The following is a 57,671-nucleotide window of genomic DNA, read 5'->3' on the forward strand; positions in this document are numbered from 1 at the left end:
CACTAGAAGCTTTTCTTGGCAGTGTGACATCAGGAACTTCGGTACTATTATTTCCCTCCCCATCACAACTTGTCCTTGAAAGTGAAAGCATTTGACTCTCACTAAGACTTGTTGCTTGGACAGACATTTCCGATCGTCTGCATTCCTTAGCCTCCTGCGTCCCTCCATTGCTCAAACAAAAACAACGAGTACAGGAATATCAACCTGTTGTCCATCGCCTACGCCTGTCGGCCTCGGCTTAGGTCCCGACTAACCCTGGGCGGACGAGCCTTCCCCAGGAAACCTTAGTCATTCGGTGGACAGGATTCTCACCTGTCTTTCGCTACTCATACCGGCATTCTCACTTCTAAGCGCTCCAGCAGTCCTCACGGTCTACCTTCAACGCCCTTAGAACGCTCTCCTACCAGTGTACCAAAGGTACACTCCACAGCTTCGGTAATATGTTTAGCCCCGGTACATTTTCGGCGCAGGGTCACTCGACTAGTGAGCTATTACGCACTCTTTAAATGGTGGCTGCTTCTGAGCCAACATCCTAGTTGTCTGTGCAACCCCACATCCTTTTCCACTTAACATATATTTTGGGACCTTAGCTGGTGGTCTGGGCTGTTTCCCTTTCGACTATGGATCTTATCACTCACAGTCTGACTCCCGGATATAAATGAATGGCATTCGGAGTTTATCTGAATTCGGTAACCCGAGATGGGCCCCTAGTCCAAACAGTGCTCTACCTCCATCATTCTTAAATCCGAGGCTAGCCCTAAAGCTATTTCGGAGAGAACCAGCTATCTCCAAGTTCGATTGGAATTTCTCCGCTACCCACACCTCATCCCCGCACTTTTCAACGTACGTGGGTTCGGTCCTCCAGTGCGTTTTACCGCACCTTCAACCTGGACATGGGTAGATCACATGGTTTCGGGTCTACGACTACATACTAAAACGCCCTATTCAGACTCGCTTTCGCTACGGCTCCGCCTCTTCAGCTTAACCTCGCATGCAATCGTAACTCGCCGGTTCATTCTACAAAAGGCACGCCATCACCCATTAACGGGCTTTGACTTGTTGTAGGCACACGGTTTCAGGATCTATTTCACTCCCCTTCCGGGGTGCTTTTCACCTTTCCCTCACGGTACTGGTTCACTATCGGTCACTAGGGAGTATTTAGCCTTGGGAGATGGTCCTCCCGGATTCCGACGGAATTTCTCGTGTTCCGCCGTACTCAGGATCCTCCTAGGTGCATACCAAATTTCGTCTACGGGGTTTTTACCCTCTTTGACTGACTTTTCCAAGTCATTCGACTATCTGATCGTACTACCATATTGGAGTCCTACAACCCCAAGATGCAAGCATCTTGGTTTGGGCTTTTCCCGTTTCGCTCGCCGCTACTCAGGGAATCGAATTTTCTTTCTCTTCCTGCAGGTACTTAGATGTTTCAGTTCTCTGCGTCTACCTCTAATCAGCTATGTATTCACTGAAAAGTAACATCCTATAAAAGATGCTGGGTTCCCCCATTCGGAAATCTCTGGATCATAGCTTACTTACAGCTCCCCAAAGCATATCGGTGTTAGTCCCGTCCTTCATCGGCTCCTAGTGCCAAGGCATCCACCGTGCGCCCTTATTCACTTAACCTTATCAACCTTACGGTTGGGTTTTAATCATTGTCTTCTAGCGATAGAAGATGATTAAGAAAAATAAGCAATTGAACGTATTAAAAAACTCATTCAACGCGGTGTTCTCGGTTTGTTTTGATTTCTTTACTTCAATATCCAGTTTTCAATGAACAAATTATTTGAGAGTAAACCTCTCAAAACTGAACAAAGTGGAAACGACCTGTGTATTCCGTAATATTCCTTAGAAAGGAGGTGATCCAGCCGCACCTTCCGATACGGCTACCTTGTTACGACTTCACCCCAATCATCTATCCCACCTTAGGCGGCTGGCTCCAAAAGGTTACCTCACCGACTTCGGGTGTTACAAACTCTCGTGGTGTGACGGGCGGTGTGTACAAGGCCCGGGAACGTATTCACCGCGGCGTGCTGATCCGCGATTACTAGCGATTCCGGCTTCATGTAGGCGAGTTGCAGCCTACAATCCGAACTGAGAGAAACTTTAAGAGATTAGCTTAGCCTCGCGACTTCGCAACTCGTTGTATTTCCCATTGTAGCACGTGTGTAGCCCAGGTCATAAGGGGCATGATGATTTGACGTCATCCCCACCTTCCTCCGGTTTGTCACCGGCAGTCTCGCTAGAGTGCCCAACTAAATGATGGCAACTAACAATAAGGGTTGCGCTCGTTGCGGGACTTAACCCAACATCTCACGACACGAGCTGACGACAACCATGCACCACCTGTCACTTTGTCCCCGAAGGGAAAGCTCTATCTCTAGAGTGGTCAAAGGATGTCAAGACCTGGTAAGGTTCTTCGCGTTGCTTCGAATTAAACCACATGCTCCACCGCTTGTGCGGGCCCCCGTCAATTCCTTTGAGTTTCAACCTTGCGGTCGTACTCCCCAGGCGGAGTGCTTAATGCGTTAGCTGCAGCACTGAAGGGCGGAAACCCTCCAACACTTAGCACTCATCGTTTACGGCGTGGACTACCAGGGTATCTAATCCTGTTTGCTCCCCACGCTTTCGAGCCTCAGCGTCAGTTACAGACCAGAGAGTCGCCTTCGCCACTGGTGTTCCTCCATATATCTACGCATTTCACCGCTACACATGGAATTCCACTCTCCTCTTCTGCACTCAAGTTCTCCAGTTTCCAATGACCCTCCCCGGTTGAGCCGGGGGCTTTCACATCAGACTTAAAGAACCGCCTGCGCTCGCTTTACGCCCAATAAATCCGGACAACGCTTGCCACCTACGTATTACCGCGGCTGCTGGCACGTAGTTAGCCGTGGCTTTCTGGTTAGATACCGTCAAGGGATGAACATTTTACTCTCATCCTTGTTCTTCTCTAACAACAGAGTTTTACGATCCGAAAACCTTCTTCACTCACGCGGCGTTGCTCGGTCAGACTTTCGTCCATTGCCGAAGATTCCCTACTGCTGCCTCCCGTAGGAGTCTGGGCCGTGTCTCAGTCCCAGTGTGGCCGATCACCCTCTCAGGTCGGCTATGCATCGTTGCCTTGGTAGGCCATTACCCTACCAACTAGCTAATGCACCGCGGGTCCATCCATCAGTGACGCAAAAGCGCCTTTCATCACTCTACCATGCGGTAAACTGAATTATGCGGTATTAGCACCTGTTTCCAAGTGTTATCCCCCTCTGATGGGCAGGTTACCCACGTGTTACTCACCCGTTCGCCACTCCTCTTACTTGGTGAACCGAAGTTCGATAAGTAAGAAGCGTTCGACTTGCATGTATTAGGCACGCCGCCAGCGTTCGTCCTGAGCCAGGATCAAACTCTCATAAAAAAATTTGAAACGATCTACGATCGTTAAGCTCTAAATTGACTTTGCTAGCAATAATTGCTTGCTGTTTTGTTTTGCTTCTATTAAATAGAAACACCTTACACTATTGGTTCGTTTGCTTGCTTTGTTCAGTTTTCAAAGGTCTACATCGTCGCTTCAGCAACTTCTTTATTATAACTCATCCGAAATTCAAAGTCAACTCTTTTTTAAAAGTTTTTTTCATTCGATTGATTTGAAATTGCTTCAACAACTTCTTTATCATACTACATCGTTTGTTATTTGTCAAACGTTTTTTTATTTTAAAATCAACGTTTGAGACACAAATATCTTTTCGACTTTGTTATAATATCATGTTGTTTTTTTAAAGTCAACTCTTTTTATCTAAAAGTTTTATGTTGATCACTTTCGTAAAAAATGTTTTAACGACAAAAAATAATATAACAAGTAATCTGATAAAATGCAAGTATATTTATTGCTTTTGTTAAAAAAAAGCAATAAAGAAGAAATTTCTTCTTTATCGCTTGGTTTCATGAGTATCGATAGGCAATCCAATTCTAAAAATTGTACCTTGATGTAAAATACTTTCTACACGAATCGTCCCTTTATAATTCTCAATTAGTTTTTGAGAGATTGCTAAACCTAATCCATTTCCACCTTTAGTTCGGGCGCGTGCTTTATCCACACGATAAAACCGATTAAAAATTTTGGCTTTGTCCTCTTCTGAAATTCCTTCACCAAAATCTTGAATCGCAATTTCCAACATTTTTTGACTAGACGATACCGTTACATGAACCTCTTTACGATCTGTAGAATATTTTACAGCATTATCCATAATAATCACTAAAATCTGTTCAAAATGATTTCGATAAATTCGAACTGTTTTTTCTTGCGCTAGATCATCATCTAATGTAAATAAAAAATCGGGATACAACATTTTAAAATTATTAAACACTTGGTGAACTACTTCTTTAGCTTTTGAAGACTCATTTGCATAATGCACATCTACTTGCTCTGCACGAGATAAATCTAACATTTCTTGAACCAATACTTTCATACGACTGATTTCTTGCATACTTGCAGACAATGATTCTTCTAAAATCTCAGGATCATTTTTCCCCCAACGATCAAGCAAGCGTAAATGACCTTCGATAACCGCAACTGGAGTGCGCAGTTCATGGGAGACATCTTCCACAAATTGCTCTTGTTGTTCAATATACGAACGCATCCGATCCAACATTTCATTAAAAATTTCTGCTACATCGGCTAATTCATCACTAGTATGAAGTTCTGGCATATGAATATTTGATTGTGGATCTTTACGAATTTCTTCCATCGTATCTCGCAATACTTTTAATGGTTTTAAAAAATAGGCTGAAAGCAAGTACCCTAAAAAGCTACTTAACACAAACGAGATAATTTCGAGGATGAATAATGTGATCAACAGTCGCTGCTTGATTTCATCTAATGAAGTTAATTCATAGAACGTTTGAACATACCCAATGATTTCACGTGTATCTTTCGATTGAATTGGTTTTACTGTAATAAAACCAGTTTCCCCTTTAACATTCATAATCGTTGGTTTTTTTAACGTTGTTTGTTCAAGCGGTAAATCGTCTTTTTGTGTTTTAAATACCAATTCTTCATCCAAATTGTAAACATATAAACTTACCGCAGGCTGTCCTAAATCCGAAATAAATGGATCGATATCCATCAAAATGCCTTCTATAGTAGACGTTCGGTCATAAATACTATTTTCTCCATTGTTACTATTGGTTAAATTACGATAGGTTTCTACCAAATTTAGCGTCCGATTTGCATTAGCCAAACGAGATACAGCTTCGTTCGTTGTTTGCTCGGCATTTTTACGTTCTTTATCTACAAATAAATTAATCGATGATTTATACGTAATAATAGCGAAGACTGTAAAGACGACAAATATAAATAAAGAACTAGCCAGAGCCCACTTTATCGTCAAAGAGAGCCCTTTTAGTCCTTTAGTCTGTTTAGATTTTTTCATCAAGAACGCATCACATATCCTGTACCACGAACAGTTTGGATATAGCTTTCCTCACCTGGTACATCGATTTTATTGCGCAAATAACGGATATAGACATCTACAACATTTGTTTCTACTTCTGTTTCGTAGCCCCATACCTTATTTAATAATACATCACGCGCTAACACTACGTTTACACTTTCCATTAATGTAAGCAACAATTCGTATTCACGTTTTGTTAATTCGATTACTTCAGCACCACGGCGAACCACGCGATTTTCTTTTTCAATAACTAAGTCGCGGTACGTGATGGTTGTTTGTTTTGAGATATTTTTGTCACTTTCAATATCGATTCGGCGCAATAACGCGCGAAGGCGAGCCAATAATTCTTCAATTGCAAATGGTTTTACAATATAATCATCTGCTCCATGATCCAGTCCAGAAACACGATCAATCACGGAATCACGTGCTGTCATCATAATAATAGGTGTATTTTTCACTTGGCGAATACGACGGCATACTTCTAAACCGTTTAATTCAGGCAGCATCAAATCTAATAAGATCGCATCCCATTCATTATTTAACGCAGCATCTAATCCTGTACGTCCATTATAGTGGACATCTGTTGTATAACCTTCGTGTTTTAATTCTAACTCAACAAAACGAGCTAGGTTCTTTTCATCTTCTATAATTAAAATATTGCTCATCTATTCAATTTTTCCCTTCTATTCAAATGCATTGGCGTTTAAGGTAACAGTTCGATTTTAACATGAACTAGGCAATAAAAAAAGAGATTGACCCCAAACATTTTGTTTAGGGCCAACTCTGAGCAATATTTATTCTTCTGTATACCAAGAATAATGGAAGATTCCTTCACGATCTGTACGTTCGTAAGTATGTGCTCCAAAGTAATCTCTTTGTGCTTGAATCAAGTTTGCAGGTAAACGTTCTGAGCGATAAGAATCAAAGTACGCAATCGCAGATGAGAATGTTGGAACTGGTACACCAGCTTGAACAGCTAGAGCTACCACTTCACGTACTGCTTGATGATATTTCGTTGTAATATCTTTAAAATAATCATCTAATAATAGGTTTTCGATATCTGGATTTGTTTCATAAGCATCCGTGATCTTTTGTAGAAATTGAGCGCGGATGATACATCCTGCACGCCAAATTTTCGCGATTTCACCAAATGGTAAATCCCACTCATATTCTTTTGATGCTTTACGTAATTGTGCAAATCCTTGAGCATAACTCATGATTTTACTGAAGTATAACGCTTCACGAATTTTTTCGATCAATTCTTTTTTATCACCATCAAAAGTCATTTCAGGTTTTGCCAATACTTTGCTTGCTTGTACTCGTTCTTCTTTATATGCAGAGATATAACGCGCGAATACAGATTCTGTAATCAATGGTAATGGTACACCTAAGTCTAGTGCACTTTGGCTTGTCCATTTCCCAGTACCTTTATTTCCTGCAGCATCTAAGATTACATCTACGATTGGTTGACCAGTTCCTAGATCATCTTTACGTGTTAGAATATCTGCTGTAATTTCGATTAAGAAGCTATCTAATTCGCCCGTGTTCCACTCTTTAAAGATATCTGCCATTTCATCAACAGAAAGACCTAGCAAGTTTTTCATCAAATCATATGATTCTGCAATCAATTGCATATCACCATATTCGATTCCATTGTGTACCATTTTAACGTAATGTCCTGCACCATTTGGTCCGATATAAGTTACACAAGATTCTCCATCTTCTGCTTTTGCAGCAATTTCTTCTAAAATAGGCGCAACTAAGTCATACGCTTCTTTTTGTCCACCAGGCATGATTGATGGTCCTTTTAACGCACCTTCTTCTCCACCTGATACTCCAGCACCAATAAAATTGATACCTGAATCCGCTAATGCTTCACTACGGCGAATTGTATCTTGGAAGAATGTATTCCCACCATCGATCAAGATGTCCCCTTTATCTAAATGAGGGAGTAAAGATTGAATTGTTGCATCTGTTCCTTTACCCGCTTGAACCATCATTACGATACGACGTGGTTTTTCAATTGATTGTACAAATTCCTCAACAGTATACGTTCCTTTTAACTGTTTGTCTGGATGTTCTGCAACAACCTCTTCTGTTTTTGAACCTGTACGGTTGTATAACGCTACAGAATAGCCGCGGCTTTCAATATTCAAAGCTAGGTTTTTACCCATTACCGCCATTCCGACAACGCCGATTTGTTGTTTCGTCATGTACATTCCTCCTAATTGCGATCAATACAAATTTCTCTTTTATTATAACGTAAAATCTTTATTAAATAAACTATCGTATCCGGAATCTTCTGAAAACAAAAAAATAAACCCAAGGCTCCATGGTTAGCCTTGGGTTTGAACGTCATTTTCTCTTAAAAAAGGACTTATGCTTCTTTTGAAGCTACATCTTTACCATCGTAATGTCCACAATTTGAACATACGTGATGGCTTTTTTTCATTTCACCACAGTTTGCACATTCGTTTAAACCGTTAATTGTTAATTTGTAATGTGTACGGCGTTTTGCCTTTTTCGCTTTTGAAGTTCTTCTAGCTGGTACTGCCATGTCTTACACCTCCTTGTAATGAGAAGCAATAATAAATTATTGCGATTTATTCCAATCTTACTCGTTATCTTCTTTAAACAAATCCGATAATTTCGCAAGACGAGGATCTACTTTTGTTTCTTGCTCTTGTTCCATTTCCTCTTGATATTGCTCTTGCGATAACACTGTCCATCCTTGTCCAGATGGGAGTTCTTTCCCTTCTTGTTCTTCCTCTGTTAAGATTTGTAACGGAATCGAAAGTACAATGTTGTCAGCTACAGATTCATCCAGATCGATCGTTTGCGTTTCGATGAGTAAAACATCGTGCGCTTCAACTTCATCCGATCGTTTCTGAAACTGCTCCGGTGTCATAAACAGTTCATCAACTGAAAATGACAGTGGGTAGCGAACAAGTTCAAGTGAGCGGGTCGATGGAATGTCCAAAACAGTCTCCAATTTGTAATGTAAAATATAGGAATCTTCACTAGGTGCGATAAATCCTACTACACGAACTGGATCAGCATTTTGAATCATCGAATCTTTTTGTCGCAATAATTCCGCTACGTCTAATGTTTCATCAAACTCTAGTGGTGTACCACGATATTTAGATAATTCTTGTAATGACCATTTCATTTTTTCCACCTCTTAAGCAACAAAGGTTATTATACAGGGCTTAAATTGGTTTGTCAATGTATTTTTCTTGACACCTTTTCATCTTCTTTGTCACTGTATTTTTTACCAAAGAAAAAGATTGCATACGATTAAACGTAAGCAATCTCTTGTCCTTAGCGATTAGATAGCAGTTGTTTCTCCACGGTAAACAATTCCACGACGAGAATCTACAGTTACTAATTCTCCATCTACGATTGTTGTAGTTGCATCTTTAGCCCCTACGATTACAGGAAGATCTTTTGCGATCCCTACAACAGCTGCGTGAGAAGTTAAACCACCATCTTCTACAACTAATGCAGCAGCTTTTTCGATTGCTGGCATGTATTCTTTATCTGTAGTTGGTACTACTAATACCATACCATCTTGTGCTTTTGCAATTGCTTCAGCAGCAGTTGAAGCTACAACAGCATTTGCGATTACTGAACGTTCGCCAACACCTTGCGCTTCGATCAATTTAGAACCGATCATTTGAATTTTCATTACGTTTGTTGTTCCACGTTCACCAACTGGTACACCAGCAGTGATCAAGATTAAATCGCCTTCTTTAGCAAACCCTAATTCAACGGCTTTTTTCGTAGCTAATTCAAACATTTCATCTGTTGTACTTGGTTTTTCAGTTACAGTTGGGAATACACCCCAGTTTAACATCAATCCGCGTTTTGTACGTTCATCAAATGTTACAGCTAAGATATCTGCATCTGGACGGTATTTAGAAATCATTTTTGCAGTATGACCAGATTCAGTCGCTGCTACGATACATTTAACATTTAAGTTTTTCGCTGCACGGGCAACAGATAAACCAATTGTTTCTGTAACGTCTGTTTTATCGAATTGGTTGATTTGGAATGAACCTAAACGATTTAAGGCTTTTTCTGCTTCACGGTCAATACGAGCCATAGTTTCAACAGCTTCGATTGGGTATTCACCATTTGCTGATTCACCAGATAACATTGTCGCATCTGTTCCATCAAATACAGCATTGGCAACGTCTGATGCTTCCGCACGTGTTGGACGTGGGTTGTGTTGCATAGACTCTAACATTTGAGTCGCTGTAATAACAGATTTACCAGCAGCGTTACATTTTTTGATGATATCTTTTTGAACCATTGGTACTAATTCAGCTGGGATCTCAACACCCATATCTCCACGGGCAACCATGATACCATCAGAAACTTTTAAAATTTCGTCGATATTGTCGATACCTTCTTGAGATTCAATTTTAGAAAAGATTTGAACATGTGTCATGTCTTTTTCTTCTAAGATTTCACGGATTTCTAATACGTCTTGTGCTTTACGAACAAAACTTGCTGCGATAAAGTCGATATCGTTGTCACAACCAAAACGAATATCTTCTGCATCTTTTTCAGTGATCCCTGGTAAGCTGATGGATACGCCTGGCGCATTAACCCCTTTACGAGAACCTAAAAGACCAGCATTTTTAACAACCGTTACTAATTCACGGTTTGCTTCATCTTTTTCAGTAATTTCCATATCGATTAAACCATCATCGAATAATACGTGTCCACCAACATGAACATCGTCAAATAGTCCTGGATAAGTGACTGCGATTTTTTCTTTGTTTCCTTCTAAAGAAGCATCCATTGAAATGCGTACAACATCGCCAATTGCAAATGCAATTTTGCCGTTTTCTGTTCCTTGAACTGTTGTTCTGATTTCTGCACCTTTTGTATCTAATAAGATGGCAACATCTTTACCAGTTGCTTTCACAGCGTCACGAACTAAAGTCATACGATCTAGTTGTTCTTGATGATCTCCATGAGAGAAATTGAAACGGAATACGTTCGCACCTGATTCAATTAATTGAGAGATGATCTCTAGTGTATTACTTGCTGGTCCTAATGTACTAACAATTTTCGTTTTTTTCATTGCAAGATTTGCTCCTCTTCATTGTTTATTAAAATTGGCGATTATGCCAGTTTTAGCTAAGTTAATGTTACACAGATAATTCACGGTTCAATTGGTATAAAGATAGATCTGGTTTGTGTTTATTGTTTTCTAATGTATCGATAATATCAGCTGCGACAACTTTATTATCTAACATCCCAACACATAACCCACCTTTTCCTTCTTTTAACAAGTCTACAGCGTATCCACCGAATTTACTTGCTAACACACGGTCACGTGCACTTGGTGAACCCCCACGTACGATATGTCCTAAAATAGAAACACGCGTATGGAAATCACCATATTTTGACAATTCTTCAGCGAATTCATTTCCGCCCATCACACCTTCAGCCAAGACGATCAGACAGTGTTTTTTCCCACGATCGCGGCCTTCTTGAATGCGTTGTGCGACTTCTTTCATATCGAATTCATGCTCTGGAATGATGATTTCGTCTGCTCCGCCGGCAACACCTGCCCAAAGTGCAATATCACCTGCACCGCGTCCCATTACTTCGATCACAAAGGTACGAACATGGGAAGTTGCTGTATCGCGAATGCGGTCTAACGCATCTAATACAGTATTGATCGCTGTATCAAATCCAATGGTAAAATCTGTTCCAGGAATATCATTGTCGATTGTACCTGGAATACCCACTGCTGGAAATCCACGTTTTGTCAATGCCATTGCGCCATGGTATGATCCATCGCCACCGATAACAACTAATCCTTCAATACCGAATTTTTTTAATTGCTCGATTCCTTTTAATTGTCCTTCTTCTGTAGCAAACTCTGGATAACGTGCAGAGTATAAGAATGTTCCACCACGTTGGATTTTATCTCCTACGTCTGGAATATCTAAACGACGAATATCTCCAGCTACTAGCCCTGCATATCCGTAATTGATTCCATAAACTTCAATTCCTTCGTAAATTGCTTTACGAGTCACTGCGCGAATTGCCGCATTCATCCCTGGTGCATCCCCACCACTGGTTAAGATTCCGATGCGTTTCATCTACGTATTCACCTCATTAGTTTATTTGGTTAGATTTTCAATTCTTTTTGCTTTAACCACAAACAGTATTCTACCATTTTTCTGATTGAATGTCTTGAAATAACATGAAAAAAGTCAAATAATGCGCTTTAATTGAAAAAATCAATTGAAAACTACATTTTCATTTCCTAACAATTCTTTGATTTTAGTTAACGCTTCTGTGGATGGATTGATCCAAAAGCGTTCTTCTAATATTTTTTGCTGTTTTTGTACTTCGTAATACATTATGACAGGTGTTTTGCCATGAAATTGTTCAAGTACTTCCGCAAGGTGTTGCAATAGTTCTGGATCATTTGTCGCATGAGTGATTCTTAAAAAGCAACTTTCTTTGGTAAATGTCGCAAGCAGATCCTCCGCACGCTCGATTTTTCGAGCAATTAATTGTAATTGTTGGTTGAACGTACTGCGTTCCACTTTCCCTTCGATTAAATAAATGCCATCTTGTTCAAGAATTGTGCGCTTTGTTCGGTATAATTCCGGAAATACCGTGACCGAAAGTTCAGCCGTCTGATCGACCATATCTAAAAAAGCCATTTTTTCGCCTTTTTTTGTTCGAATTTCTCGACTAGTTTTGATCGCACCCAATATTTTTACGTAGTTTCCTTCTATAAGATCCACCATCGACTCTACATGAAAAGGTTTACGTAGCTTATCGAACCGATCTAGAGGGTGTCCTGATAGATACAGGCCAAGATACTCTTCTTCAAATGCCAAACATTCTTCTGGCGTGTACTCTTCTACTTGCGTTACTTTTAATGGCATCATCTGCAACAGTTCTAAACTACCCGCACTAAATTCTAGATTTTGCAAGCGCCCTGGTAATTCTTCGACTGCTTGATGTCGATTTTGAACCACTTCATCAAAGACGCCGATCTGAATCATCGGACGTAGTAACTCTTCTTTTAAAAAACGTGCATGGGTCGATTGCATTCGTAATAAAAATTCGTCAAAAGACGTAAACTTCCCTCTCGCTTTTCGTTCATCCAAGACCGCCTGAACAAAATCACGACGAATCCCTTTGATTCCACCTAATCCAAAGCGAATACTCGCAGGGTTTACTAAACTAAATGTTGTATAGCTGGAATTAATTGCCGGACTAAGCAAGTGAATATGATATCGTTTTGCTTCATTCGCGTATTCTCTAACTTTTTTTGGTTGATGCTGAACGGATTGCATCAACGCTTTAAAAAAAGCTAGTGGATAATGCACTTTTAAAAAAGCCATTTGGTAGCCAATGATTGAATATGCAAATGCATGTGATCGGTTGAATCCATAATCTGCAAAGCGTTCGATATATTCATAAACTACTTTAGCTGTATGGGCTGAAATCCCATTTTTATTCGCGCCTTGATAAAAATGCTCTCGTTCTGTTTCTAAAATCGCACGGTTTTTCTTTCCAATCGCTCTACGCAATAGATCCGCTTGACCTAATGTGTATCCAGCTAGAGTCGAGGCTACTTGCATGATTTGTTCTTGATACACCATCACACCGTACGTCGGTTGCAAAATAGGTTGTAATGCAGGATCTGGATAGACGATTTCTTCTTTTCCTTTTTTACGTGCAATAAACGTATCGATCATCTGCATAGGTCCTGGACGATACAGTGCATTGACAGCAGCAAGATCTTCTAGTGTTTCTGGCCCCAATTTTTGTAGCACTTGACGAATTCCACTTGACTCAAATTGAAAAATCCCTGCCGTATCTCCTTTTTGAAACAACGAATAGGTCGCTTCATCTTGTAAAGGAATCATTTCTTGCGTAAACGGTTTTCCAGTTAGATATTCCACACCACGCAAAGTATCATCAATGATCGATAAATTCCGCAATCCTAAAAAATCCATTTTCAATAATCCAATTGCTTCGACTGCATACATGGTCCATTGCGTTAAATAGATGCTATTGTTTCCCATTTGTAAGGGAACGATTTCCCATAGACGACGATCGCTGATCAAGACTCCAGCAGCATGCGTGGAAACGTGCCGGGGCAACCCTTCTACTGCACATGCTACTTGATAAAGCAGTTGATTCCGCTCGCTCATATCCACTAAATCACGAAATGCTTTTGATTCCTGATAGCCTTGGGTCAAGGTGATCTTCAAACGATTCGGTAATGCATTGGACCAACGATTGGCTTCACTTTGCGACAATCCAAATACCCGACCCACATCTCTTAGCGCCATTTTCGCCGCCATCGTCCCAAATGTTGCGATCTGGGCTACATAATCTGCACCATATTTTTCTTTTACATACAGCAGAATCTCTTCGCGATGATTGTCTGGAATATCTAGGTCAATATCTGGCATTGAATACCGTTCAGGATTTAAAAAGCGTTCAAATAACAATCTATATTCGATTGGGTCTACTTCTGTGATACGTAACAAGTATGATACTAAAGATCCTGCAGCTGAACCTCGCCCTGCTCCAGTAACGATATTCTTACGATGCGCAAAATCCATAACATCCCAAACGATCAAGAAATAATCGTCAAATCCCATTTTATGAATGACGTCAAGTTCATAAGCTAAACGCTCCTCATACTGCTTTTGATTGTGGACCTTACGAAACTGCATTCCCTGATCGCATAATTCCTTTAATTTTTGAGCAGCCGTTTGCTTCTCAAGTGGATACTTTGGTAAATAGGCTTGTTCCATTGGAATTATGTAGTGTTCTTTTGTAAAATAGTGGCTATTTTCTAATGCTTCAGGATAGAAATTAAATAGTTGCTCCATCTCACTTGGCGAACGCAAACTCGCACTTAGTTCGGCTTGCTTTTCAATAATCGTTGTGCTCGCTAATTTTTCACCGGTCGCAATCGCTTCTAAGACTCGAAGTGTCAAGGCTTCTTGAGACGACAAACTCGTCAACGGTTCAACCGCTATCGGACGAATCGTTGTTTTTTGTATCATGGAATAAAAAACGTCATCTTTTGATGAGTTGTGTTTTGGCATAATCCCAATAAATAAACGACTTGAATCAAACGCTGGCCCAATTAAGGCTTGATTTGGATCTTGACCTTGTGCGATACAATCGAACCATTCATTTTTCTCTTCTATTATGAGTGTAAGGTGATCGAGATCAAGCTGTGCATCCCACGTCTCATTTGTCATCTTATAACTGGAGAGCATGAGCAATTCACGATAACTTTTTTCATTTGTTGCAAATGCATGAATTTGATACTCCTCTTTAGTCACTTGAGAAGTATACTGTAAACTGACACCAAAAATCGGTGTGATGTTTACTTTCTGACAAGCTTGTTGAAACTCTATTAAGCCATGAACAGTGTCTACATCACAAATCCCTAAATGTGTATAACCTAGTTCATGTGCGTTTTGGACATAGTCATGGATCCGAATCGTACTTTTTAAAAGGGAATACGCCGAACGGGTGACAAGCGGAATATACAATGAAATCTCTCCTTTAGATTTAATTACAGAGTTCTTTACAACCATTTATTTTGTGGTACACTTAAGGCGAAAACCGTTCAAGAAAGAAGGAATCACGATGCGCTATATTGTTACGCTATTTTGGACTTTAATCTTAGGTCAAGTCGTGGGCTATCTAGGTAGTTCTCTTATGACTCAGCCCTACGATTTCAAAAGTTCGTTGTTCGTCTCTTTATTTGTTGCAGTAGTTATTATCTTGTTTGGTACATTAGGTACAGATAAAAAAGCCACATCTTAAGTATAAGAAAAAACCAGTTACTTTATTGTAACTGGTTTTTCTTATTTTTCAATCGTTAACGATAATGAACCCCTTTTCGGAAATTGAAAAATGACATGATGATATTGAGTACTACAAATGCACTAGTTGCCCAAAATACAGCAGCGTAGCCAAAACTATACGCTACGGTCGAACCAACCATTGGACCTAAGACTTGACCAAAGTTACTAAACATTTGATTGTAACTATAGATTCGACTTACTCCTTCTGTAGGTGTAATTTTACTAATCAGCGTATTCACTGATGGCATTAATGCGCCAGTTGAAAATCCAAGTAAAAAGCGTAACACGCCTAACTGGAAAGGATTTTGGACAAATCCCATTGGAATGAAACAAATCAATGAAAACAGTAATCCACCCATTAACACTTTATGATTTCCGATTCGATCGCCTAAACGGCCTAAAATTGGAGAAGAGATCATAGCAGATACACCTGCAATCGAGACGATCACACCACTTGTAAATAAGACATTTTGCGGATCTTTACTTAATGAACGAATATATAACGTTAAAATAGGACTGATACTTGTAATCCCTAATTGGATGATCAATGAGGTCAAAAATAAACCAAACAGTAAGCGGACGTTTTTCATTTGTCCAAGAATGTCACGCATCGAAAGCATATCCGTTTTTTCTACAGGTTCAAAATCTTCTTTAACAGCAAAAATCGTCAATAATAGCGTGATCAATAGTACAGTTCCTGTAATTAAAAAAACATTTCGAATACCAAACACTTCAGCTAATACTCCACCCATTAATGGTCCAATCAAACTACCTGCAATCGCTCCAGTAGCCAATGTCCCTAATGCCCATCCACTTTTTTCCTTTGGTGCTTGTGAAGCGATCAAAGCCGTTGCATTTGGGATATATCCTGATAATACACCCGTTAGAAAACGCATGATCAATAACCAATACACATTAGGAACAAATGCTAATGATCCCATCGTTAGCGTCATCCCAGCAGCTGCACGGATCATCATCAATCTACGCCCCTTGCGATCAGCTAAAGTTCCCCAGATCGGTGCCACGATCGCAGCAGCAAAAGCCGTTACCGAAATCGCTAGACCTGCAAACAATTCTACCTGACTTTTTTGCGCACCTAATTGTTCTACATATAATGGAATAAAAGGCATCACCAAACTAAAACTTGCACCAGTAAAAAAACAACCAATCCATGAAATATACAAATTTCGTTTCCAGTCTACTTTCATACACAAACCTTCTTTCTTTATCACTATAGCGTATTTTCACTGGTAAAAACAACTACAAGAAACTAGAAAAAGGTAATTCTAATTACTTCTTATCATTCCTATCCTTTTATGCAAAAAATAAAAAAAGTGAACGCAGATCTGCGTTCACTTGTAGATTTAGGTTAAACTTATAAAATCGCTAGAATGATAAAATTTAAAATAAATAAAGCATCGATTACCCAAATAACTGGAGACACTTCTTTTATTTTCCCTTTTATTAATTTTACAACTAAAAAGACAATAAAACCAGCAGCGATTCCATATGAAATACTATAGCATAGTCCCATAAATATTGCGGCAAAAAAGGCAGGTAATGCTTCTTCCAAATCAGACCAATCGATATCCTTAAATGAAGCAAGCATCATCACACCTACTAAAATCAATGCTGGCGCAGTTGCTTGATTTGGGACGATTGAAATCAATGGAGAGAAGAAACTACTGATCCCAAATAAAATAGCGACTACAACTGAGGTTAACCCTGTACGACCACCTGCTCCAATCCCAGCAGCAGATTCTACATACGTCGTTGTATTTGACGTTCCTACTACTGCCCCTATCGAAGTAGCAATCGCATCAGCAAATAATGCACGGTCCATTTTCGTATGCAAGCCATTGCCATCTTCTAGAGCTGTTTCGTCTTGTTTTGAAAAAATCCCTGTTCGGCGTCCTGTTCCAATAAACGTGCCAATCGTATCAAACGTATCAGACAAACTAAAGGCAATAATCGTCAAAATCACTTGTGGAATACGTGCAGAATCATGAAACAATGACCGCATCCCTTGTTCTCCAAAAGCTGCACCAAACGTTGTACCTAACTCTTTAAAGGAATTCCCTAAAGAGTCTGCTTTCCAATTCACTGCACTTAAATCGACTACTCCCATCACAATTCCAATAATCGTGGTGAGCACGATCCCAATAATTACTGCCCCTCGAACATTTGCCACGACTAATGCGAGCATTACAAATAATCCAATCAATGATAGTAAGATTTCTGGAGTATTGAAGTTGGCTAAAGCCGGTACGATTCCTCCATTCATCGAAACGGCTGCAGCCTTTCCATCAACTATTGTTGCGTCTGTAATCGTTGTGCCACTTGCTGAAAAATGAATTAAATTCGCATTTTTCAAACCAACATACGCTACAAAAATCCCAATTCCACCACCAATAGCGTGTTGTAGACTTTCAGGGATGGAGTGAATGATCAATTTACGAATTTTCGTAACTGTTATAAAAATATTGATCAACCCACAAATAAAGACCATCGCAAGCGCTTCTTGCCATGTATACCCTAACCCAATAACTACGGTAAACGTAAAGAAGGCATTTAATCCCATACCCGGAGCTTGTGCATAAGGGACATTAGCGAACAATCCCATAATCAACGTGCCGATCATCGACGCAATCACAGTTGCTAAAAAGACAGCTTGAAAAGGCATGCCCGTTTGCGATAATAATGACGGATTGACAAATAATATATAACTCATTGCAAAGAACGTCGTAACTCCTGCCATAATCTCAGTTGAGACATTGGTGTTGTTTTCCTTTAATTTAAACAATTTTTCCATACGTACACTCCCATATTTAATTTCAAATCCAAACAAAAAATCTTTAATTACCACTTTTCGTTCGCTTATTAAACCTAACGAAGTTGATTATAATCATTCTCCACTTGTAAAACAACAAAATATTTATATTAAATTATATTTTATTTAAAAATGTTCGTGTTTAATTAAAAAGAAAATTATTATAGTTTGTTATTTCTAAAGATTATGGTAAACTAAGTAAATATTTGGATAGGAAAGAAAGGACACAGTGTATACATGACAAAAAAATTAATCGCAATTGATTTAGATGGTACAACATTAAACGCGCAATCTTTGATTACTGCACGTACACAAGAGATACTAACGAAAGCACGTCAAGCAGGGCATATTGTAAGCATCGCAACTGGACGACCTTATCGCATGAGCGAACAATTCTATCGTCAGTTGAATCTCGATTCACCAATGGTCAATTTTAACGGTGCTTTAGTTCATTTACCTGAACAAAAATGGCCTTATGAATCCGAACACTCGATCGATCGTGAAATTGCTTTTTCCATTTTAGAGCAAAAAGCAACATTTAATTTAGACTTTGTGGCAGCCGAAAATCGAGAGTCTTTTTACGTCGATCAAATCGAAGGTGTCGAACCACACTTTTTTGCGACACAACAAATCACTGAACAAAATTTGATGAAACATTTAAAAACAAATCCCACTTCATTACTACTAAAAACACAGCATGAATTTGCAGCGGACGTATCTAGCCGATTGATGGAACAATTCAATAAAGAAATCGACGTACGTACTTGGGGTGGCCCAAATGCAATCTTGGAAGTCGTGCCAAAAGGAGTTCAAAAAGCGATGGGCGTCGATATCATTGCAAATTCTTTAGGTATCAAGCAACAAGATGTCATTGCCTTTGGGGATGAACATAATGATTTAGAATTACTCGACTATGCTGGTTGGGGCGTAGCTATGAAAAACGGCACCGATCAACTAAAACAAGTGGCAAACGATCAAACAATCAAAACCAATGATGAAGATGGTCTAGCCGACTACTTAGAACGCTATTTATCTCTATAAAAAAAGCTGATCCTAATGTGGATCAGCTTTTTTTAACGTTTGGTATACGTGATCAAGTTGCTTTTGATTGTAAATGACTGTCACTTTATTTGGATACATCCTTGCAATCTGTTGAAATGCTTGCCTTCTAGAGCGAGTCCTTCCCTCATACAAAATCCACCAGATAAAAGCTAAATCAAATTTTTCTGGGCAGTCTTCGGCCATATCCGGTCGAACTTTCCCATAATAGCGTAACGTTCGCTTGAGGACACGTGCCAAACAACGCCAACGTGAAAAGAGCAATACATAAATACGATCAGCTTGTTCTAAACGTTCTTCGTAAAAAAACTCACGATAATTCCCATCGATGATCCATTCCTTTTCTAACGTCTTCTCAACTATAGCTAAAGAATCTTGCGGATTTCGTTCTTTCCAACCTGCATCAAAGTGGACTTGGTCTAAATACAGTGCTGGAGTTTGATAGATTTTAGCTAACGTGTTGGTCAAAGTCGATTTTCCACTTCCACTATAGCCCATAACTGCTATTTTCATTCGTCTCCTCCTTAATGACTAGATCCGAAATAATTCACCAAAAGCGTTCCTACAATAATCAATCCGATACCTAATGCAGTCGGTAGATTAATGCTCTCTTTCCAATACACAATCGAAAACAACGTAATCAATAAAATCCCAACCGCTCCCCATAATGCATACGCAATATTCAATGGTAGGTACGCTAGACTTTTAGATAAAAAATAAAAACAAACTCCATAGACGAGCAAACTCATCGCGCTCATGGATAATTTCGTAAAGCCAAGAGATGCTTTAAGTAAGTTCGTGGCAATCACTTCACTAATAATAGCTAGTGTTAAATACAGATATCCCATCTACTCTTCCTTTCTATCTTGCTAGTTTTATATAAACTCGAAAAAAAAGCACGCTACTCATAAAAGTAACGTGTAATCTTTCTTGACTTGTTAAGGAGAGTACGGGATTTGAACCCGTGCACCGGTTATCCCGGCTCGCTGGATTTCGAGTCCAGTGCATTACCACTCTGCCAACTCTCCATTGTTCCTACAAGTTCATTTTTCTACTTTTTGATAGGTTTGTCAAGTCAAAAACAGAAGGTAGCTTCAACTCAAACCACCTTCTTGATCTTACTTATTTTTTTCATCTTTCAATACACCTTCGATTACTTCATCAATAATCACGGCTTGTTGATCACGCGTAGGTTCAATAATGCCTGCTTTACGCAACTGAGCGATGCCTGTGACCGCCATCCAAATCCCATCGTGCATTCGACTGATCTGGCGTTCGGTTAGATTTTGCAATTTCTTGTGTGAAGTGATAACGAGCTTGAATTCTTCTAGTGACCGTCTATACAACATTTTTCCTGATCCAGAGTTATCGAAATACAACGCATTAAATACTTTTGGGTATAAACGTGCAAAATCGATATACGTCGTGCATACATCTAACAACAAGTCTTCAGATTCTGGGATCTCGTTCATTTTTTTGATCATATCTTCTTGGATCCACTTGATCAAAGCAACTTTCAAATCTTTCATACTTTCAAAATGAAAATAAATCGGTTGAGTCGACCCTCCCATTTTCTTTGCGATATTTCGCGCAGTAAAATGGTCAAACCCACTATCAGCCGCAAGATCAAAAGCTGCACGCAGAATCTGTTCTCTTGTATAAACCTTATGGCGCATAAACTCCCTCCTAGCGTGAAAAAGAATATAAAAAAACTCTTCCTACTCTTATTCTAAAAGATAACGCGAAAAAAGCAAATATAAATTGTTATTTTTCTAATTTTTTTAACAACAAAAAAGCTTGTGCCTTTTTTTAATACACTGTACACTACAACTAAATCGTTATTCAAGGAGTGTATTATGTCGAATCCAAAAGACCTTTTGATTGAGACTTGCTTACTTGCAGGTCGTATTATGATGGAAAATGGTTCCGAAGTCTATCGAGTAGAAGATACGATGGAACGCATCGCAAAAAATGCTGGAGAGGTCAATAGCGTAAGTTATGTTACAGCTACAGGAATTTTTATGAGTTTGCGCAAGGACCACTTTACTCAAGTCGAAAATGTGGGGGACCGCATTATTAATTTAGAAAAAGTCGTGGCTGTAAATCGTCTCTCACGAGAATTTGCCGAAAAAAAAATCGACTTAGCAACACTTAATGCTCAGTTAAAACGAGTTAATCCAGATACCCCTACTTTTCCATTTTGGTTACAAGTATTAGGAGCAGGAATTGTTAGTAGTACACTAATGTATGTATTTGGCGGTACTTGGGCAGAATTTATTCCGACCTTTTTTGTCGGGGCGATCGGCTTTTATAGTGGGACGTGGATCAAAAAACATGTCACGATGCGCTTTTTCGATATGTTTTTTGCAGCCTTTGTAATTGGTGTGCTCGCCATTGTATTTGCCCATTTCTTTGCAAATATGAATCCAGATCATATCATCATCGGTGCAGTCATGCCACTTGTCCCAGGTGTCGCGATCACCAATTCATTTCGTGATATCTTTGCCGGACATATGATCAGTGGTCAAGCGCGTGGAGTTGAAGCCGTTATCGTTGCCTCGGCTATTGCAATCGGAATCGCCACAGTTTTGACGCTTTTAGGAGGTTTATTATGATCGATTGGTTGATCCAATTAGGATTTAGTTATAGTTGTACCGTAGCGTTTGGAATTTTGACAAATGTTCCTAGACGAGCGTTAAACGGTTGTGGAATTACTGGTATGATTGGCTGGTGTGTCTTTTTATTGATGCGACAACATCAATTTGGGATCGGTTCCTCGAATTTCTTTGCAGCGTTTTTGATCGGTGTGATCAGCATTTATTTTTCGCGCTATAAAAAAATGCCTGTCATTATCTTTTCTATCCCTAGTCTTGTTCCTTTAGTTCCCGGTGGTCCTGCTTATCAAGCTGTTCGTGAATTTGTACTAGGAAATTCAGCTTCTGGTTTCCAATATGTCGTCATCGTTATTTTAACTTCTGGTGCGATTGCTTCAGCATTTATGCTAACTAGCCTGGTAGAAAATATCGTCTTACAATGGCAACAACGGTACAAGAATCCGTCTAAAGGATGAGGAATTAACTAGTACTGATTTAGTATACTAATATATGTAAAATTCAGTAAAAATGAATGGATTTTGATAGTATTTTTTCTTGATTGTCGTTATGATAGAAAAAAGGACCATAAAAGGGGAGTGACTTATGAACGTTGCAGTATCTAGAAAAATCATGAATAGTTTGTCCATTGCTGGAATTGGAATTTCGGTGATATTTGCCATTTATCTCTATCGGCTAGGCGTCTTTCAGGATATGGATTCGATGCGCGGATTGGTCGGAGACTCCGTCATTTTAGGGCCAATCGTATTTATCTTTATCCAAATCATTCAAGTGGTCGTCCCCATCATTCCTGGTGGAATCTCAACTGCAGCAGGTGTCTTGATCTTTGGACCTTATGCAGGGTTTATCTACAACTATGTCGGGATTTGTTTAGGTTCGATCATTATCTTCTTGTTGGCTCGAAAATATGGGAAATCTTTTATCTTAAGCTTTGTTAGCGATGCAACGTTTGAGAAGTATTCCCGTTGGCTTGAAAATGACAATCGATTTGCTAAATTATTCGCCATTGCGATATTCTTACCTGTAGCACCAGACGACGTTTTATGTTTAATGGCGGGTTTAACAAAAATGAGTACGAAGCAATATACATTGATCATTTTACTCGCAAAACCTTTTTCAATCTATCTATATAGTTTAGCTTTAATTTATGGCGGACAATTTTTATCCGGATTATTAGCGACATAACACAAAAAGACGTCACGAATATGTGGCGTCTTTTACTCTCATGTAAAGTAGGGATTTAGTATGAAAATTTTACGCAGACAACTTCAATTAACCTATCATTTTTTAAAACAAAGCCATCATTCTTTTCGCGATGTCTTGGTAGTCCATGGATTGATGTTGTTTATTGTCATTCCTGGGTTAACGGCGACGGTCAAATTTTTACTGGCATCTGGAGATATTACGTATTTAGCACTCGACCAATTTTTTTGGTTACTCACACACCATCCTTTTGTTGTAGCAAGTTTGATCGGTGTTGGCATTTTGATCTTACTCGCCGTCTTTTTTGAGTTTACTTTTTTACTGTTTAGTATGTATTTTATTCAAAAAAAACAACGCATTCGTCTCACGCAACTGTTACGTTTAAGTATCCAACAAATGAAAAAAATACGTGTCAGTGTGCTGGTTTTCTTTCTTCTTTACTTTGTTTTACTTTTGCCGATTGGAACTTTTAATTTCCGTTCTGATCTGCTCGCTAAGATTCAGATCCCAGCCTTTATCATGGATTACATTTTTGCCAATCGCGTAAGTGTTATCGCAAGCTTTGTTGTTGGTTACCTTGTTCTCCTCTATTTAGGTATTCGTTTTTTATTCGTATTACCCGAATTGATTTTCAACAATAAGAAAGTCGGTGAAGCCATTGAAATTAGTTGGACACTGACGAAAAAACGCCTTTTCTTTATTTTTTTCACCTTTCTAGGCATTACTTTAAGTATTTTAGCCATTAATGCACTAGCCTTTATTCTATTGATTTTTATCCAAAATCTATTTGATAGCTATTTACCAAAATATGCGCTAATTGCTGCGGTGTTTATCATGTTTTTTATGCAAGCTGCACTACTGCTCAATGTCGTATTAACTACAATCAGCAGTTTTTACTTTATCATCTTCATCCTTGACCAAGAACAGCGACTACCCGAGCAATTGATCCCACTACCGTCTCATATTGCGGCAACGTTTTCTACTTGGCAAATGATTGGACTAGCGTTAGTCGGAAGTTTATTTGGAGTATCCGTTGGTCTTTACAACTACGACTACTTAAATCATGCTCAACTTTCCGTACCGCTAACGATCTCGCATCGCGGGGTCTCAAATGGAAACGGCATTCAAAACACACTCGCAAGTCTAGCTAAAACGTCTACAACCTATCATCCAAATTATGTCGAAATGGATGTACAAGAAACAAGTGATCATCACTTTATCGTCTACCATGATTTTTCTTATCGAAACCTGGCCAAGACAAGCTTGGTTCCAGAAGAAAACACATTAGAACAAGCACTCTCTCTTCAACTAAAAGAAAATGGTCAAGTTGGAAATATTGCCTCTTTTGATGCGTATTTGAAAGAAGCCAAACGATTAAACCAAAAATTATTGATTGAAATCAAAACGCAACAAAAAGATAAAAAAGGCTTAGCTGAACGCTTTTTAGCCAAATATAAAACGGAGATCGATGACCAACATCATCTCGTGCAATCGTTAAATTATCAAATCGTTGAAACAATCAAAACACAAGCACCAGAGATCACTGTGGGTTATATCTTGCCATTTAATTTAGTGGGTCCTCCAAAAACGCAAGCTGATTTTTTAGTGATGGAAATGACCACCCTCACTTCTCAATTTGTTACTTCCGCTCATCAAGATGACAAAAAAGTCTTTGTGTGGACACCAAATGATATTGGCCAAATGGAACGCATGATGTTTTATGGGGTCGATGGAATCATTACCGATCGGATGGATCTATTGAACGAAGCCAAAAAAATCGAAACTACAGAAGAGTCTTATGCCGATAAATTGGCATACTTTGTTGTCGGCATTGGTTAAAATATTCTGATAATTTACTTATAATTTTTTTAATCTTTTTAAAAAAAATAAGTAAATATAATTGTAAAACGATTTAAAAAGTGGTACATTAATGTCGGTGTTAAAACACCGGCATTATCACAATGAAAGGGGTCTTATGACATGACATTTACCAAAGCTGCAATCGAATACAGAATTGCGTTTGATTCTGTGAAAAACGAATTTTTAGCAATTGATGTGCGTGATGAAAACCACGTTGCTTTTGGTGTAACAATCGAGCAAGCCATCACTAACTTAAAAAACTCCCACGAATAGAGAGGATGCACATCACATATGACTTGTGGACAGTCTGAAGATTATTATCAGTAGAGGTTATGTTTAGTATATTACTAAAGGTAACCTCTACTTTCATATAAAAAATGATAGCGTTATCAAAAGGAGTGAATGGTTATGTTCCAAAGTCTACTTGGCATCCTCTTGATCGCACTTGCTGGGTATAGTATGTACAATACTGCTAAATTAGGCAAACGTACAACCAAACAAGGCGATGCCTCTACACCAATTTTTATTATGGGTGCACTAGGTTATGGCTTTTTTATCAACTTATTCTTACTGCTACTCGGCATTGCGTTACTTTTTCATTTGGGAATTGGATAAAAAAAGGACCGTCATCTTGACGGTCCTTTTTTCTTATAAACGAGCATTCAATTCTTTAGATAATTCTTCGAATCCAGGTTTACCTAATAAAGCAAACATATTTTTCTTATAAGCTTCTACTCCTGGTTGATCAAATGGATTGACACCCATTAAATAACCCGAAACACCCACTGCAATTTCAAAGAAATACATCAAGTAACCTAATGTATATGCGTCCATTGCTGGAATTTTTACTAATAAATTTGGTACATCGCCATCTGTATGGGCTAATAATACCCCTTCAAAAGCTTTTGTATTGACGAAGTCTACTTCTTTCCCTTGTAAGTAACCTAAACCATCAAGATCGGCATCTTGCACTGGAATCTTAACAGATTTACGAGGGTTTTCTACTTTAACAACCGTTTCGAAAATGTTACGATTTCCTTCTTGGATAAATTGTCCAAGTGAATGCAAATCTGTAGAGAAGTTGGCGCTTGAAGGGTAAATTCCTTTTTGATCTTTTCCTTCCGATTCACCAAATAATTGTTTCCACCATTCAGAAAAATATTGCATTCCTGGTTCGTAGTTGATCAACAATTCGGTTACTTTGCCTTTACGGTATAAAATATTACGCAATGCTGCATATTGATACGCTTCGTTTTCTTCTAATTTATCACTAGAATAAGCATCAGAAGCATCTGCAGCACCTTGCATCAAGGCATCGATATCTGCACCACTTGCTGCAATTGGTAATAATCCAACAGCTGTTAAGACTGAAAAACGTCCACCAACATCATCAGGAATCACAAAAGTTTCCCAATTTTCAGCATCTGCTTCTACTTTAACAGCGCCACGTGCTTTATCTGTTGTCGCATAAATACGTTTATTTGCTTCTTCTTTACCGTATTTATTGATCAATAACTCTTTAAACACACGAAATGCAATTGCAGGTTCAGTTGTTGTTCCTGATTTTGAAATCACGTTTACTGAAAAATCACGATCGCCAATAACCTCGATTAAATCGGCTAAATATGTGGACGAAATTGAATTTCCTGCAAAGAAGATTTGTGGTGTTTTACGTTCTGCTTGAGGCATCACGTTATAAAATGTATGTTGTAAAAATTCAATTGCGGCACGAGCACCTAAATAAGATCCACCAATACCGATAACGACCAATACTTCTGAATCAGATTGAATTTTTTTTGCAGCTTCTTTAATTCGTGCAAACTCTGCTTTATCATATGCTTTTGGTAAGTCTAACCAACCTCGGAAATCACTTCCTGGACCAGTACCTTCGCGTAATAATTTGTCAGCTGCACTTACTTGTGATTGCATATAACCTAGTTCATGTTCATTAATAAATGGTGCTACTTTCGAATAATCAAATGTAATATGTGTCATGTTCATCCTCCTAGGGTTTTCACTACACTATTACTTTACTTTTTTTTCGTAAAGTTGGCAAGTAAATCTTGATATACCGCCTATTTGGTCAAACTAGACAAGTCCTTGGGCAATCATTGCTTTAGCAACTTTTTCAAAGCCTGCGATGTTTGCACCAGCTAAAAAATTATTTTTTTGCTTGTAATTTTCTGCTGTGTCACGGCAAGTTTCATAGATATTTTTCATGATTTCATCTAATTGTTGGTCGACTTCTTCAAATGACCATTGCAAACGTTGGCTATTTTGACTCATTTCTAATGCAGATACGGCAACGCCTCCAGCATTGGCTGCTTTACCTGGACAATAGTAAACACCAGCTTTGATTAAATCATTTGCTGCATCTAGTGTAACCGGCATATTTGCCCCTTCTGACACGACTTTTACACCTGCATCGATCAGTTTCTTCGCTGCTTTTTCACCGATTTCATTTTGTGTCGCACATGGGAAGGCCAGTTCAGCATTCACATCATGATTGTCCCATAATGATCCTTCATAATAGGTCGCAGAAGGACGCGCTTTTACATATTCTGTCAAACGTTCACGACGCACTTCTTTGATTTCTTTTAAGAGTTCAACATCGATACCGTCTTCATCGATTACAAAACCATTTGAATCTGAACAGCTGATGGCTTTTGCTTTTAGTTCATGTAATTTTTCAATCGCATAGATCGCCACATTTCCACTACCAGAAACTAAAGCGGTCTTGCCTTCCATCGACTCATTTAAATCGTGTAGTAAATGTTTAACAAAGTATACAGCGCCATAACCAGTGGCTTCCGTACGTGCTAAACTTCCCCAAAATCCCAGAGGTTTTCCCGTTAACACACCTGCATCATATTGTTTTAAGCGTTTATACGTACCAAATAAATACCCAATTTCACGTCCACCAACTCCGATATCTCCAGCTGGTACATCTAAGCTTGGGCCGATGTGTTTAGATAATTCGGTCATAAAGCTCTGACAAAAACGCATGATTTCTGCATCCGATTTGCCTTTCGGATCAAAATCACTTCCGCCTTTACCCCCACCGATCGGTAGACCTGTTAATGCATTTTTAAAGATTTGTTCAAAGGCTAAGAATTTCAAAATACTTAAATTCACAGTTGGATGAAAACGCAATCCACCTTTGTATGGTCCTAAAGCAGAATTGAACTGGATACGGTATCCGCGATTGACTGCCCATTCTCCATTATCTTTTTGCCAAGGAACACGAAATTGAATCAAACGCTCAGGCTCTGTGATGATATCTAAGAGATTTGTTTCTTGAATTTCAGGATGTTCTTCTAAGAAAGGCAAGACCGTAGATAAAAATTCATCTGTAGCCTGTAAAAATTCAACCTGATGGGGATCTTTGCTATGGATATTTTCTTGAATGCTTTGAAGATATTCTTGTGGATTTTGCATGTGTTTTCCTCCTTTTTTTGTTACTATATATAATAGCAAATACGCTTAGACTTTGCAGTGTTTTTTTCAAAATACTTTGAAAAGTCTGACAATGGAGGAACTATGGAAACAAATTATGATGTAATCGTCGTTGGTGGCGGCACAAGTGGCATGATGGCAAGTATCGCCGCAGCTGAAAATGGAGCACGCGTTCTATTGATCGATAAGAATAGAAAATTAGGGAAAAAATTGTTAATGACCGGTGGTGGAAGATGTAACGTGACCAATAATCGTGATGTAGACGATTTAATTCGCCATATTCCAGGAAATGGAAAATTTTTATATAGTACGTTCGCACAATTCAATAATTTTGATATTATGAATTTTTTTGAATCTCAAGGTGTATCATTAAAAGAGGAAGATCATGGGCGTATGTTCCCAGTAACGAATAAATCAAAAACGATCGTGGATGCGCTAGTTACACGCGCACAAGAACTTGGCGTCACCTTTTGTCCAAATACAAAAGTAACCAAACTGAGATTCGATGATGCACAAATGGCTGGCGTGACGACAGAAACGGATACCTTTAATGCGCCATGTGTCGTATTGACTACTGGTGGAAAAACGTATCCTTCGACTGGTTCGACTGGCGATGGCTATCGTTTAGCCAAATCTGCTGGACATACCATCACGCCTCTATATGCTACAGAATCTGCTCTTTTATCGGACGCACCGTTTATTCAAGCCAAAACGTTACAAGGTCTTTCCTTACAAGACGTTTCGTTAGCCGTATTGGATGATCATCAAAAAATCGTAACCGAGCATGTAATGGATTTACTCTTTACGCATTTTGGCGTCTCTGGTCCTGCGGCTTTGCGCTGCTCGTCGTTTGTGAATCAACAACTCGAACGTCACGATGCGGTTACGATGCGCTTAGATTGCTTCCCTACAAAAACAAATGCGCAACTAGCAAAGGAATGGGAAAATGAATTTAGCACGTCAAAAAAATCAGTTAAAAATGATTTAGCTCAATGGCTTCCAGAACGATTAGCAGACTTTTTTATGGCTAAATTAGAGTTAGAAGATACTGCTAGTTACCAATTAACCCCAAATCAAGTCGAAAGTTTGATTGCCTTAGTCAAAGAATTTACCTTTCCAGTGCATCACACGTTACCCATCGAAAAATCATTTGTAACCGGTGGTGGTGTCCATTTAAAAGAGATCAATCCAAAAACAATGGAAAGTAAAAAAAAGGCAGGTCTATTCTTTGCCGGTGAGCTGATCGATATCAATGGATATACAGGTGGCTTTAATATTACAGCTGCTTTTTGCACGGGACATTCTGCAGGAGTTCACGCCGCAGAAATCTCAAGTTATTTTCGTTACTAAAAAAACAGGATGCATTCGCATCCTGTTTTTTTAGCTCTATAATTTAATTTTCTTGAAGTAAATCAACAAATTGTGCTTGAATCAATTGTGAAATCGCTGTTGGGGATACTTCCATCTGCACGCCTCGTTTTCCAGCCGAAATCGTAAATGCCTCTAGGTCCTGAGCTTGTTTTTCAATATAAGTAGGGAAATGTTTTTTCATTCCAATTGGCGAACAACCTCCGCGAATATAGCCAGTCGTGGCTTCCAAATCTTTGAGATGAAGCATCTCCACTTTTTTATTGCCACTAACTTTCGCTAATTTTTTCAAGTCGACTTCTCGATTTCCTGGAATAACTGCAACGATCGGCCCCGTCTTATTCCCAGTCGCAACTAGTGTCTTGTAAACAGGAGAAGCAGTCTGAAGTGTCAAAGAAACATCATTTGCCCTCAAGTGATCTTCACTCCACTCATACGTATGCTCGATATAAGGTATTTTTTTTTGCTCAATCAAACGTATCGCATTTGTTTTTTCTACTTTCTTTTTTGCCATTAGACCTCATCCTTTTTAATCGCTAATCGCTCAATAAAGCGTGACATGTCTTCGATTGGAATCTGGCCTGGTGCTGAAACTTCTTCTAATGCACCAAATGTAAAGACTGACCCCATCGCCTCACTACCAACACGTGAGATTTTACCCAAATCGCCCATAGACATCATCGCTAAAGGTAACTGATTTAATCCCTTCGCTCGTTCGATGATCATCATCATCCGCAATACGTCAGATAAAGTATCTGGCATAGCGGCAATTTTACCGATATCCGCTTGGAATTGATTCATCAGTCCTATTTGGAACAAAAGATGGCCATCTTTAGGCGTCCCATCAAAATAATGTGCGCTCATTACGATATAGACGTGTTCATGCTTGATGGCTTGGACAAAACCACGACCTAAAAATTCAACATGACGTAATTCTAGATCAATTAGATCCACTTGCCGAGATTTAGCTACTAGCAAACACAGCTTTTCATAATCTGATAAGGACAATTGACGCGCTCCACCTTCTGATTGAGTACGAAACGTGAATAAAAGCAATTTATTAGGTAATTCTTGACGTAAAATCGCTAATTGTGCAACGATTTCTTCAAAAGTTTCATACTCATCAAATAGATCGGCACGCCATTCTACGATTTGAGCCGCTGAATTTTGAGCTATTTTCGCCTGCTCGACTAAAGTAGTTTGATTTTTAGCAGTCAATGGAACCACTAGTTTGGGACGTCCTAAACCAAATGTTACTTCCTTAATTTGCAACATCGCCTTCACTCCTTTTAATGACATTGATAGATAATCACTTTTAAATAATTGCCTTCTGGAAATCCCTCATCTACGGCAAAATCTTGAGGCAATCGATACGTCGCGATTTTTTTTACACGACGCGCTTGTTGTGAAAATGCATGCTCGATCTGTGCTTCAAATTTTTCTAATGAAACGTTCGCCGCATTCGTCGATGCAATCAACAATCCTTTTGGCGCTAAAATCGGCAAACTTTGTTCAATCAAATCGCCATAGTTTTTGGCAACAGAAAAGACGCGCTTTTTATTGCGTGCAAAACTAGGTGGATCTAAAATAATCAGATCGTATTGTAATTGTTTACGTGCCGCATATTTAAAGTAGTCAAACGTATCCATGACTACAATAGACTGTGCATCTAGATCTAAGCCGTTGACTAAAAATTGTTCTTGCGTTTTGCTTCGACTTCGATTTGCTAAATCAACACTAGTCGTTTCAACGGCCCCTCCCATAGCAGCGGCGATAGAAAATGCTCCAGTATAACTAAACATGTTTAACACCCGTTTGCCACTAGCCATTCCTAAAGCTAATTCACCACGAACTTCACGTTGATCTAAAAAGATCCCTGTCATCAGTCCTTCATTTAAATACGTTGCATAGGTTATTCCATTTTCTTTGATCAATAGCGGTTCTGGCGCATGTTGTCCAAATAGATGTTGGCTTTCTGGCAAATTCGACTGGAAGCGAATTTTTTCATAAGCGCCAATGATTTCCGGGAAAACGGCTTGAAAAGCGGCAATGATCATTGCTTTTTTCTCGATCATCGTTTCGTTATACCAAGAAAATACAGCAAATGTCTCGTAAAGATCAATGATTAAACCGCCTAGTTGATCTCCTTCACCATTTACTAAACGAAATGCTGTCGTGTGTTCATCATAAAAATAAACGTCACGTTTTGCTTTTGCTCGTTTAAATCGTTCTTCAAAAAATGCTTGATCGATCGTGATGACTTCGTTTGAAAGAACCCACCCTACACCTTTATTTTGCTTACCTAGATACCCGTATCCAATGATTTGGCCATTACAAGATACTCGGTCCCACGTCGTCATTTGGGTATGGTTTACAAGATCTTCTTGATGGAGTAGTGGATAGCCTTTTTTTATACGCTTTGCTGCGCGTGTCGTTACATTAATTGTCATGTTTTCACCTGCTCTTTAGATTCTTTTCTAGTATAACAAAATCCGCTTTGTTTGTCTGTGGGACTGTAATTAAAGAAATCTTTAATTCAAGCGCTTAATTCTTTTGTTTTTTCTGATTTGTTTGACACTAAAAATTCTACTTAGTAAAATAGAGAAGATGATGGAAAGAATCAAGATTCTTTCTTACACTTGTTTAGTGATCCAAACGAATAGAAAGTGGGGAAATATATTTGTTCAGAAAGAAAATTAGCTCTTTTTTAAATACGCGAATGGGCTTTTTCATGTTGCTTGCCTTTTTAATGTGGGCGAAAAATATGTTTGCATTTGCCGTTGATTTAAAAGTTGGGTTAGAAAATCCGCTTCAGTATTTTATTTTAGCCATTAATCCGTTAGCCACAACCTTATTGCTTCTATCAATTGCCTTATATGTTAGAAGAAAAACACCAGCTTACGTTACGATGATGGTCATTTATACGGTCATGACGATTCTTTTGTATTCAAACGTCAACTACTACCGTGAATTTACTGATTTTATTACAGTCAATACGATGTTAGGTGCTGGAAAAGTCGCGAGTGGTTTGGGTGAAAGTGCATTACGCTTGTTTAGACCTTATGATATTTTATTCTTTATCGATATCATCATTTTAAGTTTAGCGTTGATTTTCAAAAAAATCAAAATGCAAGAAAAAGCCGTGCGTGCACGTATGGCATTTGCGGTATCTGTCCTTTCAGTAATGATTTTTAGTGGAAATCTATTCTTAGCTGAATCTGATCGTCCAGAATTATTGACACGTACCTTCTCAAATGATTATTTAGTCAAATACTTAGGAATCAATGCGTTTACTGGATATGACGCTGTACAAACGTATAAAACAAACCAAGTACGCGCTAAAGCAAGTGCAACCGATTTAGATGCTGTAAAATCATATGTACGTGATCACTACGCTGCACCTGACGAAAGTCTTTTCGGATTAGCTAAAGGCCGCAACGTGATCTACTTGCATTTAGAAAGTACACAACAATTTTTGATCAACTATAAACTAAAAGATGAGAACGGCGTTGAACATGAAGTAACGCCATTTATCAATAGTTTATACAATAGTAACAGTACGTTTAGTTTCGATAACTTCTTCCATCAAGTAAAAGCAGGTAAAACGAGTGATGCCGAGACCTTAATGGAGAACTCATTATTTGGACTCGATCAAGGGTCGTTATTTACCCAATTAGGTGGAAAAAATACTTTCCAAGCTGCACCAAATATTTTAGGCCAAACACAAGGCTATACAAGCGCAGCATTCCACGGGAACGTCGGAAACTTTTGGAATCGTAATGAAACGTATAAACATTTAGGATATGATTATTTCTTTGACGCTTCCTATTATGACGTCAATAGTGACAATTCATTCCAATATGGATTAAATGACAAACCATTTTTACAACAATCTGTTCAATATCTAGAACATTTGCAACAACCGTTTTACTCTAAGTTCATCATGGTATCCAACCACTTCCCTTATTCACAACTTAAAGGAGATGAAACAGGATTTCCAATGGCGAACACTAGTGATCAAACGATCAACAATTACTTCTCGACTGCCAATTATATGGATACAGCCGTTAAAGAATTTTTCGATTACTTAAAAGCTAGTGGGTTATACGATAACTCAATCATTGTCATGTATGGTGACCACTATGGAATTTCAAATTCTCGTAATAAACAATTAGCTGAATTGCTTGGCAAATCAAGTGATGAATGGAGCAATTACGACAATGCTCAATTGCAACGTGTGCCTTATATGATCCATGTACCAGGTACAGACAAAGGCGGTATCAACCATACGTATGGTGGCGAAGTCGACGCATTGCCAACACTTCTTCATTTATTAGGTGTAGATACACAAAATTACATCCAATTAGGACAAGATCTGCTATCGAAAAAACGCGATTCATTTGTTACGTTCCGTGACGGTGATTTCGTAACTCCTGAGTATACGTACTATGGGAATAAACTTTACGACAATAAAACCGGTCTATTGATCGAAGAACCAACAGAAGCACAAGTAGCGCAAGTAAAAGCATTAAAAGAAAAAGCAAACTTGCAATTAAGTACTTCTGATCAAATCAATAACGGTGACCTATTGCGGTTCTATACCGATAGTGGTTTAAAAACAATCGATCCAACTGAATATAGCTACTTGCATCAAAACGATCGCTTATTAGATACTGAGAAAAAACTAGGCGATAAATCCACTAGCGTATATTCGAAAAATAACAATCAATCGACTGTTGATCTATTCAAAACACAAACCTATAAAGAACTAAATCCAACAGCAGAAACAACGACGACAACTTCTAGCACAACAGAAGCTGCTGAATAAGAAAAAAAGCAAATCATTTTGAGAAATGATTTGCTTTTTTTACGCTTCTTTTTCATAAATAATTCAAACTCTCCTCGTATACTTTTTAGTGTCAGGAGGCGAGGAATTTGCGGATAGTTAAATTAAAACATTTGGCACCATTCATTGGATTTGTTTTAAGTATCGGATGTGCGTTGATACTGTTCTTACGTAGCATTTTATTGTTTATTTCCCTACATTTAACTGCACAAAATATCCAGACCTTTATCGCCTCATCCAATTACCACGATGAAGAACAACAAATATTAGCTCAAATGCAGCATCCATTTCAACAGCTCGTTTCCCATTACCAACTCAATATCTGGCTAACAGGAGCAAGTGTTTTGGTTCTTCTTGTCTGTTTTTTTTACTATATAATAGCCTTTTATCAGCCAAACGCGTCCAATAAAATGGTCTTAAAAAAAATAGCACTCTATATTAGTTTAATTGTACTTGTACTTATTGTATTGGCGTTATTTTTCCAACCGCAATTGCAAAATTATTTAGAACAAACACAACAACTGGATTTATTGACGCGTACTAAGCCCACTTATTTTTCATTTACACATGTTACAAATGCGACCCAAAATGGTTTAATGGTGAAATTTCCGGCTACTGATTACGCACTATTTCAAGCGAACCGTCTAAGTATTCATCAATGGACGTTCTTACTTTTAGGGGTGATCAGCGTTGTTTGGCTCTTCTTAATTGCTTGGATCTTTGCATTAGGGTTATGTTTTACTTCTCTACGTAAAAAAAGTCGGAATCTTATGCCTCAATTACACCTTACGTCTTTACCAAATCATCCCAATAAAAAGACACCTCACAACAGTTGAACGCTCAACTGCTAGTAAGGTGTCTTTTTTAAGATTCAGTATCTGGAAAAATCAATCGGAATGTAGATCCTTTGCCTAACTCACTTTCAACTTCGATTTCGCCTTTATGTAAACGCATAAGTTGTTGAACGATGGGCAGACCTAAACCAGATTCACCAAATTTTTTATTTTTACGTGAGGGGTCGACTTTATAGTACCGATCCCAAATATTATTGACTTGCTCTGGTGTCATCCCAATCCCCGTATCTTGAATTTCCACGATCGTTTTTAAATTTTGTTTATACAAGCGGATCACGATACTGCCATCAGTCGTAAATTGAATTGCATTTTGTACGATATTGACAACGATTTGGCGGAAACGATCGTAATCTGCGTAGATCGTCACTTCTTCTTTCGTTTCGAAAATCAGTTGATCTCGTGCAGTTGTCGCTTTAGGTTCTAACTGCGCAACGATTTCTTCAAGTACAGTAGTCGCATCAAACCGTTTGATGACCATCGAGATCTGATTGGTACGTATTTTTTCGTAATCTAAATTTTCATTGACTAAGCGAATCAAACGCTCGGTCTCATTTTTCATCAAGCGTAACGCATTCGCCTCTTGGTCTTTAGAAATCGCTCCGTATTGTAAACCTTCTAGTAGGCCATTGATCGTCGTCAGTGGCGTGCGCATTTCATGAGAAGCATCTGCCATAAATTGACGACGACGCTCTTCTTGTCGCTCGATTTCTTCTTGAGATTCTTTTAATGAGGTCGTCATTTTGTTAAAATCTGCACCTAAATCATCAAATTCATCTCGATTGTGTTCTGGAACTTGGATATCAAAATTTCCATTTGCGACTTCACGTGTCGCTTTTCGCAAGCGATTGATACGATTCACCTGAAAATGCGCGAAGAAATAACTAATTGCTAAAGCAACAATCAAGGACAACAATACTCCTCTAAGCAAGTTCGTATTTAACTCACGAACAGAATCTTCAATGTTTTTTGCAGGTTGGCTAACGATCAACACACCAAAAAACTGTTGGTTGTAGTCAAAAGGAATCATCGCATATGAAGTCGTTTCTTTACGACCAAATAAATTATAATCTGATGTCATCTGCTGCGCTTCACCATTAGATAGATTTTGCCATACCGTTGCTGAAATTTTGATACTTGGTTGCTTAACTGTAAGTGGATAGATAATATCATGATTGGTCGTGATAAACACAAAATTCACATTCTGCTGATTGAGCATCATTTCTGAAGTCGCCAAAGAATTTTGAATGATTTCTTCTTTGGATAAATCGATTTGATAGCGCTCATTGATACTTTCAGATACACGCTGCACGGCTTTCCCGTAGCCGGTTAGTTGCGCATAATTATTTTTTTCGATCGTGCGCTCGGTCATTCTTGTAAATACGATTCCCATCGTCAATAACGTAATGACAATGACTGCCGTAAATGCAAGTAGTTGTTGATACAAGTACTTCATTAGGCAATACCTGAATCATCAAATTTATAACCCACTCCCCAAACAGTTTGTATCACTTGTGGTCCTACTTTTTCCATTTTTTGACGTAATTTTTTGATATGTGCATCTACTGTTCGTTCATCACCGAAATATTGGTAATCCCAAACAAGCTCTAACAACTGTTCACGCGAGAAGACTTGACGCGGTTTTTTAGCTAACGTGTACAATAAATCAAATTCTTTTGGCGTTAGGCCTTCGATCAATTGCCCATCTAAGTAAGCTTCACGTGTTTTCGTATTGATCTTGAAATTTTTGGTTTCAACATCAAAATGGTTATCGTCTTGTTCTTCATGCATCGCTTTTTCAGCTAATTCTGTTCGACGATGCAAAGCTTTCATTCGTGCGATCAATGTTAACGGACTAAAGGGTTTTGTAACGTAGTCATCCGCACCCATTTCTAGACCAATCACTTGATCGCTTTCTGAATCACGTGCTGTCAACATAATAATCGGCACAGTACTAGAGACTTTACGAATCTCACGTGCAATCGTCATCCCGTCCATTGTGGGTAGATTCAAATCTAACGTAATCATATCCCAAGCATGTGGTTCTGCTAAAAAGCTATCTAATCCTTCTTTTCCGTCTTCTTTAAATGTTGCTTCCCAGCCTTCATTTAAAAAAAACATTTGCATCATCTCAGATACGGATTCATTATCTTCAATCATTAATAATTTCACTGGTTTCACCTCGTTAAGTTTTCAGTTTTCATCGTTTCTCCCTGTCCATAGTATACTAAATTCTAATTCAAGAACCAACTGATTCTTACACTCTTCTGAAATTCTCAAGTTTCTACAAAACTTGTCTTTTAATTAGTTTTTGTTATGATGGAAAGGAAGAAAAAATAAAGGAGCGTAAATTATGACGTATCATGCATTAGCCTTTTTTGATCTAGATGGGACTTTACTTGATCAAGATTCAACTATCACTCCAGAAATTCGCCAAGCCATGGCTCAACTAAAAGAAAATGGCGTTCTGCCGATCATTGCCACAGGACGAACTGAAATCGAAATCACTGCTATCAAACGAGATGCTGGAATCAATTCCAATATCGTCATGAATGGCGCATTTATTCGTTTAGATGGCAAACAAGTCTACGAAGAAATCATCGATCAAACATTATGCGCGCGTTTTTTAGGCGTAGCCCATAGTCAAGGACAAGAGGTCTCGTTTTATAATGAAAAAGAAATTTGGGCTTCAGGAACAACACCTGACCTTGCTAAAGCCTACGCTTTGATCCATAGCGATGTCCCAGAAATTGCCCCTTTGAAATATCAAACCGAAAAAGTCAATATGTTGCTTGTCTTAGGCCAAGATGGCGATGCGCGTTATTTAGACGAATTTCCAGAGTTGACGTTTTACCGCAATGGAAAATATTCGATCGATACCGTTTTAAATGGAACATCTAAAGGAGCTGCTGTACGCCGTTTACTTGATATGCCGGAATTTAAAGGCCTCACGACCTACGGATTTGGCGATGGCAGTAATGATTTTGCTTTGTTAGAAGCCTGTGATCATAAAATTGCCATGGGGAATGCACTGCCTGCTTTAAAAGAAGTGGCGACATTTGTCACGAAGAAAAATACTGAAGGCGGGATCGTACACGCCTTAAAACATTTTGATCTGATTTAATTGGATTTTCAGGCTCGCTATGTTATACTATGAATTACGTTGTCCCTATTACGGGGGCGTTACGGATTCGACAGGCATAGTTGAGCCTGAATTGCGCTTCGTAGGTTACGTCTACGCTAAAACGTTACAGTTAAATATAACTGCTAAAAACAATAACAACTCTTACGCTTTAGCTGCCTAAAAACAGTTAACGTAGATCCTCCCGGCATCGCCCATGTGCTCGGGTCAGGGTCCTAACTTAAGTGGGATACGTTTGATTTTTCCGTCTGTAAAATCAAAAAGAGCTTATCAGACTAGCAATACAAACTGCCTGTCGTTCGGCAAGTTGTAACGCGAAACCTTAAATGAGTCGACTATGAGCGTAGATTTTTAGGTAGCAATATGTTTGGACGCGGGTTCGACTCCCGCCGCCTCCATTATTAAAATGGTCGCAAAAAAGCCTTCCACTAATTTGGAAGGCTTTTTTTTATTTAGGTAGGATCTATTTGCTAATCATGTTATCCTTGAATCAAGGGGGAATGAATATATGCTAGGTATAACTATCGTAAATAATGAGTTACTTTATTTGGGGATTGGCATTGAATTATTACTATTAGTAGCAATCGGTTTGGTGATTTGGGCTATGGTCAGATCAAGTATTGGGCGCAAAAAAACCTACTCATTTGAAAAGAAAAAACCGGTATTCTTTATTTTATTTATCGTACTTCTCATTTTGATTCTTTTATTTATTTTAAACTGGAAAGGCTATATCACTCAATCCGTTTGGCATTTTTAGAAACTTTACTCTCAACTTATCTAGAGTATCATATCCACCTTGCTGTAAGCGCTCATTTTTTTCAGGGTTTTCTTACTTTTTTTGGACGTGATTTTTTCGGAAAATTTGTTATTCTATATACATAAGAAGTCTCCCCAACTTCCTGTAATGAAAAACTTTTTTTCCAAACATCTCTAGTTTTTATTCTCTACTCGACCTAGATGAGCTCCCCTCTTCTAGGTTTTTTTGTAGTTGCAATCTTTATGAAAAAAAACTACAATCAGGATAATTCATATGCACAGTTTGTGCTAAAGGAGTCTAATATGCGCATACAACAATTGCTCTATCTCGAAAAAATTATTGAAAAAGGCTCCATCAATGAAGCAGCAAAAGAATTATTTTTAACTCAACCTAGTCTATCTACAGCTATTAAAGAGCTCGAACAAGAATTAGGCATCCAACTGCTATTGCGAAGTAAACATGGCGTGACGCCTACTTTAGATGGACGAGAATTTTTGATCTATAGCAGACAAGTACTCGATCAAGTCCAACTGCTAGAAGAACGGTATAAAAATCAACGTCCTAGAAAACAAACATTCTCGGTTTCAGCACAACACTATGCTTTTGTCGTCCATGCTTTTGTCGAATTAGTCAAAACAGTGACCACAGATGAATACCAATTGACCCTACGTGAAACCGAAACGGAAAATATTTTTGAAGATCTAAGTACATTTAAAAGTGAACTTGGCATTTTATATCTCAATTCATTTAACAAACAAGTCATGAAAAAACTCTTTAAAGAAAAGCAGTTACACTTCACACCACTTTTTGAAGCAAAGCCACATGTTTTTGTCAGTCGAAACAATCCATTGACCAAAAAAGAGCGTCTCACGCTTGAAGACTTAGAAGACTATCCTTATCTTAGTTATGAACAAGGTGAAACCAATTCTTTTTACTTTTCTGAAGAAATCTTGAGTACGTGGAATCGTAAAAAAGAAATCAAAGTCAGTGATCGCGCGACGATTTTCAATTTAATGGTCGGACTGGATGGCTATACGATTAGTTCTGGGATCATCAGTAGCGAATTAAACGACGACAAGATCATCGCGATCCCCTTAGATCATGAAGACACGATCACAATCGGTTGGTTAAAACATCAACAACGTGAATTAAGTCCAATGGCCACAATTTACCTTGAAATGTTAACAAAACATATTGAAAATTATGGTTTTGCCATACTCTAGCAATATTTGTTTTATTTTTTTGCGAAACTGTAATCTAGAAGAAACGCCTGTAACGCCTTCTTATGCTATGCTTTTTTTAAGGAGGCGATCAGTTTGGAAGATATCTTCTTTATCCCATTTGATTGGTTGTATCACGTGATTTCAAAAAACCAATAGCGCACTTATTTTCATCTGTATATACAAAAAACCAGCCAATGATTTGGCTGGTTTTCTTTCGTAATTAGGCTTTATAACTTGCAACTAGAATCTCTACAAATTTTTCCAAGTATTCTTGATCCAGTGCATCATAGCTTCCGATTTCACTGCTATCGATATCCAATACACCTAGTAATTGTCCATCTTTTGTCATCGGAACGACGATTTCAGACATTGCTGCTGAATCACATGAAATATAATTTTCATGCGTTTTAACGTTTTCGACAATCATCGTCTCATTTTTCGCAGCAGATTCGCCACACACACCTTTGCCCATTGCAATACGTGTGCAAGACACTTTGCCTTGAAATGGTCCTAAGATCAGTTCTTCGCCATCAAATACATAGTAACCAGCAAATACTGTTGTCGGTAATGTCTCATTTAATAAAGCAGAAGAATTTGCTAGATTTGCAATCCAGTTACTTTCTGTTTCTAGCAATCCTTGGAATTGTAATAACATTAATTCGTAAGCATCTTTTTTCTTTTTTTGATCCATGGTGTCACCTATCCTCTCAATAGTCTTTATTATACGCAAATAAAGAAAAAAATAGCAATCCATTGAAATCAAAAAACTTATTTTTTATCTCGTTTTTCAAAAAATTGTTCTTTTGTCATATGATAATATGCATCATCGACTGGACGAAGTGGATCTTTATTGTCCATCCGATGGTACGGTAGTACGCCTAGATAATGCAAACCTGCTTTTTCCATCACACGACCAGAAGCTGGATTTCGTACATCGTGCATGGCAGATAAATAATTAAAGCCAATTTTTTCAAATCCGACTTTGATTAAAGTCTCGCACGCCTCAGACATATATCCTTTTCCCCAATAGTCTTTATGCAATGTATAGCCTAGTTCAGCGGCTTTCGTTGCTTCATTGATACTATGATAATCAATTGTTCCAATCATGCGATTCGATTCTTTTTCTACGATAGCATACTTTCCCAAAGGTTCTTTTAGAAAATAAAATGCAAGATCGTGTTTCGTTTGCGCCAAATCTTTATGCGTGCCAAACACAAAATAAGTTGTTTCAGGATCTGAAGCGTATTGATTCATCGCCTGAGCATCTTCTAACTCTAAGGGACGCAATACTAATCGTTCTGATTCGATCACGCGATATTCGTGTAACAGTTCGTATAATTGATTCACTACTCCACCTACTTTTTGAGATTTTTACTAGTGTAGCGAATTTTATGCAAAATGACAAGAGCTACTCGATTTCTTTGATGATTCGAGCAGGTGTTCCAGCCACTATAGAACGCGCTGGGACATCTTTAGTGACTGTCGAATCAGCAGCAACTACAGCACCTTCTCCAATCGTCACGCCAGGCAATACCGTTACATTTGCCCCTAGCCAAGCACCTTTTTGAATGGTCACAGAATTCACCGTGATTCCTCTACGTCTTTTAGGATCTAGTAAGTGATTGACCGTAATAATACGAGACATTGGACCAATCAACACATCCTCTTCAATCGTAATGCCCCCTAAATCCACAAATGTAACATTTTGATTCAAGAACACGCGCTCTCCAATTGTAATATGCTTGCCAAAATCAGTATAAAATGGCAATGAAATTACGGTACTTTCTGGAATGGATCGTCCTGTAATTTCACCTAAACGGTTACGGACTTCTTCTGGCGTATGATAAGCCGTATTCAGCTCTACGACTAAGCGTTCATTTTCTCCTTTTACTTGATGAATCTCATCATACAACGATGATCCGAGTTCGATTTCTTGTTGTTGAATACGTGCTAGAAGTGACATTGCCCTCTTCCTCTCATTCTTGTTTTCTTTAGTATAATTCGCTACAATAAAAGAATAAAGCACTTGTTTGCTATAGCCGTTATACGTCAAAGGCATTGCATAAAGGAGGAATACGATGGGAAAACGATATATTGTGACAGAAGATACGGGTTGTGGATGTGGCTGCGGTGGTTGCATGAATGCTATTTTGATTTTGATTGTGATTAGCATTCTCGCTTCAATTGCTCCTTACTTACTCGTATTCGCCTTGATTGCATTGGTTATCTGGCTAATCGTAGGCTATCCCAAACGTCAACAACGAAAAATGGAACAACGTGAAGATGCTGAACTTGCTGCACGTGAACGCGATCTAGAGCGTGCTGAAAAACGCCGCGCACTTGCAGAACGCGAACGCCAATTTAAACAACAAAAAGAACAAGAAGAGGATTGGGATGATTTTTAGGTATTAAATTTTATTGATTACTTCCCCTCTTTAGCCTTATCCCATTCTTGTTTTAAATACTCTCTAAAAATGATTCGTATATCCATAATATTTTCGGATAAAAATTTTCGAATTTCATTAAATCCAGATACAGTATCACTAATTGTTTCTGGTTTCTGAATATATAAGAAATCTTTTATTACTTCTAAGTGTAAAATCTGGGAAGATGCTTCCTTGATGATTTCCTCAATATCATGATGTTCTTCTTTATCGCTAAAATATAGTAATATTTTTTCAGATAATTCATTTATTTTAAACTTATGATTTTCAAAAACTATTTGTAATTTTGTATCTGTAAATTTTATAAAATTCTCGAATTTTTCATCCTGAGTATATTTAATACTTTTATCCAAATAATTAAATATATAGCTTTGATTAATCTTATCGATAAGAGAAACTATATTGGATATTTCAGACATATACACGGCTACTAGCTCTCTAACTTGAGATATCCACTCCAATCTTGCTTTAGCTTTTAAATCTGCATCAATTTTCAATTTTGTCATACTTTCTTCAAAATTATGTCGATCTAATGTGATTTTCAATGTGAATTGTTCATCTCTCAGGATTTGTTCACGTTGAAAATTATCTTGTTTTTGTCGTACCTCGTCTTCAAATTTTCTATTTTTAATATTTTGAATAGAAACCAATATAACATTTATAATTGCAGTTAATAACGTTCCTAAAAAAGGAATCCATAGCCCCCACCATTCCATTGTATTATATCGCTCCTTTACTTATTTATTATCTATTAATCAATTAAGCCTCGAATCCATTATACTTTATTTCTTAATTATTTTTACATAAAAAAAAGCCCTTGTTTCCAAGGACTTTCGTTTCGATCGATAATAAGATTAACGACGGATTTCTTTGATACGAGCTGCTTTTCCGTGTAATGCACGTAGGTAGTACAATTTCGCACGACGTACTTTACCAAAGCGAACTACTTCTAATTTTGCAACACGTGGTGTATGTAGTGGGAATGTACGTTCCACACCGATACCGTTTGATACTTTACGTACTGTGTAAGTTTCGCTGATTCCAGCTCCACGGCGTTTGATTACAACACCTTCGAATAACTGAATACGTTCGCGAGTTCCTTCGACAACTTTTGCATGTACACGTACTGTATCTCCAGGACGGAATGCAGGAATGTCTGTACGTAATTGTTCTTGAGTTAGTTCTTGAATCAATGGATTCATAATTTATCATTCTCCTTATTTCCAAATATTCTTACGAGTCGCACTCACAGCGGAATATTGTAATAGTTGAGCTTTCACTCACTAAAGCATCATAGCATACCTAGCCCCTAAATGTAAAGAAAAAATCTTGACGGTTTATTGATTTTCTTCGCGCTTGATTTCGGCTAACCATTTTTCCATTTGCGGAGTCAATTCATAGGCTGCTAACATATCTGGACGACGTAAATAGGTGCGTCGTAATGACTCTTTGGTTTGCCACTCTTCAATCAATTTATGATTGCCATTCGTTAGCACTTCTGGCACTTTCATCCCTCTAAAATCAGCTGGACGTGTATACTGTGGGTGTTCCAATAACCCTGTTGAATGTGAATCGGTTTGTGCAGAAAGATTATTTCCCAATACATCCGGCAATAAACGTACGGTAGCATCGATCATCACCATGGCGCCTAATTCGCCACCTGTAAGCACATAGTCTCCTAAGGATACTTCATCTGTCACAAGTGTACGGATCCGCTCATCGTAGCCTTCATAATGGCCACAGATAAAGACTAGTTGCTCTTCTTTTGAAAACTCTTCAGCCATGTGCTGATCGAATTTTTTTCCAGCTGGATCAAGTAAAATGACACGTGGCGTCACTTCAGGTCGCTCTTGTTTAATAGCTTCGATATTATCAAAAATCGGTTGTACTTTTAATAACATCCCCGCACCACCGCCATATGGATAATCATCCACTGTCTGATGCTTATTGTCTGAGAAGTCACGGAAATTTGATACTCGAATATCTAGTAAGCCTTTATCGCGTGCTTTTCCAATAATCGATTCTCCCATGGGTCCTTCAAACATTCGAGGAAATAGCGTCAATACATCAATTCTCATCGTCTAATAACCCCTCAGGAATTTCTACGATTACTTCACCTTGTTTAATATCGACTTTTTTGACCACAGATTCGATATACGGAATCAACGCATCTTTTTTACCTGGACGTTGGATCACCCAAACATCATTGGCTCCTGGTGATAAGATCTCTTTGATCTTTCCTAGTACACGATCGTCTTCTTTTACCTCAAGACCAATGATTTCATGATAGTAAAAAGCATTTTCTTCTAATTCACCAAGTTCATCTTTTGATATTTTTAAGATTCCATCTCGAAACGGTTCCACATCATTGATAAATGGATAGCCTTCAAAAGTTAATAAATCAAAATTTTTATGTTTACGGTGGGATTCGATCACAAGTTTCAATGGTTTTTGATGTTCATGAAATAACATCAAACTATTTCCTGGTTGATACCGTTCTTCTGGAAAATCTGTTTGTGAGATCACACGAACTTCACCACGGATTCCGTGCGTATTCACGATTTTTCCTACATTTAAATACTCTGTCACTTTCTTGTCCTCATTTCTATTAAATTCTGGTTTATTGTATCACGGATACGTAGTCTTTGCATCTACTACCAGAAACTCAGATCGGTAAGGATTGTTGGATAAATTGAGTAAAACGTTCGACTTGTTGGGCAATAAATGCGATGGCTTGATTCGTCGTTTCGCGTAAGGTTCCACTTGGTAAAAAGCTTGCGAGTTGATAGAATGCTTGAAAGATTGTATCGCGAAAATACCATGCGACAAATAATACAACTAGAAATCCAAATATCCGCCATACTAACCGACTGATTTTAAAGATCAACCAGATCAAGATGATCACAATCACTAAAAATAGTATATTTTCCATAAATACCTCCTAAAATACTTAGTATGACAGGTTTTCTTTGGAAAAAATAGTCTCATGATCCATTCTTAAAAAAAGCACAAAAAAAGCCCTGAATTATTCAGAGCTTTTTGCACCTTGATCCAAGATCGTCAGACGAATTTTTTGTTTGGTTTGCGTCCGTACACTATATACGATTGTCCGAATTGCTTTTGCAACGCGTCCTTGCTTACCAATCACTCGTCCAATATCTTCTGGAGCAACTGCTAATTGATATTCAATGAAATCTTCTGATTCAATCACGTTAACCGTCATTTGATCAGGTTCAGTAACTAATGGACCCACGATTGTTAAGATTAACTCTTTCACATCTGCCATAAGTTTCCCTCTTATTTCTTAGTGAATTTAGCTTCGTGATGTTTCTTCATAACGCCTTCTTTAGAAAGTAAGTTACGAACTGTATCAGAAGGTTGCGCACCTTTAGATAACCAATCTAAAACTAATTCTTCTTTAAGAGTTACTTCAGCTGGATCTTTTAAAGGGTTGTAAGTACCTACTGTTTCGATGAAGCGTCCATCACGTGGAGAACGTGAATCAGCAACTACGATACGGTAAAAAGGACTTTTCTTAGAACCCATACGTTTTAAACGAATTTTTACTGCCATTACGATATACACCTCCGTTGGTTTTAATCACAAGATGTATTCTATCAGTTTTTTATCCAGGTGTAAAGAGTTTTTTCTTTACAGTTACTAAAAAAATTCACTTACTTTTTAAAAGGGATATCTTTTGCATTATTTTTAGATTTTTCTTACAATAAATATGTACTTGAATTTAAGGAGGATGTTTGCATATGACAAAAACAATTGGTGTATTAGTTGGAAGTTTACGTGAGGGTTCGTATAATAAGTTAGCTGCTGAAACGTTTATTTCATTACTACCTGAGGGATTTGAAGGGAAACTGATCGAGATTGGCGATCTACCGCTTTACAATGAAGATTTAGATGTTGAAGGAAAAGTTCCTGAAGCATGGACACGTTTTAGACATGAATTAAATGCAGTTGACGGAGTGTATTTCTTTACTCCAGAATACAATCGTTCAATGCCTGCCACAATCAAAAATGCACTAGATGTAGGCTCTCGTCCTTATGGTCAAAGTGCATGGGATGGAAAACCTGCTTTAGTCGTTTCAGTTTCAGTCGGAGCAGTTAGTGGTTTTGGTGCGAACCATCACTTACGTCAATCACTCGTCTTTTTAAATGTCCCAACATTGCAACAACCTGAAGCGTATATCGGAAATGTAACAAACTTATTAGAAGATGGTGCCTTCAAACAAGATACAAAAGATTTCTTCCAAATGATTACAGATAAATATATCGAATTTTTCAATCGCTTTGCCTAAAAACAAACCCCTACAGTTAGATGACTGTAGGGGTTTTTCATAATAAAAAGCGTCCGTTAAGCACGAACGCTTTGGTGATTACTCTTTATCTTTTTTATCTTTGTGGTTAAATTTTTCAGCTACATCATCTGCAAATTCTTCAACTTTTTCTTTTACATCGCCGAAGCCTTTTTTGATTTTACCTTTTAGTTCTTCGGAGTTATCACCAGTTACTTTACCTTTAGTTTCTGTTACTTTACCTTCAACTTGTTCTTTGTTCACCATTGTGCATTCCCCTTTCTGTTATATAATAATAGTACCATGAGACCGTTTTTCCGACAAATAATACGCTATAAAAAAAGACAATCGAAAGTAGCGATTGTCTTTTCTCATTATTTTTTCTTTTTCTTTTTCTTCTTGTTTTTCTTAACCATACGATTCATCGCCATTTTGCCTAACTTTCCTTTGATTCCTGAACCAAACATTTGATCCATTCCTGGCATATCAAAGTTTCCATTCGACATTTTCTTCATCATCGTACGCGCTTCTTTAAATTGTTTGATCATACGATTGACTTCGACGACACTATTTCCCGAACCTGCAGCAATTCGACGACGGCGACTTGGATTTAATAAGTCTGGATTTTCACGTTCAGCCGGTGTCATTGAAAAGACGATGGCTTTTTTACGAGCGATATCTTTAGGATCGACTTTAAAGTTTTCCATTCCTGGCATTTGATTCATCCCCGGAATCATCTTCATCAAATCTTCCAATGGTCCCATGCTCATCACTTGATCAAGTTGTTCGATAAAATCATTGAAGTCAAAGCTATTTTCTTTCATTTTTTTCGCGAGCTCTTCGGCTTTTTGCTCGTCATAATCTTGTTGCGCACGCTCAATCAGCGTAAGCATATCTCCCATACCTAAAATACGGCTTGCCATACGATCAGGATGGAAAACTTCTAGATCGGTTAGTTTTTCACCAGTACCGGTAAATTTGATTGGTGCGCCCGTAATCGAACGGATCGATAATGCCGCTCCCCCACGAGTATCCCCATCAAGTTTTGTAATAATCACCCCGGTGATCCCTAATTGTTGATTAAAACTTTCGGCTACGTTGACCGCATCTTGTCCTGTCATCGCATCGACAACTAATAAAATTTCATTTGGTTGTGCTAGAGCTTTGATTTCTTGTAGCTCGTTCATCAATGCTTCATCGACGTGTAAACGACCGGCTGTATCGATCAATACATAATCATTTTTCTTTTCTTTTGCTTGTTCTAATCCTTGGCGTACGATTTCAACCGGACTAACTTCTGTTCCCATATCAAACACAGGAACATCTAATTGTTGACCTAATACTTTTAATTGATCGATTGCGGCTGGACGGTACACGTCTCCTGCAATCAATAATGGGCGCGCATTTTCTGTTTTCTTTAAATGATTCGCCAATTTCCCAGTAAATGTCGTCTTACCTGCCCCTTGTAATCCGACCATCATGATCACAGTCGGAATCTTAGGATTTTTTTCTAGTTCAACTGTTTCTGATCCTAATGTTTTGGTTAATTCTTCATTTACGATTTTGACGATTTGTTGTGCGGGTGACAAACTATCTAATACTTCTGTCCCTACTGCACGTTCACGTACACTTTTCGTAAATTCTTTTACTACTTTTAAATTTACATCGGCTTCTAATAATGCAAGACGGATCTCACGCATCATTTCTTTTACATCAGCTTCTGTTACTTTTCCTTTTTTACGTAATTTCCCCATCGCTTGTTGTAAGCGATCTGTTAAACTTTCAAATGCCATAATAATTCCTTCCTTTATTCATCGATTTCTTGTAATTGTGCAATCAACGGCGCAATCACTTGATCTTGTCCATATTGTGTCTTCACATAGCGTTCCAATTCATCGAGTACTTGGGTACGGACGATGTAATTTGAATACATGTGTAATTTACGTTCATAATCTTCTAAAATTTTTTCAGTTCGCTTGATATTGTCATAAACAGCTTGACGGCTGACCCCATATTCTTCTGCGATTTCTCCCAAAGAAAAGTCATCCGCATAGTAAAGTTCCATGTAATTCATTTGTTTTTGTGTCAAAAGAGTAGAATAGAATTCAAATAACGCATTCATACGATTCGTTTTTTCAATCTCCATATATTCCCCTCCTTTACTGAACGCTTCGTCTTCGTCAAAGTCGAGTCTTATTATACCATAGTCCCGCTTAGAATTTCATGATAAAATAGAGAAAGCAATCTACTTATTCTTAAAGGAGTAACACATATCATGAAAAAAATACTTGTGGTCGACGATGAACCTTCGATCGTAACTTTATTAACATTTAATTTAGAAAAAGAAGGCTACCATGTCACGACTGCCCAAGATGGTCTAGAAGCCTTTCATATTGCTTTAAATGAACAATTTGATTTTTTACTTGTCGATGTGATGCTCCCAGGCCTGGATGGGATCGAACTGACGCGTAAATTACGCCAAGAAAAAATTGAGACCCCAATTTTGATCCTGACCGCAAAAGACGATCCAATCGATCGCATCTTAGGACTTGAAATCGGAGCAGATGATTATATCAGCAAACCTTTTAGTCCTAGAGAAGTTTTGGCGCGTATGAAGGCGATCTCACGACGAATGGAACACCGCAGTATTCCAAACGACGAGTCTGTTGAAAAACCAATTCGTATCGGAGAGATTTATGTGGATACGACCAATTACCAAGTATATGTTCGCAATCAATTGATCGATCTTACACCAAAAGAATTTGAACTTTTAGTTTATTTCATGAAACGTAAAAATCGTGTGATCGATCGAGATACGCTACTCGATCGTATTTGGAAATTTGATTTTGATGGCCAAACAAGAATCGTGGATGTTCATATCAGTCATCTACGCGAAAAAATCGAACGTGATCCCAAACGTCCTGAATACCTTATGACTATACGCGGATTTGGGTATAAATTTCAGGATCCGACTCAATGAGACAACTGAAGATTTGGTGTAAGAATTATGGATGGATCACACTGTTGCTCTTGTCCCTTTTTTTGATTAGTTGGCAATTTATCACTCGTTTTTACGATCAACAAGTCACACAACAACAAGTCACTTATTTAGAAAAAAAAGGAACATTTTTATTAACCGTTAGTCAAAATGAGCTATCTCAAGTCGAACGATTTGCAAAACAAGATCTAGTACAACAAGGTGAACGGATCACCCTTTTAAATCAAGCTGGAAAAATCATTTATGATAGTTATGATCCAACATTACAGACAGATTCCAGAACAACGCGTCCTGAAATCAAAGCCGTGATGGATGGAAATTCACTTGGACAAGCCATTCGAACAAGTACGACGTTACATGAAACCTTATTATACGTTGCTTTACCTATCAAAAAAGATGGACAGATCATTGGTTACTTACGTTTATCAGAACCTATTACTGAATTTGTTGATCAAGCTGCTGGTATCAAACGCTCGATTTTTATTTGCTACCTATTATTTTATCTCACTGGCTACTTATTGGTCTTTCGAATCATTCGTAAACGCAATCGTCCAGTCGAGACCGTATTGCCTGTATTGCAACGCATGCTTGAAGATCCTAAAACAAAAAAAACATTGATCTATGAATCTGACTCACCGGATATGCAAGAGCTTTATCAGGTCATCACAAAGTTAAACGAGCAAATGCATCAAACCTATGCCGCTTATGAAACAAGTGAAAAACGACTATCGACCTTACTTAATGAGCTGATGATCGGTGTTTTTTTACTAGACGATCAACAAGTCATTACGATGAATGTCGTCATGCAAAAAATGTTGGGCCTTCAAGAAGCACCTAAAGAAAATCAAGTGTTTACACACGTCTTTACCGATACTCAGTTGATCCAACTGATTTATCATGTCAGTGAAGACTGTCCCTTCGTTCAAGAAGAAATCACGTTAGCCAAAACCAACACGGTAGTCGATGTCACCTTACGCTACTTTAAAGAAGACCATCAAATTTTAGCAACGGCTTATGATCTAACTAAAATCCGCCAGCTTGAAAAAATGCAGCGTGATTTTGTTGGCAATGTGACTCATGAATTAAAAACGCCTGTCACCTCATTGATTGGTTTTACCGAGACGTTATTAGATGGGGCCAAAGAAGATCCCGAAACCTTGGATAAGTTTTTATTGATCATGCAAAAAGACGCGAAACGTTTGGAAGCATTGATCCAACAAGTGATTCAATTATCCAAAATGTCGACGCGCTATGATTATGAGTGGAAAACGATCCCTGTCTATGCCTTCATTAAACAAGTAACGGAACGCTATCAAGCACTTAGTCATCAAAAAGAGGTCACGTTCTTATTAGAAGGATCTGATCAGTTATTGTTCTTGACTAAAATGGAACTATTTGATGGTATCTTAAAAAATCTAATTGAAAATGCACTCTTTTATTCGCCTGAACATACGACGATTACGATCCGCTTTGCTGTAGAAGAAAATCAATTGGTACTAGCTGTCATCGATCAAGGGATGGGAATTGAAAAAGAAGATCAAGAGCGTATCTTTGAACGCTTCTACCGGATCGATAAAGCCCGTACACGTCATTCTGGTGGTTCTGGATTAGGGCTAGCTATCGTAAAAGAATATATCGATGTCCTTGGTGGAAACATCTATGTTGAAAGCGAACTAAACAAAGGCTCTACGTTCCATATTCGATTACCCCTTTATTAACCTAATAAAAGAGGCTGTGACAGATTTCTGCCATAGCCTCTTTTTTGATCAACATGATTCCTTATTTTTGAGTGATCGCTCCATCGACAGAACGTTCCACTTTCATCGCCGTAATCGGTAGATACCCTAACTCTTTGACCACACCTTCTTGTACATCATCACTTACCATATAGTCTAAAAATGTTTTGACTTCTTTATCAGGTTGACCTTTCGTATACATATGTTCATAAGACCAAATCTTCCAATCATTTGTTTCGATTGCTTCAGCTGTCGGTTTTACACCATCTAGAGACAGCGTTTGTAGGGAATCATCTAAGTAAGAAAGGGCTAAATAACTGATTGCACCTGGGGTTTGAGCGACGATTTTCTTCACAGCACCTGATGAATCTTGTTCTTGACTTTGAACAGATTCTGCTCCATCTAAGCCCCATTTTTCAAAAGTCGCACGTGTACCACTTCCTGAAGCACGATTGACAACCGTAACGGCAACATCTTTACCGCCAACTTCTTTCCAATTCTTGATTTTACCTGTAAATATATCGACTAATTGTTTTTGGGAAATATTGTCAACACCGACTTCTTTATTGGCTACTGGCGACATACCAACGACAGCTACTTTGTGGTCTACCAATTGATCTGCTGCTACCCCTTCTTTTTCTTCTGCAAAAACATCTGAATTTCCGATTGTAACTGCGCCACTAGCGACTTGGCTCAGCCCTGTACCCGAACCACCGCCTTGGATCGTAATTGTATAGTTAGCGTGCTCTGCTACAAAGTTTTCTTGCGCTGCTTCCACTAAAGGTTGCAGTGCTGTTGAACCTACAGCAACGATTTCTACTGGTTTTGTAGACGAAGCACCCGAATCATTTGTTGTTGAACTTGCATTATTGCCACACCCTGCAAGTAATACTCCTGTTAACACTAACATAGCACCTAATTTTTTCATGTTGTATCTCCTCTCTTTTTTACATCCTTAGTGTACCAAGCATGTGTAAAGAGAGAATGGACTTTATGTAAACTTTACGCCGAAGTTTGTCAACTTTATGTAAAGAAAAAAAGCTTAGAAACTCTAAGCTTTTTGTTCTTTCATATAATCACCTAAACGAGTCATCGCTTCTATTAATTGTTCCATGCTCGCTGCATAACTGATTCGTACATATCCTTCTGCTTCAGGACCAAAGGCGATTCCTGGAATGATCGCAAGCTGATTTTTTTCTGCTAGATCTACGCAAAACGCCATTGAATCTTGTAGATAACTTTCAGGGATCTTTGCAAAGATATAAAAAGCACCGGATGGTTTCGCAATCTCAAATCCCATATCACGCATCGCATCATAAACCATATTGCGACGTTTACGGTATTCTTCTTTCATCACTTGCGCATCATTGATTCCTTCTACTAAGGCACGTACTGCAGCTTTTTGAGAAATTGTAGACGCTGCCGTTACTAGATATTGATGGACTTTGATGATTTGTTGTGCCAAGATTTGTGGGGCAAAAATAAACCCGATCCGCCACCCTGTCATCGCATGCGATTTCGATAAGCCATTGATTACGATCGTTTGATCATATAAGAATTCTGCGATACTTTGATGTGGCGCATCGTAGGATAACTCGCTATAGATCTCATCGCTGATTACAAATACCTCATATTTTTTCAAAACATCTGCCAATGCTTGTAATTCACTTGCCGTATACGTCACACCGGTAGGATTGCTTGGGAAATTCAAGATCACTGCTTTGACCTTATTTCCACGAGCCATCAATTCTTTTTCTAACGCTTCTGGTGATAGAATAAAGCCGTTGCTCGTTGTGTCAATATACACGGGTGTCGCACCAGCTAAATGAATGATCGGTTCATAACCTGGATAGATTGGTGCAGGCAAGATCACTTCATCACCAGGAACTAGCATACTCAGCAATGTCGCAGAAATCGCTTCTGTTGCTCCAACAGTTACCATCACTTCCGTTTGCCAATCGTAATTTACTTGATATTTTTCTTTAAAAAATGCTGAAGCCGCCTGACGAATATCATTCAATCCCGCCATTCCAGAATAATGACTAAAATTATCTTCGATTGCTTGTATTCCTGCTTGTTTGACGTGTTCAGGTGTATCAAAATCAGGCTCTCCTAACGTAAGTTTGAGCATATTGGGAATTTTTGATACGCGCTCATCAAATTGACGAATCAATGAGACCGTGATTTTTTCTAATTCGGGATTAAACCGTTGACTTAAAGTTGACACATACTTCACTCCTTTTTTCATATAGTAGCAGATTTTTTAAGAAGAAACAGCTATAATTTAATCTTTAACTAAGATTTTTTTGATAATGATTTTTTTAACAAACGTAGATTGATAGTCTTCTTCACCAATCAATTCAATCGCAAAAGGTGTTCCATTTGCTTGAGCTAAGACGTAAGTTAGTTTACCCGTTGTTTGCAGCTCTTCTAACAACGTATCGATCCCTTGAAAAGCATCTCGTTTCGAGCTAAATCCAAAATCGGTTAATTGTTCATCTAATTTTTTGACCGCAATCGTTGTATTGGGAACGATTTTCGTTTTGACTAATTCTAACAGTTCGTCTGATCGCGCTTGGCTTGTCGCTTCGGGAGGATTAGTTACAACGATTTCTTCTTTTTTTGCACGCAAGTCATCTAATTCTTTCACTAACGATTCGTATAATTCTTGCGTCAACATTACTCCAGCGATTTTTTCACGGTTAAAAATATAGACACCCGTTTTTTCTTTTCTGGCTTGCTGAAAGACATCCATCGGTGATTTTTTCACTTCGGTAATAGAAGAAGTTGGGACTTCCAATTTTTTAAAGGTCATTGTGTCTACTCCTTTTTAGTTGTTTTTTTCATTATAGCATAGCTTGAAATTACAAAAAAAGCCTTCTCAAAAAAGAGAACGCTTTGTTTTGATGATTTTTGCTCGATAATGTGTAGTGGTATTGATTTGCTGTTCAATTGCTTCTTCTGCTAATTGTGTGTCGTCATAGGTCACGCGGGCTTCTTGTTTTTCTAAACTTACTTTAGCTTTTTTGATTCCAGGTAACGCTGTGATGGCTTGTTCAACATGTTTGACACAATTTTGACAACTCATACCCGTAATCTGTAATTCTTGTTTCATCATCTGACTCATCCTTTCTCGTGATGGCAATTGCACTGTCCTGGTAAACAGGTACAAGTAATCGACATAGGGTGTATTTGATCGATCGTTTCACGTAATAATTGCAGATCTTCTTGGCGAAGTGGTGTCGTTCGAATCATTTCCGCAATGGTTTCGCCCACGGTCGTAGCACAAAATCGAGCTAAAAAATCATCTGTCGCCAGTTTCATTGCATCAGTTTGACTTAATAACGGGCTATAGATAAATCGTTTGCCTTCTTTTGTCGTCTGTACCCACTCTTTAGTCACCAAGCGACCAAGTAAAGTTTTGACAGTCGTTAGTTTCCAGTCAAGTGACTCATGAAGTAACTCATAGATTTCTTTGGCTGTCGTGTGTTGTTTGTTCCAAATCACACGCATCACTTGCCATTCTGCTTCACTGACAACATGATCTTCTTTTTGAGGCACGCTATTCACTTCTTTCGTTTACAAAAGTAATCTTTATAAGCTATAGCTTACTCGCTTTTGGTCTTTCTGTCAAAAAAAGTAGCTGTCTACTGACAACTACTTCAGTTCCTCTAAATGATAGCGTGTTACCGAATGAAATGCTTGTTCTGGCTTCAGCGTGATCGAAGGAAAGTGCGTATAACGTTCACTTCCAGGAATCCCTTGTGTTTCGATCGCGATCGATCCACGATTAGCCATTACTTGCCCTTTTTTCATGGTTTCGCCTTCTTCATGTGTTCCTGTTGTATATAAAATCACAGTTGGTGCATCAGTTTTAACTGTTAGTTTCACTTGCTGATCAGCACTCACTAGCTCTAAATCTGCATCTGTTTCATGATGCAAAATAAACGGATCATCGAGTGCTACGTCTCCTATTGGTCGACTTGTTTCAAAGTCATAGGCCGTTCCTTCCACTGAAAGAACTTCGCCTGTTGTGGTCACATCTGCTAATTTTTCAGCGATATGATGCGCGCCGATGTGCAAGTGATGGTCATTGATCGGATTACGCGCATCACCCGATAAATTAAAGTAACCATGATTTGTCGGATTAAATAATGTTGGTTCATCCGTAGTGGCATCATATGTGATCGTAAGCTCATTTTCATTTGTCAATGTATACGTGACTGTAATATCAAGCGTTCCTGGAAAACGTTGATCTGGATCTGAAAAAACAGTTCGAAAGGCTACGCTAGCCTGATTTTCTTTTGAATCGACTGCAGCGTCAAACGTCACTTGATCTAGTCCCAATGCCCCGCTGTGTAATGTATGACCATTTTCTGTCGTTTCTAGTTGGTAGGTATGATCTCCTAGTGTAAATGTCCCTTCTTTGATCCGTCCAGCTACTGGCCCAATCGTTGCCCCAAAATAACGATGAGTCAAATGTTGATCTATTGAGTCGAATCCTACCACGATATCACGAGTCGTCTCTCCCATCTCGATTTCCCAACCTAGTAATCTAGCACCCACAGGACTTAAACTCACTCGTTGTGTGTCATTTTTTAGTGTGTAGACGATTCCCATTGTGTCTGTCTTTACGATTTGTACCTGAACCATTACGCTTCCTCCTAAATGTAAAGCCTTTCATTACTCTTGAGTATAGTGAAGTTTAAAATACAAGTCAAGAATACAAAAAAAATAAGTTCTTTAGGTCATCTCCCAAAAAACTTATTTTTTTTCTTTTTTCAATCGTTTAGACCATTTGGCTAACCGTTCATGACGAAATTGTTGATTTCCAAAGAATTGGAAGAAATGCATCAATGGCTGACGATTTTCACCTACTAAGCCAATCAATTCGATAAATAATTCCAGCCCTAAGGTTGTCATGATCACCAATAAGATGATCGCCATCGTACTTGCATAATTCATCAATAAAGCAATAAATGAAAAGATCATCGCCAATGCATAAATGGTCATCACAGCGCCTCGATGACTAAATCCTAAGGAGATCAAACGATGATGAAGATGCATACGATCAGGAGAAGAAATTTTTTGTTTATTAAACAAGCGGCGAATAATCGCGTAGATCGTATCCGTAATCGGCACACCTAGAATAAACATCGGCGTCAATACAGAGATAAAGGTTACGTTTTTTAACCCTTGTAATGAAAACACCGCAATAAAAAATCCTAACATCAACGCGCCAGTATCCCCTAAATAAATCGAAGCAGGATTGAAATTATAAGGGAAAAATCCCATCATTGAAGCTACTAAAGTAAAAATCATGATTGAAATAAATACACCATTATCTGGTAGATAAAAATAGCTCACCAATCCAATCGTGATCAATGCAATCATAGAGACGCCTGTTGCCAATCCATCTAGTCCATCGATCAAATTGACGGCATTTGTAATTGCTAAGATCCAAAGTAATGTGACTGGCAAACTGAGCCAATGGAGATCAAACATGCCGATGAATGGAATTGAAATCGTATTGATTCGAATTCCTGCAACATAATAGATCTCTAATCCCGCAATAATCAATCCAATCAATTTAGGCAGTGGCTTTAGTTCCCGTATATCATCAATCAAACCCGTGATCACAACGATCA

58 protein-coding genes, 1 tRNA gene, 2 rRNA genes and 1 other RNA gene (1 of these 62 running past the window's edge) are annotated in these 57,671 nt (G+C 38.4%); 19 read left to right on the forward strand and 43 right to left on the reverse strand.

What is annotated here, in order from left to right; genetic code table 11:
- The 10 genes from I573_RS00005 to I573_RS00050 all read right to left on the reverse strand — a co-directional run.
- Positions 1–1,626: ribosomal RNA gene (locus I573_RS00005) — 23S ribosomal RNA — on the reverse strand; the annotation flags it as partial.
- Between the two features lie 226 nt (positions 1,627–1,852).
- A 16S ribosomal RNA gene (locus tag I573_RS00010) occupies positions 1,853–3,409 on the reverse strand.
- A gap of 511 nt (positions 3,410–3,920) precedes the next feature.
- Entirely contained in the window at positions 3,921–5,423 is a 1,503-nt protein-coding gene (locus I573_RS00015) for a HAMP domain-containing sensor histidine kinase (RefSeq protein WP_016184496.1), read from the reverse strand.
- A complete protein-coding gene (locus I573_RS00020; protein WP_016184497.1) occupies positions 5,423–6,109 on the reverse strand; it encodes a response regulator transcription factor in 687 nt (228 codons plus the stop codon). The genes I573_RS00015 and I573_RS00020 overlap by 1 nt, the downstream gene beginning before the upstream one ends.
- 129 nt (positions 6,110–6,238) lie before the next feature.
- Positions 6,239–7,657, reverse strand: a complete 1,419-nt coding sequence (gene gndA, locus I573_RS00025; RefSeq protein ID WP_016184498.1) for an NADP-dependent phosphogluconate dehydrogenase — start codon at positions 7,655–7,657, stop codon at positions 6,239–6,241.
- A 164-nt stretch (positions 7,658–7,821) separates the two neighbouring features.
- Positions 7,822–8,001, reverse strand: a complete 180-nt coding sequence (gene rpmF / locus I573_RS00030) for a 50S ribosomal protein L32 (RefSeq protein WP_016184499.1) — start codon at positions 7,999–8,001, stop codon at positions 7,822–7,824.
- A gap of 57 nt (positions 8,002–8,058) precedes the next feature.
- Positions 8,059–8,613, reverse strand: coding sequence for a YceD family protein (locus I573_RS00035; protein WP_016184500.1), 555 nt, complete (start codon positions 8,611–8,613; stop codon positions 8,059–8,061).
- Between the two features lie 159 nt (positions 8,614–8,772).
- Entirely contained in the window at positions 8,773–10,539 is a 1,767-nt protein-coding gene (gene pyk, locus I573_RS00040; protein ID WP_016184501.1) for a pyruvate kinase, read from the reverse strand.
- Between the two features lie 67 nt (positions 10,540–10,606).
- Entirely contained in the window at positions 10,607–11,569 is a 963-nt protein-coding gene (gene pfkA, locus I573_RS00045) for a 6-phosphofructokinase (RefSeq protein WP_016184502.1), read from the reverse strand.
- A gap of 141 nt (positions 11,570–11,710) precedes the next feature.
- On the reverse strand, positions 11,711–15,013 hold the full coding sequence (locus I573_RS00050) for a DNA polymerase III subunit alpha (protein ID WP_016184503.1): 3,303 nt from the start codon (positions 15,011–15,013) through the stop codon (positions 11,711–11,713).
- Between the two features lie 97 nt (positions 15,014–15,110).
- Here I573_RS00050 and I573_RS00055 point away from each other — a divergent pair, with 97 nt between their 5' ends.
- The gene (locus I573_RS00055; protein ID WP_016184504.1) at positions 15,111–15,290 is read left to right on the forward strand and encodes a YjzD family protein; all 180 of its coding nucleotides are present in this window, start codon (positions 15,111–15,113) and stop codon (positions 15,288–15,290) included.
- Between the two features lie 55 nt (positions 15,291–15,345).
- On the opposite strand, the gene I573_RS00060 is transcribed toward I573_RS00055, so the two are convergent.
- Positions 15,346–16,539, reverse strand: coding sequence for a multidrug efflux MFS transporter (locus tag I573_RS00060; protein ID WP_016184505.1), 1,194 nt, complete (start codon positions 16,537–16,539; stop codon positions 15,346–15,348).
- Between the two features lie 167 nt (positions 16,540–16,706).
- Positions 16,707–18,143 (reverse strand): NCS2 family permease, encoded by a 1,437-nt coding sequence (locus I573_RS00065; RefSeq protein WP_016184506.1) that lies wholly within the window; start codon positions 18,141–18,143, stop codon positions 16,707–16,709.
- Positions 18,144–18,398: 255 nt separating this feature from the next.
- Here I573_RS00065 and I573_RS00070 point away from each other — a divergent pair, with 255 nt between their 5' ends.
- Positions 18,399–19,202, forward strand: coding sequence for a Cof-type HAD-IIB family hydrolase (locus tag I573_RS00070; protein WP_016184507.1), 804 nt, complete (start codon positions 18,399–18,401; stop codon positions 19,200–19,202).
- A 12-nt stretch (positions 19,203–19,214) separates the two neighbouring features.
- On the opposite strand, the gene I573_RS00075 is transcribed toward I573_RS00070, so the two are convergent.
- The 4 genes from I573_RS00075 to I573_RS00090 all read right to left on the reverse strand — a co-directional run bounded on the left by I573_RS00075 (position 19,215) and on the right by I573_RS00090 (position 20,896).
- Positions 19,215–19,733, reverse strand: coding sequence for a P-loop NTPase family protein (locus tag I573_RS00075; RefSeq protein WP_016184508.1), 519 nt, complete (start codon positions 19,731–19,733; stop codon positions 19,215–19,217).
- 11 nt (positions 19,734–19,744) lie between these two features.
- Complete coding sequence (locus I573_RS00080) at positions 19,745–20,068, reverse strand: DMT family transporter (RefSeq protein ID WP_016184509.1); 324 nt, start codon at positions 20,066–20,068, stop codon at positions 19,745–19,747.
- Between the two features lie 93 nt (positions 20,069–20,161).
- Positions 20,162–20,248 (reverse strand) — tRNA-Ser (locus tag I573_RS00085).
- 90 nt (positions 20,249–20,338) lie between these two features.
- Entirely contained in the window at positions 20,339–20,896 is a 558-nt protein-coding gene (locus I573_RS00090) for a TetR/AcrR family transcriptional regulator (protein ID WP_016184510.1), read from the reverse strand.
- A gap of 180 nt (positions 20,897–21,076) precedes the next feature.
- On the opposite strand from I573_RS00090, the gene I573_RS00095 reads away from it, so the two are divergent.
- The 6 genes from I573_RS00095 to I573_RS00115 all read left to right on the forward strand — a co-directional run bounded on the left by I573_RS00095 (position 21,077) and on the right by I573_RS00115 (position 25,510).
- Positions 21,077–21,835, forward strand: a complete 759-nt coding sequence (locus I573_RS00095; protein ID WP_016184511.1) for a threonine/serine exporter family protein — start codon at positions 21,077–21,079, stop codon at positions 21,833–21,835.
- Complete coding sequence (locus I573_RS00100) at positions 21,832–22,290, forward strand: threonine/serine exporter family protein (RefSeq protein WP_016184512.1); 459 nt, start codon at positions 21,832–21,834, stop codon at positions 22,288–22,290. Before I573_RS00095 ends, I573_RS00100 begins: the two co-directional genes overlap by 4 nt.
- A 127-nt stretch (positions 22,291–22,417) precedes the next feature.
- Positions 22,418–23,017, forward strand: a complete 600-nt coding sequence (locus tag I573_RS00105) for a TVP38/TMEM64 family protein (protein WP_016184513.1) — start codon at positions 22,418–22,420, stop codon at positions 23,015–23,017.
- Positions 23,018–23,077: 60 nt separating this feature from the next.
- Positions 23,078–24,874: a glycerophosphoryl diester phosphodiesterase membrane domain-containing protein gene (locus I573_RS00110; RefSeq protein WP_016184514.1), complete on the forward strand. Its 1,797-nt coding sequence runs from the start codon at positions 23,078–23,080 to the stop codon at positions 24,872–24,874.
- A gap of 141 nt (positions 24,875–25,015) precedes the next feature.
- Complete coding sequence (locus I573_RS11475) at positions 25,016–25,168, forward strand: hypothetical protein (protein WP_016184515.1); 153 nt, start codon at positions 25,016–25,018, stop codon at positions 25,166–25,168.
- Between the two features lie 135 nt (positions 25,169–25,303).
- Positions 25,304–25,510, forward strand: a complete 207-nt coding sequence (locus tag I573_RS00115; RefSeq protein WP_016184516.1) for a hypothetical protein — start codon at positions 25,304–25,306, stop codon at positions 25,508–25,510.
- A 33-nt stretch (positions 25,511–25,543) separates the two neighbouring features.
- Here I573_RS00115 and I573_RS00120 read toward each other — a convergent pair whose 3' ends face one another.
- Both I573_RS00120 and gdhA read right to left on the reverse strand, forming a co-directional pair.
- On the reverse strand, positions 25,544–26,890 hold the full coding sequence (locus tag I573_RS00120) for a glucose-6-phosphate isomerase (protein ID WP_016184517.1): 1,347 nt from the start codon (positions 26,888–26,890) through the stop codon (positions 25,544–25,546).
- Positions 26,891–26,983: 93 nt separating this feature from the next.
- Entirely contained in the window at positions 26,984–28,333 is a 1,350-nt protein-coding gene (gene gdhA, locus I573_RS00125; protein WP_016184518.1) for an NADP-specific glutamate dehydrogenase, read from the reverse strand.
- A gap of 102 nt (positions 28,334–28,435) precedes the next feature.
- On the opposite strand from gdhA, the gene I573_RS00130 reads away from it, so the two are divergent.
- Complete coding sequence (locus I573_RS00130; protein ID WP_016184519.1) at positions 28,436–29,701, forward strand: BaiN/RdsA family NAD(P)/FAD-dependent oxidoreductase; 1,266 nt, start codon at positions 28,436–28,438, stop codon at positions 29,699–29,701.
- Positions 29,702–29,744: 43 nt separating this feature from the next.
- Here the strand turns inward: I573_RS00130 and ybaK are convergent, their stop codons facing one another.
- Genes ybaK through I573_RS00145 form a run of 3 tightly spaced genes read right to left on the reverse strand, consistent with a single transcriptional unit; the run spans position 29,745 to position 32,169 of the window.
- The gene (ybaK, locus tag I573_RS00135; protein ID WP_016184520.1) at positions 29,745–30,233 is read right to left on the reverse strand and encodes a Cys-tRNA(Pro) deacylase; all 489 of its coding nucleotides are present in this window, start codon (positions 30,231–30,233) and stop codon (positions 29,745–29,747) included.
- Positions 30,233–30,994 (reverse strand): type I 3-dehydroquinate dehydratase, encoded by a 762-nt coding sequence (gene aroD, locus I573_RS00140; RefSeq protein WP_016184521.1) that lies wholly within the window; start codon positions 30,992–30,994, stop codon positions 30,233–30,235. Before aroD ends, ybaK begins: the two co-directional genes overlap by 1 nt.
- A gap of 14 nt (positions 30,995–31,008) precedes the next feature.
- Positions 31,009–32,169: a class I SAM-dependent rRNA methyltransferase gene (locus I573_RS00145; RefSeq protein WP_016184522.1), complete on the reverse strand. Its 1,161-nt coding sequence runs from the start codon at positions 32,167–32,169 to the stop codon at positions 31,009–31,011.
- A gap of 269 nt (positions 32,170–32,438) precedes the next feature.
- Between I573_RS00145 and I573_RS00150 the strand changes: the two genes are divergently transcribed.
- Complete coding sequence (locus tag I573_RS00150; protein ID WP_211213383.1) at positions 32,439–34,547, forward strand: LTA synthase family protein; 2,109 nt, start codon at positions 32,439–32,441, stop codon at positions 34,545–34,547.
- A 107-nt stretch (positions 34,548–34,654) separates the two neighbouring features.
- Positions 34,655–35,401, forward strand: coding sequence for a hypothetical protein (locus I573_RS00155; RefSeq protein WP_016184524.1), 747 nt, complete (start codon positions 34,655–34,657; stop codon positions 35,399–35,401).
- A 28-nt stretch (positions 35,402–35,429) separates the two neighbouring features.
- Here the strand turns inward: I573_RS00155 and I573_RS00160 are convergent, their stop codons facing one another.
- Together I573_RS00160 and I573_RS00165 are read right to left on the reverse strand one after the other, a co-directional pair.
- Entirely contained in the window at positions 35,430–36,872 is a 1,443-nt protein-coding gene (locus I573_RS00160; RefSeq protein ID WP_016184525.1) for a sensor histidine kinase, read from the reverse strand.
- On the reverse strand, positions 36,872–37,588 hold the full coding sequence (locus I573_RS00165) for a response regulator transcription factor (protein WP_016184526.1): 717 nt from the start codon (positions 37,586–37,588) through the stop codon (positions 36,872–36,874). Before I573_RS00165 ends, I573_RS00160 begins: the two co-directional genes overlap by 1 nt.
- A 181-nt stretch (positions 37,589–37,769) precedes the next feature.
- Between I573_RS00165 and I573_RS00170 the strand changes: the two genes are divergently transcribed.
- The 4 genes from I573_RS00170 to I573_RS00180 all read left to right on the forward strand — a co-directional run bounded on the left by I573_RS00170 (position 37,770) and on the right by I573_RS00180 (position 40,538).
- Entirely contained in the window at positions 37,770–38,540 is a 771-nt protein-coding gene (locus I573_RS00170; RefSeq protein ID WP_016184527.1) for a Cof-type HAD-IIB family hydrolase, read from the forward strand.
- Between the two features lie 52 nt (positions 38,541–38,592).
- Positions 38,593–38,959, forward strand: a transfer-messenger RNA (tmRNA) gene (gene ssrA, locus I573_RS11290).
- Between the two features lie 107 nt (positions 38,960–39,066).
- A complete protein-coding gene (locus I573_RS00175) occupies positions 39,067–39,315 on the forward strand; it encodes a hypothetical protein (RefSeq protein WP_016184529.1) in 249 nt (82 codons plus the stop codon).
- 302 nt (positions 39,316–39,617) lie between these two features.
- Complete coding sequence (locus tag I573_RS00180) at positions 39,618–40,538, forward strand: LysR family transcriptional regulator (RefSeq protein WP_016184530.1); 921 nt, start codon at positions 39,618–39,620, stop codon at positions 40,536–40,538.
- 220 nt (positions 40,539–40,758) lie between these two features.
- On the opposite strand, the gene I573_RS00185 is transcribed toward I573_RS00180, so the two are convergent.
- The 3 genes from I573_RS00185 to I573_RS00195 all read right to left on the reverse strand — a co-directional run bounded on the left by I573_RS00185 (position 40,759) and on the right by I573_RS00195 (position 42,501).
- Positions 40,759–41,229, reverse strand: coding sequence for a GAF domain-containing protein (locus I573_RS00185; protein WP_016184531.1), 471 nt, complete (start codon positions 41,227–41,229; stop codon positions 40,759–40,761).
- A 77-nt stretch (positions 41,230–41,306) separates the two neighbouring features.
- Positions 41,307–41,885: a GNAT family N-acetyltransferase gene (locus tag I573_RS00190; RefSeq protein ID WP_016184532.1), complete on the reverse strand. Its 579-nt coding sequence runs from the start codon at positions 41,883–41,885 to the stop codon at positions 41,307–41,309.
- A 61-nt stretch (positions 41,886–41,946) separates the two neighbouring features.
- The gene (locus tag I573_RS00195) at positions 41,947–42,501 is read right to left on the reverse strand and encodes a DapH/DapD/GlmU-related protein (protein WP_016184533.1); all 555 of its coding nucleotides are present in this window, start codon (positions 42,499–42,501) and stop codon (positions 41,947–41,949) included.
- Between the two features lie 115 nt (positions 42,502–42,616).
- Between I573_RS00195 and I573_RS00200 the strand changes: the two genes are divergently transcribed.
- Complete coding sequence (locus I573_RS00200) at positions 42,617–42,943, forward strand: hypothetical protein (RefSeq protein WP_016184534.1); 327 nt, start codon at positions 42,617–42,619, stop codon at positions 42,941–42,943.
- Positions 42,944–42,960: 17 nt separating this feature from the next.
- Here the strand turns inward: I573_RS00200 and I573_RS00205 are convergent, their stop codons facing one another.
- The 7 genes from I573_RS00205 to rpsP all read right to left on the reverse strand — a co-directional run bounded on the left by I573_RS00205 (position 42,961) and on the right by rpsP (position 46,555).
- Positions 42,961–43,698 carry a hypothetical protein gene (locus I573_RS00205; RefSeq protein ID WP_016184535.1) on the reverse strand — a complete coding sequence of 246 codons (738 nt, stop codon included), beginning with the start codon at positions 43,696–43,698 and terminating at the stop codon, positions 42,961–42,963.
- 138 nt (positions 43,699–43,836) lie between these two features.
- A complete protein-coding gene (gene rplS / locus I573_RS00210) occupies positions 43,837–44,184 on the reverse strand; it encodes a 50S ribosomal protein L19 (RefSeq protein ID WP_016184536.1) in 348 nt (115 codons plus the stop codon).
- Between the two features lie 135 nt (positions 44,185–44,319).
- Positions 44,320–45,060, reverse strand: a complete 741-nt coding sequence (gene trmD, locus I573_RS00215) for a tRNA (guanosine(37)-N1)-methyltransferase TrmD (protein WP_016184537.1) — start codon at positions 45,058–45,060, stop codon at positions 44,320–44,322.
- Positions 45,050–45,571: a ribosome maturation factor RimM gene (gene rimM / locus I573_RS00220; RefSeq protein WP_016184538.1), complete on the reverse strand. Its 522-nt coding sequence runs from the start codon at positions 45,569–45,571 to the stop codon at positions 45,050–45,052. Before rimM ends, trmD begins: the two co-directional genes overlap by 11 nt.
- A gap of 76 nt (positions 45,572–45,647) precedes the next feature.
- A complete protein-coding gene (locus tag I573_RS00225; protein WP_016184539.1) occupies positions 45,648–45,914 on the reverse strand; it encodes a hypothetical protein in 267 nt (88 codons plus the stop codon).
- Between the two features lie 93 nt (positions 45,915–46,007).
- The gene (locus I573_RS00230) at positions 46,008–46,268 is read right to left on the reverse strand and encodes a KH domain-containing protein (RefSeq protein ID WP_016184540.1); all 261 of its coding nucleotides are present in this window, start codon (positions 46,266–46,268) and stop codon (positions 46,008–46,010) included.
- 11 nt (positions 46,269–46,279) lie between these two features.
- Entirely contained in the window at positions 46,280–46,555 is a 276-nt protein-coding gene (gene rpsP, locus I573_RS00235) for a 30S ribosomal protein S16 (protein ID WP_016184541.1), read from the reverse strand.
- A 188-nt stretch (positions 46,556–46,743) separates the two neighbouring features.
- Between rpsP and I573_RS00240 the strand changes: the two genes are divergently transcribed.
- Positions 46,744–47,292 (forward strand): NADPH-dependent FMN reductase, encoded by a 549-nt coding sequence (locus I573_RS00240; protein ID WP_016184542.1) that lies wholly within the window; start codon positions 46,744–46,746, stop codon positions 47,290–47,292.
- Between the two features lie 78 nt (positions 47,293–47,370).
- Here I573_RS00240 and I573_RS00245 read toward each other — a convergent pair whose 3' ends face one another.
- The 3 genes from I573_RS00245 to I573_RS00255 all read right to left on the reverse strand — a co-directional run bounded on the left by I573_RS00245 (position 47,371) and on the right by I573_RS00255 (position 49,435).
- Positions 47,371–47,556, reverse strand: a complete 186-nt coding sequence (locus I573_RS00245) for a hypothetical protein (protein WP_016184543.1) — start codon at positions 47,554–47,556, stop codon at positions 47,371–47,373.
- 107 nt (positions 47,557–47,663) lie between these two features.
- Positions 47,664–49,082 (reverse strand): signal recognition particle protein, encoded by a 1,419-nt coding sequence (gene ffh / locus I573_RS00250; protein ID WP_016184544.1) that lies wholly within the window; start codon positions 49,080–49,082, stop codon positions 47,664–47,666.
- A gap of 14 nt (positions 49,083–49,096) precedes the next feature.
- Positions 49,097–49,435 (reverse strand): putative DNA-binding protein, encoded by a 339-nt coding sequence (locus I573_RS00255; protein WP_016184545.1) that lies wholly within the window; start codon positions 49,433–49,435, stop codon positions 49,097–49,099.
- A gap of 129 nt (positions 49,436–49,564) precedes the next feature.
- On the opposite strand from I573_RS00255, the gene I573_RS00260 reads away from it, so the two are divergent.
- A complete protein-coding gene (locus I573_RS00260) occupies positions 49,565–50,269 on the forward strand; it encodes a response regulator transcription factor (RefSeq protein WP_016184546.1) in 705 nt (234 codons plus the stop codon).
- The gene (locus I573_RS00265; protein ID WP_016184547.1) at positions 50,266–52,005 is read left to right on the forward strand and encodes a sensor histidine kinase; all 1,740 of its coding nucleotides are present in this window, start codon (positions 50,266–50,268) and stop codon (positions 52,003–52,005) included. The genes I573_RS00260 and I573_RS00265 overlap by 4 nt, the downstream gene beginning before the upstream one ends.
- Before the next feature lie 61 nt (positions 52,006–52,066).
- Here the strand turns inward: I573_RS00265 and I573_RS00270 are convergent, their stop codons facing one another.
- The 7 genes from I573_RS00270 to I573_RS00300 form a co-directional block, all read right to left on the reverse strand.
- Complete coding sequence (locus I573_RS00270) at positions 52,067–52,951, reverse strand: phosphate ABC transporter substrate-binding protein PstS family protein (protein ID WP_016184548.1); 885 nt, start codon at positions 52,949–52,951, stop codon at positions 52,067–52,069.
- Positions 52,952–53,074: 123 nt separating this feature from the next.
- Entirely contained in the window at positions 53,075–54,250 is a 1,176-nt protein-coding gene (locus I573_RS00275; protein WP_016184549.1) for a pyridoxal phosphate-dependent aminotransferase, read from the reverse strand.
- 57 nt (positions 54,251–54,307) lie between these two features.
- A complete protein-coding gene (locus I573_RS00280; RefSeq protein ID WP_016184550.1) occupies positions 54,308–54,838 on the reverse strand; it encodes a hypothetical protein in 531 nt (176 codons plus the stop codon).
- A 66-nt stretch (positions 54,839–54,904) separates the two neighbouring features.
- Positions 54,905–55,141, reverse strand: coding sequence for a heavy-metal-associated domain-containing protein (locus tag I573_RS00285; RefSeq protein ID WP_016184551.1), 237 nt, complete (start codon positions 55,139–55,141; stop codon positions 54,905–54,907).
- A gap of 5 nt (positions 55,142–55,146) precedes the next feature.
- Positions 55,147–55,584, reverse strand: a complete 438-nt coding sequence (locus I573_RS00290; RefSeq protein ID WP_016184552.1) for a CopY/TcrY family copper transport repressor — start codon at positions 55,582–55,584, stop codon at positions 55,147–55,149.
- A gap of 96 nt (positions 55,585–55,680) precedes the next feature.
- The gene (locus I573_RS00295) at positions 55,681–56,676 is read right to left on the reverse strand and encodes an aldose epimerase family protein (protein ID WP_016184553.1); all 996 of its coding nucleotides are present in this window, start codon (positions 56,674–56,676) and stop codon (positions 55,681–55,683) included.
- Between the two features lie 111 nt (positions 56,677–56,787).
- Positions 56,788–57,671, reverse strand: the 3' portion of a protein-coding gene (locus I573_RS00300) for a glycosyltransferase family 4 protein (protein WP_016184554.1). The gene runs 253 nt beyond the window's last position; 884 of the gene's 1,137 nt are visible here — the last part of the coding sequence; its start codon lies beyond the right edge, outside the window — the gene reads right to left on this strand; the stop codon is at positions 56,788–56,790.

The organism is Enterococcus sulfureus ATCC 49903, from assembly GCF_000407605.1.
GTDB lineage: Bacteria > Bacillota > Bacilli > Lactobacillales > Enterococcaceae > Enterococcus_G > Enterococcus_G sulfureus.

What these genes read in the sequence shown, in the direction of transcription:
- I573_RS00070 (WP_016184507.1), top strand. Translation starts at nt 18,399, where the DNA reads ATGACAAAAAAATTAATCGCAATTGATTTAGATGGTACAACATTAAAC.
- I573_RS00145 (WP_016184522.1), bottom strand. Translation starts at nt 32,169, where the DNA reads ATGACAATTAATGTAACGACACGCGCAGCAAAGCGTATAAAAAAAGGC.
- I573_RS00270 (WP_016184548.1), bottom strand. Translation starts at nt 52,951, where the DNA reads ATGAAAAAATTAGGTGCTATGTTAGTGTTAACAGGAGTATTACTTGCA.
- I573_RS00110 (WP_016184514.1), top strand. Translation starts at nt 23,078, where the DNA reads ATGAAAATTTTACGCAGACAACTTCAATTAACCTATCATTTTTTAAAA.
- I573_RS00295 (WP_016184553.1), bottom strand. Translation starts at nt 56,676, where the DNA reads ATGGTTCAGGTACAAATCGTAAAGACAGACACAATGGGAATCGTCTAC.
- I573_RS00200 (WP_016184534.1), top strand. Translation starts at nt 42,617, where the DNA reads ATGGGAAAACGATATATTGTGACAGAAGATACGGGTTGTGGATGTGGC.
- I573_RS00285 (WP_016184551.1), bottom strand. Translation starts at nt 55,141, where the DNA reads ATGATGAAACAAGAATTACAGATTACGGGTATGAGTTGTCAAAATTGT.
- I573_RS00260 (WP_016184546.1), top strand. Translation starts at nt 49,565, where the DNA reads ATGAAAAAAATACTTGTGGTCGACGATGAACCTTCGATCGTAACTTTA.
- rplS (WP_016184536.1), bottom strand. Translation starts at nt 44,184, where the DNA reads ATGAATCCATTGATTCAAGAACTAACTCAAGAACAATTACGTACAGAC.
- aroD (WP_016184521.1), bottom strand. Translation starts at nt 30,994, where the DNA reads ATGTTGCAAATTAAGGAAGTAACATTTGGTTTAGGACGTCCCAAACTA.
- gndA (WP_016184498.1), bottom strand. Translation starts at nt 7,657, where the DNA reads ATGACGAAACAACAAATCGGCGTTGTCGGAATGGCGGTAATGGGTAAA.
- I573_RS00105 (WP_016184513.1), top strand. Translation starts at nt 22,418, where the DNA reads ATGAACGTTGCAGTATCTAGAAAAATCATGAATAGTTTGTCCATTGCT.
- gdhA (WP_016184518.1), bottom strand. Translation starts at nt 28,333, where the DNA reads ATGCAAAATCCACAAGAATATCTTCAAAGCATTCAAGAAAATATCCAT.
- I573_RS00100 (WP_016184512.1), top strand. Translation starts at nt 21,832, where the DNA reads ATGATCGATTGGTTGATCCAATTAGGATTTAGTTATAGTTGTACCGTA.
- I573_RS00075 (WP_016184508.1), bottom strand. Translation starts at nt 19,733, where the DNA reads ATGAAAATAGCAGTTATGGGCTATAGTGGAAGTGGAAAATCGACTTTG.
- I573_RS00160 (WP_016184525.1), bottom strand. Translation starts at nt 36,872, where the DNA reads ATGAAGTACTTGTATCAACAACTACTTGCATTTACGGCAGTCATTGTC.
- pyk (WP_016184501.1), bottom strand. Translation starts at nt 10,539, where the DNA reads ATGAAAAAAACGAAAATTGTTAGTACATTAGGACCAGCAAGTAATACA.
- I573_RS00230 (WP_016184540.1), bottom strand. Translation starts at nt 46,268, where the DNA reads ATGGCAGATGTGAAAGAGTTAATCTTAACAATCGTGGGTCCATTAGTT.
- I573_RS00065 (WP_016184506.1), bottom strand. Translation starts at nt 18,143, where the DNA reads ATGGAAAAATTGTTTAAATTAAAGGAAAACAACACCAATGTCTCAACT.
- pfkA (WP_016184502.1), bottom strand. Translation starts at nt 11,569, where the DNA reads ATGAAACGCATCGGAATCTTAACCAGTGGTGGGGATGCACCAGGGATG.
- I573_RS00015 (WP_016184496.1), bottom strand. Translation starts at nt 5,423, where the DNA reads ATGAAAAAATCTAAACAGACTAAAGGACTAAAAGGGCTCTCTTTGACG.
- I573_RS00080 (WP_016184509.1), bottom strand. Translation starts at nt 20,068, where the DNA reads ATGGGATATCTGTATTTAACACTAGCTATTATTAGTGAAGTGATTGCC.
- trmD (WP_016184537.1), bottom strand. Translation starts at nt 45,060, where the DNA reads ATGAGAATTGATGTATTGACGCTATTTCCTCGAATGTTTGAAGGACCC.
- I573_RS00195 (WP_016184533.1), bottom strand. Translation starts at nt 42,501, where the DNA reads ATGTCACTTCTAGCACGTATTCAACAACAAGAAATCGAACTCGGATCA.
- I573_RS00130 (WP_016184519.1), top strand. Translation starts at nt 28,436, where the DNA reads ATGGAAACAAATTATGATGTAATCGTCGTTGGTGGCGGCACAAGTGGC.
- I573_RS11475 (WP_016184515.1), top strand. Translation starts at nt 25,016, where the DNA reads ATGACATTTACCAAAGCTGCAATCGAATACAGAATTGCGTTTGATTCT.
- I573_RS00170 (WP_016184527.1), top strand. Translation starts at nt 37,770, where the DNA reads ATGACGTATCATGCATTAGCCTTTTTTGATCTAGATGGGACTTTACTT.
- I573_RS00245 (WP_016184543.1), bottom strand. Translation starts at nt 47,556, where the DNA reads ATGGTGAACAAAGAACAAGTTGAAGGTAAAGTAACAGAAACTAAAGGT.
- I573_RS00240 (WP_016184542.1), top strand. Translation starts at nt 46,744, where the DNA reads ATGACAAAAACAATTGGTGTATTAGTTGGAAGTTTACGTGAGGGTTCG.
- I573_RS00150 (WP_211213383.1), top strand. Translation starts at nt 32,439, where the DNA reads ATGGGCTTTTTCATGTTGCTTGCCTTTTTAATGTGGGCGAAAAATATG.
- I573_RS00185 (WP_016184531.1), bottom strand. Translation starts at nt 41,229, where the DNA reads ATGGATCAAAAAAAGAAAAAAGATGCTTACGAATTAATGTTATTACAA.
- ffh (WP_016184544.1), bottom strand. Translation starts at nt 49,082, where the DNA reads ATGGCATTTGAAAGTTTAACAGATCGCTTACAACAAGCGATGGGGAAA.
- I573_RS00225 (WP_016184539.1), bottom strand. Translation starts at nt 45,914, where the DNA reads ATGGAAAATATACTATTTTTAGTGATTGTGATCATCTTGATCTGGTTG.
- rpsP (WP_016184541.1), bottom strand. Translation starts at nt 46,555, where the DNA reads ATGGCAGTAAAAATTCGTTTAAAACGTATGGGTTCTAAGAAAAGTCCT.
- I573_RS00265 (WP_016184547.1), top strand. Translation starts at nt 50,266, where the DNA reads ATGAGACAACTGAAGATTTGGTGTAAGAATTATGGATGGATCACACTG.
- ybaK (WP_016184520.1), bottom strand. Translation starts at nt 30,233, where the DNA reads ATGGCAAAAAAGAAAGTAGAAAAAACAAATGCGATACGTTTGATTGAG.
- I573_RS00055 (WP_016184504.1), top strand. Translation starts at nt 15,111, where the DNA reads ATGCGCTATATTGTTACGCTATTTTGGACTTTAATCTTAGGTCAAGTC.
- rpmF (WP_016184499.1), bottom strand. Translation starts at nt 8,001, where the DNA reads ATGGCAGTACCAGCTAGAAGAACTTCAAAAGCGAAAAAGGCAAAACGC.
- I573_RS00090 (WP_016184510.1), bottom strand. Translation starts at nt 20,896, where the DNA reads ATGCGCCATAAGGTTTATACAAGAGAACAGATTCTGCGTGCAGCTTTT.
- I573_RS00255 (WP_016184545.1), bottom strand. Translation starts at nt 49,435, where the DNA reads ATGGAGATTGAAAAAACGAATCGTATGAATGCGTTATTTGAATTCTAT.
- I573_RS00280 (WP_016184550.1), bottom strand. Translation starts at nt 54,838, where the DNA reads ATGACCTTTAAAAAATTGGAAGTCCCAACTTCTTCTATTACCGAAGTG.
- I573_RS00175 (WP_016184529.1), top strand. Translation starts at nt 39,067, where the DNA reads ATGCTAGGTATAACTATCGTAAATAATGAGTTACTTTATTTGGGGATT.
- I573_RS00180 (WP_016184530.1), top strand. Translation starts at nt 39,618, where the DNA reads ATGCGCATACAACAATTGCTCTATCTCGAAAAAATTATTGAAAAAGGC.
- I573_RS00115 (WP_016184516.1), top strand. Translation starts at nt 25,304, where the DNA reads ATGTTCCAAAGTCTACTTGGCATCCTCTTGATCGCACTTGCTGGGTAT.
- I573_RS00205 (WP_016184535.1), bottom strand. Translation starts at nt 43,698, where the DNA reads ATGGAATGGTGGGGGCTATGGATTCCTTTTTTAGGAACGTTATTAACT.
- I573_RS00020 (WP_016184497.1), bottom strand. Translation starts at nt 6,109, where the DNA reads ATGAGCAATATTTTAATTATAGAAGATGAAAAGAACCTAGCTCGTTTT.
- I573_RS00060 (WP_016184505.1), bottom strand. Translation starts at nt 16,539, where the DNA reads ATGAAAGTAGACTGGAAACGAAATTTGTATATTTCATGGATTGGTTGT.
- I573_RS00095 (WP_016184511.1), top strand. Translation starts at nt 21,077, where the DNA reads ATGTCGAATCCAAAAGACCTTTTGATTGAGACTTGCTTACTTGCAGGT.
- I573_RS00035 (WP_016184500.1), bottom strand. Translation starts at nt 8,613, where the DNA reads ATGAAATGGTCATTACAAGAATTATCTAAATATCGTGGTACACCACTA.
- I573_RS00120 (WP_016184517.1), bottom strand. Translation starts at nt 26,890, where the DNA reads ATGACACATATTACATTTGATTATTCGAAAGTAGCACCATTTATTAAT.